Here is a 57,671-nt window from a genome sequence, read left to right as displayed (position 1 = left end):
TCTAATAAGGACTAGAATCAAGTTCTCCATTCTCGACACTAACTTGATAATCAGCAGTTGATGGTCTATGATTCAAATCAAAAGTTTCACCATTTCCTTTTTTCCAGATTTTGAACCCACTAAAAGTTAATGGAGTTTGAGGGTTACATTCCTCTGGAAAATGGTCTCCCAAGACAAAATAAACAAACCCATTTCCAACTACTTCAGCTAAACCACTTTTATCAACAATTAACGAAGTATCCTCATCAATACCAATACCTAAAGCAGTATCAGATATTCCATCTCTGAGTAAACGAGCAACAAACGTCATTAACCTACCCATGCGATCGCGCTCATGGAAGTGAGTATCTATAATAGTTCCCTGAAAATTTTGCCTGTAAAACAAACCTTCGTCAAGAGAAATATCTTCATAAGGGTCATTTAGTGCAGTTTTACTGGTTACCGTCTCAGAACAAGCATTAAAGACAAAATGACTTTGAATCATTGCACCAGCACTGGTACCGCCTACTGCCCCATCTTTGGCAATAACAGAATTAACAACTTTATCCACTGCTGTATTTCGATAATTCCGCAGGTATTGACACTGGTCGCCACCTGCAAAAAAAATTACTTCGGCATTCTCAATTTGGTTTATTATATTCCGTTTTTGAGCATCTTTTCGGTCGGAAATTATCAGAGTTTCCACTGAGTCCACCCCATCCATAGCTAGAATTGGTTGATTATAGGCGTCGCTACCTGAGTCACGAATGACAATCACATCTACTTTCTCAGTACAAGAATTGCATCCTCGGACTTGATTAATCATCCACTGAATTGCAGAGTCTATATCAAGGCCACCACCACCAAAATTATAAGCTGGGCCACTGTACATTAAACTTAGATTAATAGAATTTTCTAAATAACTGTCGCTTTTTGCCTGGGTAGGAAAAATCAATACAATGGTAATTATTAAACAGAACATTACTATGACTTTAAGTAATTTTCTGGATAGGGAAGTTAGCAACAAAAACAAATAAGAGAAAGAAATAAACTTCATAGATTTAGATAATTGTCCGAATGGTATTTTATGTCAATTAAATAATAGAATAAATTAGACATAGAATTGGAAATTACAATTATATAGCAGTCGCCACTATAGTTAGGACATTGGGTAATTATGATGATTCATAACGCGAGCAAGATGCTCGCACTAATTGTCAAACACCAACCAGGCGGTTGCTATAGATTTTTTTGTGTCTTTTTTCAGCAATTTTCTTCCTTGTTGCCTACTTTTGCAAAAAGTCTATTCTTTTCTTTTTTGGATATGTCTATTAGACATCTGGTAAAAATAAAAAATAAAATCAATTATCGTACATAAATTATCAATTACTCCCCTCCTGGGAGGGAGGGGCTAGGGTGGGTTCCCTATTCCCTATTCACTATTCCCTCTTTTGGGTGAGATGTCTATTGATTTATGGTTTTTTTACTGAAAGATAACCTAAAATTAACCTAAAAGCTCTAATATATATTAGTTTTGCTAATAATTTATAATATAAATGTCTAAAAACAGCGCTATAGAAGTTAAGAATCTTGATAAAAATTTTAAAGGAAAACCTGCTTTGCAGCAAGTTAATATCTGTGTTGAAGCAGGAGAAATGGTGGGTTTAGTTGGTGCTTCTGGTTCGGGAAAATCTACTTTACTACGACTGATAAATGGTTTAGAGCAAGGAGATAAAGGTACCGTTTACATATATGGTACAGCTTTACAAACAGATGGCGTTTTTCACTCGCACATTAGAAAATTACGTTGCCAAATAGGTTGCATTTTTCAGCAATTTAATTTGGTCAAACGACTAACAGTAATAGACAATGTTTTAGTGGGAAATTTGGGGCAAATGTCTCTTGTCAATTCCGCACTACGTCTATTTACAAAAGAGCAAAAAATACAGGCACTTGCTGCATTGGAAAGAGTAGGAATTTTAGAACAAGCTTATAAAAAAGCAGCCCAACTTTCTGGAGGACAACAACAAAGGGTAGCGATCGCTCGTTGTTTAGTACAGGGAGCTAAAATTATTCTAGCAGATGAACCTATAGCTTCCCTAGACCCGGAGTCTGCTCGGAAGATAATGGAATTATTGTGCGAACTCAACCGAGAAAATAATATTACTGTTGTTAGTTCTCTACATCAAGTTCAAATGGTACGTCGGTATTTTGAACGTACTATTGCTCTGAGAAATGGAGAAGTTGTATTTGACAATCCAACAGTTAATCTTAGCGATCGTAGACTTGACGAACTTTATGGTGCAGCGGCAGAAGAACTAATATTGAAAGGTCATGGAGAATTAGTATAGTTAATTTATCAAATATTCAAGGCTGTGAAAATAAGTCAAAAGTCAAAAGTCAAAAGTCAAAAGTAAGAATTTTTAAGTCAAAAGCCATTTGAAGTCAAAAGTAAGAATTAAGAATTAAGAAGTAAGAAGTTAAAAGGGAGAAAGTTTTTTATCACTAATTATCCGAATATTATATTATATCAGGTCTCATTAATTAGCCATAATAAATTAGCTATCTTTAGTCATCTTGAGATGACTTCTGCTTTGAGCCAAGAAATAAATTTCTTGGCGGATGATATGGTTCCCCAAGATGACATGGTTCGCCAAGTTCGCCAAGGATTGAGGCGTTGCTGAATTGAAGTATGAATGTGCGATTGTTTCGTTCTGGTAAAGCCCCCTAAATCCCCCAATTTTGGGGGACTTTTAGAGTTTTATTCCCCCCAATTTTGGGGGGCTAGGGGGGCAAAATTATACTCATAATCAGCAACGCCAGGATTGAAATCCTTGGCTAATAGTTTAAGTCATCTTAAGATGACTAAATAAAAAAATAATTCAGAATTTATAATTGAATTTTATGTGTAGAAAGATATAAATAAAAATGAACAAAATAACTAATAATTTTCACTCTATCGACCGAACTATTATCGCTACTCCAGCAGTTATAGAAATGTTAGCCCAAGAAAAGAAACGAGTTACTAATACTCGCATAATGTTTGTATTGGGTGCTTTAATTATTCTAGTTTTTTCTGCTCTACAAAGTGAAATAAACTTTTTAAATTTATTCCAAAAAAGCGGTAATATGGTTGAGTATATTCAATCATATTTTCCCCCTGATTTTTCCGATTGGAAAATTTATTTAGAAGACACAATAATTACTATTTCAATGGGTCTTTGGGGAACTATTTTAGCAGCAATTTTCGCCGTTCCATTTTCCATTTTGGCATCAGAAAATATGTGTCCAATTTGGATTGTACAACCTATACGTCGAATTTTAGACGCCATGCGAGCAATTAATGAAGTGGTATTTGCTCTAATATTTGTAGTAGCTGTTGGTTTAGGTCCCTTTGCTGGTGTTTTAGCTTTATTTGTACATACAGCAGGTACTTTAGGAAAACTTTTTTCAGAAGCAGTGGAGTCAATTGAACCTGGTCCCGTTGAAGGTATTCGTGCTACAGGTGCTAGTAAAATTCAGGAAATTATCTTTGGAGTAATTCCTCAAGTAATGCCATTATGGACTTCCTTCGTCTTGTATCGTTTTGAATCAAATGTTCGTTCTGCTTCTGTATTAGGAATAGTAGGTGCAGGAGGTATAGGAGTATCTCTTTATCAAAGTTTTGGTTCATTTTTGTATCAAAAAGTTTGTGCAATTTTAATTATTTTAATATTGGCAACTTCAATAATAGATTTATTATCAGCAAAATTAAGAAATTGGCTAGTGTAAATAACAACGAAGGAGTCAGGTCGTAGGGGCGGGTTCCGCTCGTAGGGGCGGGTTCCACCCTAACTGGGTAAACCCGCCCCCGCCCCAATAATAACGCACCAAATTCACTGTGTCACTCCAGTAGGTTAGGTGAAGCGATCACCCAACCCAAGCATAACTGAAACTTTTGGAACGCATTATATCATTGGGGGCGGGTTTATCTGATCTGGTGGTCAACCTTGTTAACTTAACGCGGAACCCGCCCCTACTACTAACTAAATTTTGCTTCTCCTTCTAGCTTTTCAATAAAGATTTGATTCATATTCTTATTATTAACATCTCGGCCAGCAGCGATACCTCTCTCTACTGTTATCACATTACTAATATTCTCCCGAACTTCTGACTTAACCTCTTCCCACCCACCATCCGGTAAACCTTTACCCCCACACAATAACGCTACCGGAAAATCTTCTGTTTGGGAAAAGTCAAAAATAGGAGTTTGTTTTTCCCCTAATTGTCGAGCGCTTTCAGGAACAGTTTTTCCGACATAATTCATTAAATTGGAAACAGTGACAAATTTATCTCCTGGTTTATTGCCACCACCATGTAATGCTTCCAGAAAATGGTCTGTGTAGATACTCATTTTTCCATCGGAGCGTATCCATGATGACTCCTCTCCTGTGGATGAGGTGAATACTGCTCGCCCTGTTCCTTTTCTTAATTCATCTATTAAGTTTTTCGGGAGGGCGGTTTGACTGAAGTTTTCCGGTAATTCTAGTTCCTCTGTTTCTTTAGCAGTTGCCATTCCTTGGGCGTGACAACTATCTATAATTACTAATAGTTTTTGGGCGGATATTTGCTGGAGGGCGTTGTTAAAGTCTGTTGCTGGTAATGCTGTTTTTTGTAGTCTTACCGGACTGGTGTCGTGGGGGATTAAATAATAGTTTTGGGTTGATTTATCTAGCCAACCATGACCGGAATAATAGACTAATATTGTTGCTTCTGGGTCGTTTTTTGCTTGTTGTTGGAGCCAGTTTAAATTGTCTAAAATGTTTTGTTTTGTTGCTTGTTCATTGCAGAGGAAGCGGAGATAATTTTCATTGTCAATGTAACCACATAAGTCAGGTTTTATGAGGAATGATTTGATGGCTTGAACGTCTTTGACTGTGACGGGAAGTGACCAGTTGGGGTATTTGCAGTTGCCGACTCCTATTAGTAGGGCGTAGTTGTGAGAAAGTGTTTTAGACATGGGTATTTTGGGGGTTTGTTTGTAGTATTGAAAGCGTTGTTGGATGGTTTGAATGGTTTCGATGGTTTGAGACAGCATTAGCTTATGAAAAACTTTTTGCCTAATAAAACTATCATTTTGTAGTTTTTTTGTTAACTCAACAATTGTGTTTTTGGAACCTATTTTACCCAGAGCATTTGCTGCACTACTACGCACAGAAGAGTCTGAGTCTTCTAGGAGTGGAATTAATTCCTCAATTGCTTTTTCCGAACCTATTTTACCCAGAGCATTTGCTGCACTACTACGCACAGAAGAGTCTGAGTCTTCTAGGAGTGGAATTAATTCCTCAATTGCTTTTTCCGAACCTATTTTACCCAGAGCTTCTGCTGCTTTCTCCACCACATATTTGTTTGAGTCTTTTAGGAGTGAAATTAATTCCTCAATTGCTTTTTCCGAACCTATTTTACCCAGAGCTTCTGCTGCATTCCTACGCACATCAGGGTCTGAGTCTTCTAGGAGTGGAATTAATTCCTCAATTGCTTTTTCCGAACCTATTTTACCCAGAGCTTCTGCTGCATTCCTACGCACATCAGGGTCTGAGTCTTCTAGGAGTGGAATTAATCCCTCAATTGCTTTTTCCGAACCTATTATACCCAGAGCATTTGCTGCTCTCTTACGCACAGAAAAGTCTGAGTCTTTTAGGAGTGGAATTAATCCCTCAATTGCAGTTTCCGAACCTATTATACCCAGAGCATATGCTGCATTCCTACGCACAGAAAAGTCTGAGTCTTTTAGGAGTGGAATTAATCCCTCAATTGCAGTTTCCGAACCTATTATACCCAGAGCATATGCTGCATTCCTACGCACAGAAAAGTCTGAGTCTTTTAGGAGTGGAATTAATTCCTCAATTGCTTTTTCCGAACCTATTATACCCAGAGCATATGCTGCATTCCTACGCACAGAAAAGTCTGAGTCTTTTAGGAGTGGAATTAATTCCTCAATTGCAGTTTCCGAACCTATTTTACCCAGAGCTTCTGCTGCACTACTATGCACAAAATAGTCTGAGTCTTCTAGGACTGGAATTAATCTCTCAATTTCTTTTCGGACAATGTCTTCTATGGGTGGAATTAATCCCTCAATTGCAGTTTCTGAACCTATTTTACCTAGATCTTCTGCTGCATTCCTACGCGCATATTCTTTACCTATTTTACCCAGAACATCTGTTGCACTCATACATAAACTAGAGTCTGAGTCTTTTAGGAGTGGAATTAATTCCTCAATTGCAGTTTCCGAACCTATTATACCCAGAGCATATGCTGCATTCCTACGCACATATTTATCTGAGTCTTTTAGGAGTGGAATTAATTCCTCAATTGCAGTTTCCGAACCTATTTTACCCAGAGCTTCTGCTGCATTCCTACCCATGTCCCAGTCTGAGTCTTCTAGGAGTGGAATTAATCTCTCAATTGCAGTTTTTGAACCTATTTTACCCAGAGCATCTACTGCACTCCAACGCACAGAAGAGTCTGAGTCTTCTAGGAGTAGAATTAATCTCTCAATTGCAGTTTTTGAACCTATTTTATCCAGAGCATCTGCTGCATTCCTACGCACCTCAGAGTCTGAGTCTTCTAAGAGTGGAATTAATCCCTCAATTGCAGTTTCCGAACCTATTTTACCCAGAGCATCTGCTGTTCTCCCACGCACATAAAAGTCTGAGTCTTCTAGAGATTTAACCAACCCTGGAATAGCAACATCTGACTTCGTTAACCCTGCCAACTCAACCTTTACCAACCCAGGCAACTCCAACCCCTCAACCTCCACAAACACCCGCTCCTGAAACCTCCCTTGCACCTCTCCCACCAACCTCGCACCCAAAAACCAATCAACCTCCAACGCCAACCTTACCACCCGCACTGCCAACTCCTCATCCTCCACCAACCCCAACATCAACCCCACAACTTCCGTCCACTTCAAATAATTCAAATAATCCCACTGCAACTCATAGTCACTCAAACCAGACAACTGCCACAACAACCTTTCCGCCGCATAATACTCCTGCAACAATTGATGACGAAACGAAATCTGACCATCATCTCCCACCTGAATCAAATGATGCTCCAATAAATCCTCCAACCAACGCATCGCACAGTCAGTCGGAGCTACCACCTCCCCTCGCAAAAACTCCGTCAATACCGCCTCAGCTTTTGGGCGAGAAATAGCAACCATAATCTCAGTTTTCGACACCCCATTCGTCATCACCCACGCCAACTCCTGCAATAACCTATCCCACCAACGTCGAGAACTTTCATCAACGGGAACATCTTGCTTGAGGCGACCACTATAAGTCTGAGTAAAACTCCGAAACACCAACCCCAGATTAGCAGGTATTACCTTGTGATAGCCAAACACCGAACACAACATCAACAAAAACATCGGAGTTTCCCCCAACTCCCGCAACCTCCCCTGCAACTGCTGCCATAAATTTTCACCATGCTCCGGCAAATAAGCACAGATAAATTCCTGCATTTGAGATTCAGTCAGAGGCTGCATTTCCAACTTTTTCTCAATCCCCAAATCTCCCCCCAGACTCAAATATCGCGTGGTAAACACCATAGCAGTTTTGGGGTAGTCTTGCCGAAACATTCTTAAGAGTTGTCGTGCCGCTTCCGATGCCATCTCGTTAAACCCATCGAAGAGCAGCAAAAATTCACCTTGACGGAGCAAAGTTTCTAGAGTTGCTGTATCTATATTTATGGTGGGGTGGTGTTTGTGGATAAAAGCTTGAATTCTGGAAAGTATGGAAGATTGACTGTAGCGGAGTTCGATGAGGATGGGAATTTTGGGTTTATCCCCCCCAACCCCCCTTTCTAAGGGGGGAGTTTCTCCTGTTTCCCCTGTTCCCAAAGAAGTTTCTGTTGTTTGTCCTTCATCCTTACTCTCAAAGGCAGGAGTTTCTCTTGTTTCCCCCCTTCTCAAGGGGGGACTAAGGGGGGATCTCAATTTCTCTGCCTCGGAAATAGAAGAACTATCAATTTGTGTGTTTGCTGTTGCGGAAGTATCCGGTTTTCGATCCCCCCCAACCCCCCTTTCTAAGGGGGGAGTTTCTCCTGTTTCCCCTGTTTCCAAAGGAGTTTCTGTTGTTTGTCCTTCATCCTTACTCTCAAAGGCAGGAGTTTCTCTTGTTTCCCCCCTTTCCAAGGGGGGACTAAGGGGGGATATCAATTTTTCTGCTTCTTCTAACAGGGAAGTTTCTCTTATTTCCGCCCTTTCCAAGGGGGGACTAAGGGGGGATATCAACTTTGTTGCCTCCTCCAACAACAATCTGGCCAAAGCAGTAGATTTTCCCGACCCCGGCCGCCCCACCAACAACACATGATTTGGAGCATATTTGCGCAAACCCTCCAAAACCGTCAACCGTTCAATTTTCTCTTCTTGTATTTCCCTCTGTTTTTCTTCCGCAACAGTTTGTACCATCAAACCTAAATCCAACAGTGGGGAAATATTTTGTTGCTGCTGAAGAGACTTTTTTCCCCTCACATCTGTCAGAGTATAAACCTTCCACCAGTTGGTATAGTCCCGACAAATTGATTCTAGATAGGGAGTCCACATAAAGTCAAAATTCAAAATTCAAAAGTCAAAAGTATTTTAAGTTAGAAGTTAGAAGTCAAAAGTCAAAAGTATTTTAAGTCAAAAGTCAGAAGTTATAGTTAGAAACTTTGACAATAGATATAGGGTTTGCTCAGTTACGCTACCGCTAATACACCCTACCAATAGCGTTTATGGATAAGTCGTGATATAATTCTAAATTTATGGCAAATTATATCCTTAAATATCTATATATAATACCATTTGAAATTATATCTATATACCTATTGCCAATTCCGGCGTTGCTGAATTGAAGTATAAATGTGCGATTGTTTGGTTCTGGTAAAGCCCCCTAAATCCCCCAATGCGTGGGGGACTTTTAGAGTTTTATTCCCCTGTTTGGTTCTGGTAAAGCCCCCTAAATTCCCCAATGCGTGGGGGACTTTTAGAGTTTTATTCCCCCCAATTTTGGGGGGCTAGGGGGGCAAAATCATATCAAGCCCCCTAAATCCACCAATTTTGGGCACTTTTAGAGTTTTATTCCCCCCAATTTTGGGGGGCTAGGGGGGCAAAATCATACCCAGAATCAGCAACGCCCCTATTCCCTATTCCCTATTTCCTATTTTAAAAAATGAAAAAACAAGATAAAACCTTACCCTTAACCCTACTAGGGGCAACCGTATTAATGATTATTGGTAGTGTCGCTGGCTACATTATAATAGCTTCCAAAGACACAGCAGATAATTTGCCAGTGGGTGCTGAGGTTGTGCCCAAAGATGCAATGATGACTATTTCTGTTTCCAGTAACCCTAGTCAATGGGAAAAACTACAACAGTTTGGCACTCCAGAATCTCAAACTGCATTTAAAAATCTATTGGGGCAATTGCGCGATCGCTTCCTCACGACTTATGGTTATAACTATCAACGAGATATTCAACCTTGGGTAGGAGAGGAAATAATGATTGCTTTATTGCGCAAGCAAACTCTAGAAGCAGCTAACTCTAGTACTCCCGACTCTCCTCCTCCACCTCCAGCTCAACAAGCAACTGTGGTAGTATTACCCATCGCCAACCCAGTTAAGGCCAAACAAATTTTAGACCAACCACGCTCTCTGGAAAAAGGTAAATTAGTTAAACGTACTTATAGAGGTATTGAAATTACAGAAACGGAAGGAGTTCCTAACCAAGATATTTCTGCTGCAGCATTGGGAAATCAGTATTTAGTAATTACGGACTCCCAGACTTCAATAAATCAGGCGATCGATATTTATAAAGGAGACGAGTCTCTGGCAAAAGTTCCTGGTTATACAGCAGCGGTCGAGAAATTGGAAACCGCTTCACCTTTTGCCTTTGTATATGTGAATATTCCTGTTGCTGCTGCTTATACTTCTAGTAAGTCTATTACTCCTGTTTCTGAGGAAAATCTCAAACAACTTGAGGATAACCAGGGAGTCGCAGCTAGTATAAATGTAGTTCCTGAAGGTATAAATTTAAAGGCTATTTCTTGGCTAAAACCTAATAGTCAGAAAAAGTTTACCGTGGAAAACAGAGCTATGGAAATGTTAAATCGAATTCCAGGAAATGCTTTGATGATGGTATCTGGCAGTAATTTACAGAAAATGTGGTCTGATTATGTCAAAAATGCAGCAGCTAACCCAGTAGCTCCTATTAACCCAGATACATTGCGTAAAGCTGTGAAGAATACAACTAATATGAATTTAGATGAAGATTTTCTCAAATGGATGGCAGGAGAATATTCTTTGTCTTTGTTGCCTATCCCTAAAAGTAAGGATGAGTTAAACAAATTTGCTGCGGGGTTTGTCTTTATGGTTAAAGCAAGCGATCGCCGTGCTGCGGAAGAGTCACTGAAAAAGTTAGATGAGGCAATGAAAAACCAAGAATTTCAAGTAGGTGAAGCTGTTGCTAGTGGAGAATCTGTGGTTAAGTGGACTTCGCCATTTGGTGGTTTTACCGTAATTCGTGGTTGGTTGAATGGGAATGTGGCATTCTTTACATTAGGAGGGTCTGTGGAGAATCAAATTTTACCTGCGCCAACAACTTCTATGGCTGAAAGTGCAGTGTTACAAAAAAGTATACCACCAGAGTCAGAATCTTTTAACGGTAATTTTTTCCTTGATATTAGTGGCAGTTTCAACCCTCAAAATCTTTCTATTCCGCAACTACCTCCAAATCAAAAAGTTTGGATAGATGGTATGGAGTCTATTGGAGTTACATCTATTGTTAGTAGTAATCGTACTACTCAGTATGATGTATTTGTGAAATTGAAAAAACAGTAGCTTTCTAAGTCAAAAGTCAAAACTAAAAAGTCAAAAGCTATGTGAAGTCAAAAGTTAAATGAAAAATCATATAGTTGATAAAAATATAGGTAAATATGACATATTCTTATTTTGCAGGTGTTACCCTGACTGGGTGAACTACAACACCACGCCAGTTGCTTCAAGTCGGGGAACCCGCCCAACGCACTGGCTTCTCTATCCCATAGTCAAAGACAAAAGGGAGCTGCTTTTCTCATAATGTTTAGAGAACCGTTGACATCAGCATTGATTAATCTTTTGCTGGCGGTACAATACAAACCTCTTTGTCTTGATGCAGTCGCTCATGGGGGAAACCCCCAAGACCGCGCTGCATCGCTTTACTCTTTTTCCTGAAAAGGTGACATGATTTTTCTGACCTTTCTTGTACACAGGAAGAAAATCATTATCTATAAAACTCGCTTTTGAGGTGTAAGATTCTTCTGTAATTATTACATCTATGCCTGCCATCTTGGCTTTATAAGATAACATTTCTATTAACTTGTTATAGGGAACAGATACAAAATTTTGATTATTTCTTTTCCCTAGATTTATCTTCTGCTTCCAGTCTTCATTATGCCCTATTATCAATGTCCCTATTTTCTCTTTAATTAGAGTATTAATAATTAAACGGGATGCAATACGCAAGATAGTCATTGATTTTAAATTCTCTTTTATTACAAAGCTTTTTTAGTCTGAGGCTTGATTGATTTTCCCGGAGTTGAGATTGTAGAAAGCTCTTGAATTTATTATAGTATTGATTGATAGATTTTAACGGTCTGCCATTTATCAAGAGTGGTTTGATTCCAGCTTGATTAAAAGTTAATGTAGCTAAATTGTTTAATCCAATATCAATACTGGCACAACGATTTTTTTCTAACTCGTATTGTTTTTCCGTAGCTTCATAAATCACCTCAATTACATAATGATTAAGTTTAGGAACGAGACGAACTTGTTTAATTTGTGAAGCAGATACTAAAGTTTTTAGATAAATCCCAGTTTTACTCAGATGAATAATTTCTTGTTTTAATTGTCTCTTGCTGATGGCTTGTGTTGTATAAACTACAATATTTCTTCCCGCTACTTTATTTTTATATCCAGGAATACGAGGACGAGATTTAAACTTTGATGTGTTATGTTTATAAACTTCGTTTGCTGCTAAAAAGCTTTTCCAGTTTTTCTCTAAAATCATCAAGATTTGTTGAGATACTTTAGCTGGCATTGCTTGATAATCTGGTTGGGTAGAAAGTATTTTTTGCAGGTCATAATAGGATAGATTTGTATTTTCAAATATAAAAGACTGACGAACTAAATAATTAGCATAGTTATAGAGATTTTTAGACAAGAAACACAGCTGGTCAATTTCAGCATAAAACAGATGATTTTTCTGAATAATATGTCTCTCAACTAATATCATAAATCTAAGGAGTTAAAATTACTAAAGGCTCGGAGCATTTATTCATTTTTTTGAGTCTTGAATTCTCAGCTAATTTCATTATACCATTAAACATATGAATTGAAATGCTTTTAACTTAAAATTTCTTACTTTTGACTTTTGAATTCACTACACCGTTTCACGGAAGTTAAAAGCCATTTAACTTTTGACTTAATTTCTTACTTTTGACTTTTGACTTCAAAATTGATGGCCTAGATATTCCTGAAACGGATGAGATAAAATAGCCAAAAGTTTGTCTGTATCTCTGATATAGTATTCACGCAGATCGATACAGAGGAGATTACCTTCTAAGATTAGAAATTGCCAGATTATTCCTGTTGTTACAGCTCCATAAATGGGTAAATTAATATTTTCTCTCAAGTTAAATTTTTGAGCAGCAATCATTTCAGCCATGCACTGGGGTAAACCTCCTTTAATATTTTCATTCTTGGCTTCAACTAATGTCAAAACTGGACGGCATATTTCATAAATTTCTCTTGAAGCTGTTAAAATAAAGTCACAAAAACCATTTAATCCTAACTCTGAATCGATATTGAATTCTGAACCAGAAAAAAAACCTACCTCATTTTTATATATATCTCGGATTTCTAATAGGGTAGGGGCAATTAAAAGTTCAGAACGAGCTTTTTCTGTATTAATAGCACTTGCCAGGGGAATATTTCGTTCTAAAATTTGTTGCAGAAATTCGCTTACTTTTACAGGAGCAATGTCAGCAAATAAATTTTTTGATTCGTCTACTGTCAAATCAAAGCGATCGCTCACTTCAGCTATGGTTTTAAATTCACTGTAGGACATGGACTTCGGCTCCTTGTTATGTTAAAATCTAGCTCTTACTAATAAATAGCTTAATTCATCTTCCATTCTGATAATTGCTAAACTAAGGGTTTTTCCTAGCTCAAGTTCATTACCTTTGACTTTTGACTTATACCAATTTCATAAAATACTGCTATAGTCACAATATAGGGAACAGGGAAAGAAAAACATAATAAAAAATAGAGAAAAAGGTTGAATTTTTATAATTTATGGAATTTATTTTTTTATTTTAGTAATAAATCACAAATTAAGATGTAACTATCTTTTTTGAATTTGGTATTAAAATTTAATTCCTTTTGATTTTTGACTTTTAACTTTTAATTTGAAAATATGGAAACTATAGATATTAATCAAGGGGTATTACAAATCAATAAATTGTTAGAAATGGCTGCTGAAGGAAAAGAAATTATTATTACTAAAAATCACCAACCAATGGTGAAATTAATATCTGCTAAAATCCAAACTAAAAGACCTCCTTTATTTGGTAGCGATCGCGATGGTGTTTTTATTAGTGATGATTTTGATGAGCCTAAGCGTATCTACAGCAATCCTAAATGATTTGTGAAAAAATAGGAAGATCAAAATCTTAATGCTGTGACGATTTCTCACAAACAGCACAAAGCCTGCTGAAGTTATTGTCAGTTGAGCTACTCTAAGCGAATAAATATTTTTTGGTGATGATCGGACTGCCTTTGAAACCAGGCTAGATGAAAATTTGTTTGCTGGATTGCCTTGCAGTGGCTGGATTCGATTTAGTATCTATAAATTGCACACAATCAAAAGTATTAATCCACAGATGAGCGCCACAACTTGCTGGTTTGTAAGGTCGATAGACTATTTGGCAAGGACCTGAAATATATAACTCATAACCATAATAGTTATGACCGCCGTGCTTAACTGACACTACAGCTTCCAATTCTGTTGGAGGCTTAGTTTTATTACTTTGAATTTTGTTTTGATTGACATGAATCATTTTTGGTGTAGTAGTTTCTCTCTTGCGCCACATACCTTTCGGACCCCGCCGAGCCGGGATTATTACAGGCATTCCACTTTCTGATACTGGTATTTCCCAGAATCTGCCTTTTTTCTGTGCTCCTTTAACTCTTCCTTGAGCTAATAAAACTAATAAACGTTGACGAGACATACCTAATAAAAAAGATGCTTCTCTAGTACCCATGATTTTTTTCCTTAACTGTTGGACAATAGTTAAATTTACTAAAGTCAGATAATTTTAAGAAAGTTACCTAAAAACAAATATACAGGACTTAGGAAAAGACATATTATAGCGTATAGTTCATAAAAATATAGTCAAATATGACATATCCTTATTTTGCAGGTGTTATCCTGACTGGGTGAACTACAACACCACGCCAGTTGCTTCAAGTCGGGAAACCCGCCCAACGCACTGGCTTCTCTATCCCATAGTCAAAGACAAAAGGGAGCTGCTTTTCTCATTATGTTTAGAGAACCATTAACATCAGCATTAATTAACCCTTTACTGGCGGTACGATACAAACCTCTTTGTCTTGATGCAGTCGCTCATGGGGGAAACCCCCTTTGGCGGCGCTGCATCGCTTTATTCTTTTTCCAGAAAAGGTGACTTGATTTTTCTGACCTTTCTTGTACACAGGAATCAAATCATTATCTATAAAACTTGATGCGGAGGTGTAAGATTCTTCTGTAAGAATTACATCTATTCCTACCATCTTGGCTTTATAAGATAACATTTCTATTAACAAGTTAATAGGGAACAGATACAAAATTTTGATTATTTCTTTTCCCTAGATTTATCTTCTGTTTCCACTCTTCATTGTGCCCAATTATCAAAGTTCCTATTTTCTTATTAATTAGAGTATCAATAATCAAACGGGACGCAATACGCAAGATAATCGTTGATTTTGAATTCTCTTTTACTACAAAGCTTTTTCAGCCTCTTGCTTGATTGATTCTCCCGGAGTTCAGATTGTAGGAAGCTTTTAACTTTATTATAGTATTGATTTATAGATTTTAACGGTCTGCCATTTATCACTCTTGGGTTTCATTCCGGCGCTTATTAAAGGTTAATGTAGCTAAATTGTTTAATCCTATATCAATACTTGCGCAACGATTTTTTTCTAGCTCGTATTGTTTTTCGCATTTCTCATAAATGACCTCTATTACATAATGGTTAAGTCTAGGGACGAGACGAACTTGTTTGATTTGTGAAGTAGGTACTAATGTTTTTAGATAAATCCCTGTTTTGCTGGGATTAATAATTCCTTGTTTTAACTGCCTCTTGCTGATAGCTTGTGTTGTATAAACTACAATATTTCTTCCCGTTATTTTATTTTTATATCTCGGAAGGCAAGGACGAGCATTAAACTTCGATGGGTTTTGTTTATAGACTTCATTCGCTGCTAAAAAACTTTTCCAGTTTTTATCTAGTATCATCAATATTTGTTGAGATACTTTAGCTGGCATTGCTTGATAGTCTGATTGAGTAGAGAGTGTTTTTTGCAGGTCATAATAGTGACGATAATTATTTTCAAATATGAAAGATTTACGAACTAAATAATTAGCATAGTTATAAAGATTTTTCGACAAGAAACAAAGTCGGTCAATTTCATCATAAAACCGATGATTTGTCTGAATAATATGCCTCTCAACTAATTTCATAAATCAAGGAGTTAGAATTATATTAGGATTCGAGCAGTTCGGATTTTTTATAATTATTTAGTCTGAAACTAAGCGTGCCAGTTTCATTATACTATTAAACCTTTAGCCTTGGAGTTATTAAACTTTGTCAAATATAAAGGCGCTATGCTTGTATAAATCAACGAAGATATTTGACATCACTTGACTATATATGACTATATTTATGTATAACTTTTATTATACAGGACTTAGGCAAATTAACCTTTAAAATGCTTGCTATATGTAGGGGCGAATGGCATTGGCGTTCCGCCAAGTTCCGAATGCTGCCCTCACTTGATATGGGAGCAAGATACTCCCACTGCCTTCCATTATCCAATAATTTATATCAAATCCAGTAGCATCGGTATAATTAGATAGGGCTTGCTGATTAAATCTAAAAGCATTGACATATAAAGATAAATGCCTTTTTGGGGTCGGCGGGTCGGGCGAGGCTTTAGACCCACTTTTTTGATAATATGCTCCTACTGCCAAAAAATTAATTAATTGAATTTTGATATTTGCTAATTTCTTCTAAACTCTTAACTTCTGACTTCTGACTTATCAAAATAAAAAGGTCGCGCAACCCCGTCTTTTAAGGCGAAATATTTTTGGAGAGTTGCTCAAACCCCCGTTACAAAAATAACTTATGTAGGGGCAAATGGCCATTCGCTCCTACTGACTGTCTTGCCGAGCGTTCCCTTGCGACTGGCGTCGTCGCGGGGTCTCGGCGCTTCTGACTTCTGACTTCGTTAAAACTGATGACTGAACCTCGCGCTGGATATACTCTTCCTGTCTTTGCTTGTGCCGCTGCTGTAGCAGCGCTCCATTGGATACGTCAAAATATCTCGTCTTTATCTACTGTATCAATTAATTTAATTGAATCTGCAAGAATTGTAGATATTCCTATTGAGCAAATAGCTTTGCTGAAAAATAATATTGCCTTAGCTATTACTCGTTCCGACCCCGGTAATAATCTCGATCTAACTCGCAATACTCCTGTGTGGGCAATGGTAGAATTAACGGAATTTTCTATAAGTGACGCTTCAGAACAAATTGTGATTTTGGGTGGTGCTGGAGTTGGACATAATATTAGGAATGGAGAAACAGCTATCTATAGTTATGCACGACGACTGCTACAAGAAAATTTGAAACCTTTACTACAGCCAAATGAACAAATTAAAGTGACAATTATCTTGCCAGAGGGACGTCAACTGGCGACTCGGACTTCTAATTCAGCTTTTGGTATTGTTGAAGGACTTTCTTTATTAGGCACTACGGGAGTTTCTCAACCTTTGAGTGTACCTGGACAACTTGATGCTTATCGGGAGGAGTTACAACAAAAGGCAGCACAGTTTAGTTGTTTGGTGTTTTGTGTGGGAGAAAATGGTTTAGACCTAGCGAGGAAAATGGGAATACCACTACAACAGACCATTAAAACAGCTAACTGGTTAGGCCCAATGTTAGTAGCTGCTGCTGTTGCTGGAGTAGAGTCTATTTTATTATTAGGCTATCATGGCAAATTAATTAAATTGGCTGGTGGGATTTTTCATACTCATCACCATTTAGCTGACGGAAGATTAGAAATTTTAACAGCTCACTGTGCAAATATAGGTCTGCCCACTTCTGTGCTACAAAAAATTTTTGCTTGTACTACTGCCGAAGCTGCTTTGAAAGTGCTGCGGAGTTTAGATAAAGATAATGAAAAGAATTGGGTGGGTCTAGTCTATGGGGCGATCGCCTCCCGTATAGAGGAACGTAGTCAAGCTTATATTTTTAATCACAGTCAAAAACAAGTCCAAGTAGGTTCGATGTTATTTGACCGCGATCGTCAAATTTTCTTAAAAACTGAAGTTGCTGATACACTTTTTGCACAAATTTGTTATTCTATCTAAAATGGAGCGATTCATCTCCTGGCATAATCTCCGATTTACCGGGTTCGGAATCGCGACCAAAATAAAAAGAGATACTGACCAAGACTAGCAAGAGTCTAACTTAATATCACACTCAGATAGAATTATGTTATAATATGCATTTATTCACACTGAGGTGTCACTGCGGCCTTTGCAGATCGTGGAGCAAATTGACTGTGTAGGGGTACTGTCGGGGGTTGTTTTCAGCCTAGATAAGTGCCATTCAAGCAGTAAACCTAAATCGTGAGGTTTGGGAATCTCCCGTTATAATCTTTGATTTAACAGGAGAGGATGTCAATTAGAATACCCTCATTTAGAGTTAGGGCATTTTAGGAGAAATTAAAAAGAGTGGATGAGGCGCAGGAGAAAATTAAAATAAATTGGTAAATTTTATAACAAGCTTAGAATGAGTAACTGGTTCATAAACCAGGTTATCATCTTTTAGTCACAATACCAAAACATTTTTATCTTTTCTTTTGCGGGTTTAATACCCCACAGTCAACGGGGGGTAATTAAAATTGTTTGGAGTTTAAATTCTCCTCATGCAAATTTCCCTTCTTCTCCCCCCTTTCAAAGGGTAGGGGGGATGTCTTCTTCAAAGAACTCCCCTTGATGAATAATTCGCAATTTAAGAGCGATCCCTATTTCTCATTTATCAACTTAACCTGTCAGTTGCTAGCTTATTAGCAATTCAAGTATCAAAGCTTTTGTGGCAGTAGGAAAAATTTAGTTTGAGACAAAAAGTGTGGAGAAACAAATTTTCCTCACAAAAAAAACATATATTTGTAGCTTATAAGCTTGGGCTGATTGTCAAACTCAGCAAAATTAACCTCACAAGTAAAATATTATAGCACATTAACCGTGACTCTAACAAGACAGACAGAAAAAATTTCTAATTCCTCCACTCAGTTTAATCGTCAGATGATCGTGATTCTGGACTTCGGTTCTCAATATTCAGAACTAATTGCCCGCCGGATTCGCGAAACTCAAGTATACTCAGAAGTAATTTCTTATCGGACAACTGCTGAAAAACTGGCAACTCTCAATCCCAAGGGAATTATTCTTTCTGGAGGCCCTAACTCAGTTTACGACGGAGTGGCACCTCATTGTGACCCCGAAATTTGGCAGTTGGGAATACCAATTTTGGGCGTTTGCTACGGAATGCAGTTGATGGTACAGCAATTAGGGGGTGAAGTTAAACGCGCTCAATTAGCTGAATATGGTAAAGCATCTTTATCTATAGATGACCCCACAGATTTGCTGACTAATGTGGAAGAAGGCACAACCATGTGGATGAGCCATGGAGATTCTGTGACGAAAATGCCTTCTGGTTTTGAAGTATTAGCTCATACGGATAATACTCCCTGTGCAGCGATCGCTCACCATGAGAAAAAGCTCTATGGGACCCAGTTTCACCCAGAGGTAGTTCACTCTCTTGGTGGTCAAGCATTGATTAGGAATTTTGTGTACCATATTTGTCAATGTGAGCCAACTTGGACAACAGAAGCTTTTGTAGAAGAAGCGATTCGAGAAATTAGAGCCAAGGTAGGGGACAAACGAGTATTATTAGCTCTGTCTGGGGGTGTTGACTCTTCAACTTTAGCATTTTTGCTGCATCAAGCGATCGGGGATAAATTAACTTGTATGTTTATTGACCAAGGGTTTATGCGGAAGTATGAACCAGAAAACTTGGTGAAAATATTTCAAGAATCTTTTCATATATCAGTTGAATATGTAAATGCTCGCGATCGCTTCTTGGCTAAACTCAAAGGAGTTACAGACCCAGAACAAAAACGCAAGTTAATTGGCCATGAATTTATCCAGGTATTTGAAGAAGAGTCAAAACGTTTAGGACCTTTTGATTATCTTGCTCAAGGTACTCTTTATCCAGACGTGATTGAATCTGCTGATACTAATGTTGACCCTAAGACAGGGGAGCGGGTGGCTGTTAAAATTAAGAGTCATCACAATGTTGGGGGTCTGCCGAAAGATTTGAGATTTAAGTTAGTAGAACCGTTGCGCAAGCTATTTAAAGATGAAGTCAGAAAAGTAGGTCGCTCCATCGGTTTACCAGAAAAAATCGTGCGACGACATCCTTTTCCCGGTCCAGGGTTAGCAATTCGGATATTAGGGGAAGTTACGGATGAACGGTTGAAAATTTTGCGGGATGCTGACTTTGTTGTGCGGGATGAAATTGAACAGCAAGGAATGTATCACGATTTTTGGCAAGCTTTTGCTGTGTTGTTACCTATTCGCAGTGTTGGTGTGATGGGAGACAAACGTACTTATGCTTACCCTATTGTTTTGCGGTTTGTTTCTAGTGAGGATGGGATGACTGCTGACTGGTCTCGCGCACCTTATGATTTGCTGGAGACTATTTCTAACCGCATTGTGAATGAGGTTAAAGGTGTTAACCGAGTGGTGTATGACATTACTTCTAAACCTCCTGGTACTATTGAGTGGGAGTGATAAGAAGTCAGAAGTTAGAAGTCAGAAGTCAGAAGTAATATCTAACTGATGAAACTTGTGTTTACCGTAGTAGCGCCTCTAGACTAAAATTGTGGGTAAAACCCAACGCTACGATCCCCCCCAACCCCCCTTGGAAAGGGGGGAGAGGTCTATATTTTCTAAAATTTACCCACATTTTCAAGCTAGACGCGCTAGTAGGTTGGGTTAAGCGACAGCGCAACCCAACACCACCAGGGTTAACTTTTGCTTTCAAGCTACTTTCAACAACCAAACTCCTAACAGGAACTCAGAAGTCAGAAATAATATCTAACTGATGAAACTTGTGTGTACCGTAGGTTGGGTTAAGCGGCAGCGCAACCCAACACCACCAGGATTTTTAACTTTCAAGCTACCTCGATCAAATAAACCTACATGGTCAGCAAGGTTTGCGATCGTGTAATTTTTCTGACTACTTACTTAGATACTGACAATATTTTATATAATTAAAGTCCATGAAAAATATTGATAAAAAATTAGCATTATTCCTCATTATAATTATACCAGATAATCTAAATAAATTTCAATCAAATTTTTCAGTTGATGATAATTTTGTGGTTCAGGCGATCGCCAATTAGAACCTATTAAACAGCCCCAATTATAGTGTCTTTGCGTAAGTCCTGACCAGAAGGAAAAGAAGATAAAGAATTTGTCAAAAAACCAGATTTAGCACTCAAGTTAATTCATAAAACTTTGTCGAGAAAATATCGTCCTGGTGTAGTTTTAAAAGTCCAGATAATTAGGGCTATACACCAGATTTCTTGTTTAGGTGCATAATTTTTGCTTCTCAAGATAAATGATTTTATAGAAAGGTGAAAAAAACTACATAAAGGAAAAAACAATTCTATGTGTAGTTTTAAAAGTCCAGATAATTAGGGCCATACACCAGATTTCTTGTTTAGGTGCATAATTTTTGCTTCTCAAGATAAATGATTTTATAGAAAGGTGAAAAAAACTACATAAAGGAAAAACAATTCTATGTGTAGTTTTAAAAGTCCAGATAATTAGGGCCATACACCAGATTTCTTGTTTAGGTGCATAAATTTTGCTTCTCAAGATAAATGATTTTATAGAAAGGTGAAAAAAACTACATAAAGGAAAAAACAATTCTATGTGTAGTTTTAAAAGTCCAGATAATTAGGGCCATACACCAGATTTCTTGTTTAGGTGCATAAATTTTGCACCTCAAGATAAATGATTTTATAGAAAGGTGAAAAAACTACATAAAGGAAAAAACAATTCTATGTGTAGTTTTAAAAGTCCAGATAATTAGGGCCATACACCAGATTTCTTGTTTAGGTGCATAAATTTTGCACCTCAAGATAAATGATTTTATAGAAAGGTGAAAAAAACTATATCAAGGAAAAAACAATTCTATGTGTAGTTTTAAAAGTCCAGATAATTAGGGCTATACACCAGATTTCTTGTTTAGGTGCATAAATTTTGCACCTCAAGATAAATGATTTTATAGAAAGGTGAAAAAACTATATCAAGGAAAAACAATTCTATGTGTAGTTTTAAAAGTCCAGATAATTAGGGCTATACACCAGATTTCTTGTTTAGGTGCATAAATTTTGCACCTCAAGATAAATGATTTTATAGAAAGGTGAAAAAAACTATATCAAGGAAAAAACAATTCTATAACTTACAAAACCAAACGAGTTGTAGCTTCCCTTGGAGCAACACTTATCGCTTTAGCAATAGACATCTCCAATAATAAAAACAGGAAATCAATTATCTCTCCCTGCTCTCTATTTTCTGAAGATGTCTAATAAAGCGATCGCCTCCCAACCACATTTTTGTTTATTTTGCAATCAACAAGGTAAAATTATGATATTATTCAATACTCGTCCAATATGTCTCGGACTAACAGCTTTTTTTCTAGGACTTGCCATACCTGAATCTGCTAAGGCAGCATCTCTTATCAACTTTGAGAGCATACCCGGCCGTACACCCACTGAGGGTATGTTCATTAACAATCAATTTGATGGAATCACTTTTAGTCTCGTAGGTGGCGGTTCTCCTGTATTGGCTAAAGTTGGTGGAGATCGTGCTGCGTTTACACGCAGCAATGGAGCGGCTCCGGATACGCCTAAAGGTACAGGTAATGGCACAAGCACAAACGGTCGCTTTTTTATAACCGATGACGATGGAGGGAAGAAACCACCAAAATCTCTCCTCATTAAATATGATAAACCTGTGTCAACTGCATCCGGTCAAATCTTGGATATCGATCAAGCAAACCGTTTAGAACAATGGACGCTTGTAGCACTCGATAGTTTTGGGAATTCGCTAGTTCCGCAAGTCTTCACCTCTGGCGGTAAATATACAAATACGGGTGATGGAGTAGCCACTCCTTGGAAATTTTCCAATTACAGTACAGGTATTTCTTCCGTTCTGTTAGACTTTACAGGAAGAGCAACAGATAACATTGGAGTAGGATTTGACAACTTTGGTTTCACACTTTTAGAGACTGCTCCGACAATTGAATCCTTTTTACTCAACGGTCAGAATAGAAGCATCAATATTTTAGAAGGTCAGTCAGTCTCAGCAAGATTATCTGCTAAAGATATTGACCGAGACAATCTCAGTTTTTACGTTAACAATAGGAGGGTAAGTACCAGGACTCCATCGGGAAGTTCTGGTAGCGCATCCACAACAGTAACATTAGGTCGATTTCTCGACGACGGCAGTTACACCCAGACTGCACAAGTAAGAGACGAAGACAGGAAGAACAGCCAAACAATTACCAGAACTGTAAACGTCCAAAACGTAGCTCCAACCTTGCAAGGTTTTAACCTATCCAACGCGGTTATTAACGAGGGCGACTCGGCATTTGCAGAACTATTTGCCACCGACCCCGGTGCGGACTCCATCTCCTTTTTCCTGAACAACCAAAATATCGGCACTGATACCCGTACTTCTGGCAACCGTCTAGTCAGGACAAATCTGGGGGTATTTGCAGACGATGGAACTTTCACCTATCAAGGTCAAGCAAGAGATGACGATGGTGGTAACAGCAACATCTTTGCCAGAACCTTAACAGTTAACAACCTCGACCCCACCATTACCAGCTTAACCGAGGATTTCACTATCCGTACCAACACCACATTCAATTTTGCTGCCACGGCGATCGACCCTGGTATTAACGATATTCTCACGTTTGATTGGGATTTTGATGGGGACGGTTTATTTGATGACTTTACTGGTAGCAGTGGTGAATGGTCGTTCTCGAAACCCGGCCTTTATGCGATGAATTTACGAGTCTCAGACGGCGACGGTGGTTTCGCTTACGGTTCTTTTGAAGTGGAAGCAGTTCCCGAACCTGGTTCTGTTTTGAGTCTGTTAACCCTTGGTGCTTTGGGTGTCGGTTCCCGTCTACGCAAACGCAAAGGGTAATAAATACAGGACTTACGCATAACCACTGCACCTAGTAGAGTCAAATGGTATTTGCACTCTAGGGATAGCGTATTTTCTAATAAACTGTTTGTAAACTCATAAAAGGCTCTCTCCTACCAGTAGAGAGCCTTTGAAACCCCCATTCCCTGATAGTGAAGGGGAGCATGGGGGTTAGGTTTTTAGGATTTATCGGTTCCATGCAGCACTTCTCAAACAGCTTCTAATAATTTGCGTAAGTTCTGAAAGAGCGATCGCTATAGAAGGTTTTCTTTTTTATTTTAACTTAAGCTTAATCTTTGTGGAAAATTCTGTGGAAAACTATGGTATAATTGTGGAAAACTTTACCTATTCTAGAAAATCTTAAAAGGAAAAATACTAAAGCTTTAAAATAATAAATTGTGGAGACCATTGAGTTAAGGACTGAGTTTCACGATGAAGATCGAGGAAAAATATTGTATTTCTCACGACGACGATATCAGGAATTTAGCCTTTCATCCAGATGGGGATATTTTGGCTACTTGTGGCAGTTATGGCAAAATTCAACTGTGGGATGTCAAGACTGGGGAAAAAATTAGAACTTTTAAGGGAAGCAGTAACGTTTACAGTTTTGCATTTTCTCGTGATGGGAAAATTTTAGCTAGTGCTGACTATAAGCAAATTATTTTTCAGAAGGTGGATACAGAAAAAATTGTTAATCAATTTGCTCATGATTGTACGAATCCTTATTGTAGTTTTAGTCTTTCTCACATTGCCTTTAGTCCTAATGGTTATATACTAGCAGGCCGCGACCGTGAGCTAATTATTCTGTGGCAAGTAGAAACTGGAATATTAATCAGAACTTTGGAACACAAGAAGTATGAATATGGGCGTGAAATTTGGGATATAAAATTTTCTCCTAACGGCCAGATTTTAGCAAGTTGCAGTGAAGACAAAACAATTAAGCTTTGGGAAGTTGGTACGGGTAAATTAATCACAACTCTCATAGGTCATACCGACGAAGTTTGCGGTATTGCATTTAGTGCTAACGGCCAGATTTTAGCAAGTTGTAGTTGGGATCGTACTATTAAATTTTGGGATGTCAATACTGGTAAAAAAATTCGTACTCTCAACAGCTATGATTATAATGTTAGTTGTGTTGCTTTTCATCCAAATGGTAAAATTCTTGCAAGTGGTAGTTCGGATAGTAGAACAAAACTGTGGGATGTCGAAACTGGTAAAGAAATTTGTACCCTAAATAATCATTCACAGGAAAGCGATTATTCGCAAGAAGTTACGTCAGTTGTTTTTAGTCCAGATGGACAACTATTGGCAAGTGCTGATGAAGAAGGTTTTGTAAGAATTTGGCATGGCGATTTGCCTAAGATGTCTAATATAGAGATTGTTCGACTAATTAAAAATCACAATCCTACTGAAAAATCTTAGCGATCAAAATAGACAACAATAAATATGTATCTGTTGTATCTGTTGGGTTGCGCTATCGCTTAACCCAACCTACGCTGCTCCCCCTCTCCCCTACTCCCCCACTCCCCTACTCCTTTTCATAAGAAATATGTTCTGATTTATAAGCAGGGGGTTCAACGTGAATCATAATTCTGGCAGGATAAAACCTTTCTTGTAGACGTGCTTCTACCTGTTCGGTAATTTGATGAGCAGTTTCTATATCATCAGAATTAACAATGAGGTGCATTTCAATAAATACCTGACGACCGATAACTCCACGAGAAGCAATATCATGACAGTTGACTACTCCCGGAACTTCCATCGCGATCGCATGAATAGCTTCTGGTGCAACTGCCATATAATCAACTAACCAAGGCAAATTTTCTTTCAAAACTTCCCAAGCACTCCGAAACACTAAAAGAGCGACGGGAAAAGCTAACACTACATCTAACCAAAGGAAAATAGGTAAATTCCAAATATTTCCTTGCCAAATACCAATTAATCCAGCTATAACAATTACTGTAACCCAGATATCACTCATTGTATGGTGAGAGTCGGCAATTAAAATACTACTACCGATTTTTTTTCCTACCCGACGTTCATAAAATGCTACAAAAATATTAATCCCAAGCACAATTAATAATATCCATAATGCAGGTGGAGAAATATTTACCTCTTGAGTACCCCCCACTATTTGTTGTATTGCTCCACTGAGAATTTCAAAACAAGCGATACCAAGGAAAACAGCAATACCTAGAGCGCCAATAGCATCAAATTTTTGATGTCCGTATGGATATTGTCGGTCTGGTTTAGGGGAAGCAAGATGATTTGTGACTAACCCTAAAATGTTATTAGCACTGTCAGTAACACTGTGCAAAGCATCAGCAAATAGACTCAGAGAACCTGTCCAAAATGCTATTCCTGCTTTGATTAACATCACTAATAAATTTAGTAGTAAAGTAATGATTAAAACTTTGCGGACTTGTTTACGATTATCGGTCATTTCAGTTATCAGTTATCAGTTATCAGTTATCAGTGCCTCAATAAAATCAATTATTATCCATACATCATCAATTATTCCCCTCCCAGGAGGGGTTAGGGGTGGGTTCCCTGTTCCCAGGAGGGGTTAGGGGTGGGTTCCCTGTTCCCAGGAGGGGTTAGGGGTGGGTTCCCTGTTCCCAGGAGGGGTTAGGGGTGGGTTCCCTGTTCCCAGCTCCGGTGTTCCCTGTTCCCTCTTTTATAGATATGTCTATTAATAACTATTTTACTCAAACGTTTAAGAATACGAAGAACATCAAAAAGTTCATTACCCGGATTACGAATAGCAAACACTTTTGACGTAGCATATTGAGGAACTTCTGTCTTGATTAACTTAACAAAAATGAAACTGCCACCCGTCATTTCAGTTATCAGTTATCAGTTATCAGTTATCAGTACCTCTGCAATAAGGAGGCTTGAAATAGGAAATTTTCTTTTTTATCACCTTGAAAGGGGAGGCTTGAGACCTTATTTATTCGGTCATAATTAAACCATAATTAGGATGTTCAGGATAGAGACTAGCCATTAGATAAGTTAACAATTGAGCCAGACCAGCTTCTATAGAAAACTCCGCTCTTTTAGACTCAATAACCATCATCCATAGCTGCTCATTCATAACAAGAGCATCAATTCGACCTCTAATAATCACCTCTTTATCTGCCAGTTCTAAATTAATAGACTTTTCAGAACGAATGTGATCAGGGTAGAGAAAAAATTTCCCAATAAATAAAATCGGATCGACTATTGCCATTCTGACAATATCTTCCAAAAAAGGTGGATTTTGTAATAAGTTAAAATATCCCTCTTGAAAGCGTAGCTCCTCCGCAGGAGGCACTTGATTAAGTAGTTCTTTTTCCCAGTCACTAATCTCTGGCAAATCATCTTGCCATTCTCGAAAAAATTGCTCGTCTCTGACTAATTGCAAACTGAAATTATCAATCAAATAACGGAGATTAATTTCTTGAGATTGAATAGTTTTAACCATAAATTTAATTAGTAACTTAACTTAAAAACAGTTATTAAAAAATCTACAAATATATCCTACTCATAATGCTTTTGTAACAACTCACGCTGGATATTAATTATAGTCAGTCTCATGCTAATTAAGGTTTTGGACTATGCCACGGTCGAAACTAGGGATTTAAAAATCCTACCATAAAAGGATGACAAAATTGGTGGGCACGCTTACAGTAGTTTCTCTTGTTTTAGCCGTATATATTAAGATAATCGTGAAGTGGATTTTAGAAATATGCTCATATATGGACTATTAATTTTAGTAATTATAATATTTCTCATCCGTTCCTCTGGTTTAAATATGATTCAAGAACCGAAAACTTGGACTTCATCAGAGCGAACAAGGTCAATTTTCCTCTTTCTGTGGAAGTTTATCAGTTATCTGGGTCTGTCTGCAATTTTTATCTCTCTAGGACTTATGATGGGCGTTATCGGTTATCATTGGGCAGCGGGTTTGAGTTGGATAGATTCTCTAGTAGAAGCTTCGATGATTCTTAGCGGTATGGGACCAATTAGTCCCCTCTCAACTACTAGCGCGAAAGTATTTGCTTCTGTTTATGCGCTCTTTAGTGGTTTGGTTTTTGTCATAGCGATGGGAATTCTTTTATCTCCTTTGGTCTATAGTTTGTTAAGTCAATTTCGTGTTCATATCAACAATGAAAACTTCCAACAAGATGAGCATTTAGCAAAATGATCGAGATCAAGTCAAAAGTCAAAAGTCAAAAGTCAAAAGTAAGAAATAAGAAATAAGAAGTAAGAAGTAAAAAGAAAATTATAGTGGTCAATAGGAGTCAAGGATTCAGCAAGTATTTATGCTTAATATTTAACTAAGAATTTGACTCCTAATCGAGGTAAATGAAGATAATTTATATAGTATAAATACTTAAGTAAGCTACGGATTTTATACTAATTTTAATGTTACAAATTGAAGGGCGGAATGTGGTTTATAAGAGTTATCTTCTGATTTTTAATGGTTCCTAAATGGGATTTATACTGAGATTAATCTAGTTTTCACCAAAGCTTTTTTCAAAGTTATAACTAATCTTTGAGTTTGATGTTTATAAAGTGGTTTAGGTAATATTCCTGGCAAATTATTCATTAATTCTCTAGCTTGATTAATGCTACATCCAGAAATACCAGCAATTTCATTTGCTCCTTGAAATATGGCATATTCTGAGGGGGCAGTTTCAATCATAATTTGCCAAGTAGGTTGTTTTATTTCACCATTTTCAATTCTTTTTAAACCATTAATTGTTGCTAAAACAATTAGGCGATCGCCTATGGCTAATTTAATATTATCTGAAGGCATTAATTTTGATTCATTTGGTGGCTTTTGATATCAGGAGTCATGGAGAAAGAAAGGATTTGAATAGCATTAATTTTTAATTTCCTATTCATACATTTCTTGGAAATTGCTATATAGAGTAAACTATTTTTCAGTGAGAGAAACTAAATGAAATATTTATATGGGTTGTTGTGTTTATTTGGCTTTGTATTGCCATATTCTCAATTTATTCCTTGGATATTAGAACACGGTCTTAATATTAATCTTCTACTTTCAGAAGCAATATCATCTCGTATTAGTGCTTTTGCTTGGTTAGATGTTTTAATTTCTGCTATTGTTTTGTTGGGCTTTATTGTTTACGAAGGTAATCAGAAAAAATTAAATATTTGATTTTTCCTATCTTAGGAACTTTAACTATTGGTGTTTCTTTTGGTTTACCTCTTTTTCTATTTCTCAGAGAAATTCAGAAAGAATCTCTTCAAACAGAGTCAGAAAATTAAACTCGTCAAGATCGGAAATATAGCACTACAAGAATTGGGCGCGGACATTTTTAAATCCTAAAACCCTACTACAAACAAAAACTTCTTTATCACTCATTATCAAGAAATCATATATAGCAATATGATTTGAGTTGTGAGATATTGGAAGCTTTTAGGGAACACCGGATCTGGGAACAGGGAACAGAGAAGAAGAAAAAAACGTATTATATGAATATAATAATTGCTATATCCTATACTTTTAAGGAACACCTAAATTCTCACAACTGATTCCTGATTGCTATAAATTATTTTTAATGATAAAAATACTCATCAGCTAATTTGAAAGAGGTAATTATTAATTATTAATTATTAATTATTAATCTCGCTTTCACAAGAACTTTTTTCAAAGTTCTAACTAATCTTTGAGCTTGATGTTTATAAAGTGGCTTAGGTAATATTCCTGGCAAATTATTCATTAATTCTCTAGCTTGATTAATGCTACATCCAGAAATCTTAACAATTTCATTTGCTCCTTGAAATTTTGCAGATTCTGATGGAGCAGATTCAATCATAATTTGCCAAGTAGGTTGTTTTATTTCGCCATTTTCTATTCTTTTTAAACCATTAATTGTTGCTAAAACAATTAGGCGATCGCCTACGGCTAATTTAATATCATCTGAAGGCATTAATTTTGATTCATTTGGTGGCTTTTGATATAATACTGTCACTACTCCATAACCATAAGCTATTTCAGCTAATATTAATCCATTTAAAGTATCTCCTGCTTCAATATTATATTCAGTTACTAATACTGTTTGATGGTCTATCCTAAATAAACTTAATATATTTTCTCCAAATGCTGCTCCGGCAAAAGCTTCTGCTACAACAGCAGAATTGCAAATAAAGGTAGAATATGGTAAAAGTTTGGCTAAATTATTGCTAAAACGTTGTTCAGAAGTACGAATTACTAAACGAATATTTGGATTAACAGAATAACCCATTAATGCTACTTCTAGATTTAACATTTCATCATTTGTGACAGCAATAATTCCTGTGGCAGTGGCTAAATTTACTTTTTCTAGAGATTTAATAATATTACCTGTAACTAGAGGAATTTGAGGATTTATATCTGATTCAGTTGCTGTAGAACTAATTGCTACTAATTTCTGTTTAAATTCTTGTAATAAAGTAGCTACTTGCTGACCTACTCTTCCTAGACCAATTATCACAACATGGTCTTGAGTAGGGATAGGATTTCTTCTGGCGAATTTGAATCTTGTACTTAACAATCTTTCTGTAATTAAACCATTCAGCAAAGCTACAAAAATAATTCCTACTAATGTTGTGATTAAACTAAAAAATTGCAGCCACCAAGGAAAATTATTCTCTAGTTTAATGCCACCAAAAATATCTCCAAATCCTCCTAGTAATAAAACTGCTGTGCCATAAAAAGCTTCTCTTAAAGTTGCCTCTGGATAATAAAACCAAAATAGTAATGTACCAGTGCATAAGAGAATTACTAAAATTAAGCCACTAGAAAAAACTAAGTTACGAATTGGGTTTTCATGAATCCAGTTCCAGTAGTTAATGACTATATTTTTAATTTCACTTGGTTTAATTTGAATAATTGAGCGAAATATTTGCCAAAATTTTAGGTAATTTTTATGAGATTTTTTTGATTCTTGGTCGTCAAAAATTCTGGTTTTTCAATATAAATTATTCGGTCGTTTGCTTGAATTAATTCATCACTATCCCAATCATAAAAATCTGATAATAATTGAGTATAATTAGTTGCATAACTAATGACTTTTCGATGACGATTATTGAGTTGATAAACAGGACGATCGTACCAAGGACTATCTGGTTGTATTTGACGTTTTACTATCTTTATTTGATATTTTTCTAGGTAAAAAAAACCAATAATTTCTGATTCTAAAGCAGCAACGGCAAAAGCTGGTGCAGGTAATTCCGTAGGTTCAAATGCTACATAATTTCCTAGCTGTTTACCTAATAGTTGATTGAGGTTTTCTTTTGCAGAACGGACTACAAGACGAATTTGAGGATTAATTAATCTTGCTGCTAGAGCGATCGCTAAATTTATTCGTTCATTACTTGTAACAATAAGTATTGCTCGACACTGTTGAACTTGACCCTGTCTTAAGATACTAGGTTCTCTTGCATCTCCAATAATTAATTGGTTCAACTGTGAAGATAAGTCTGAAATTTCCCAGTGTTGAGGTTGTATAATGTCTATGGCGTTAACAATTACACCAAACTGTTTCAGGGCAGCTACACAATGTTGTCCTAAACTACCTAAACCACATACTAAAAACCTATCTATTGATGGTGGGACTGAAGTATTTGTTGTTGAATTTGTATTGTGGGATTGATTATTAGGAGTCTGTGAGGACATTGGATATCTAATTACAAAGGGTCATTTCAGTTATCAGTTATCAGTTATCAGTTATCAGTTTTTAGCTCTGAAAAAAGAACGTGATTAATAATAGCAGGAATTAAAATATTTTTAGCAAGATATTTTTGAGATAAAAGAGGAAAATTATCAAGTAATATCAAATCGGGTTATACCATTTCTCAAAAATTGTAAGCATTTCCTCCGGAATGCTGCGCAAACAACCGTCAGCTGACGGCTGAATGCTTACAGAATAATTAACATTAACGCAAGCTAAAATTAGCATGCAAAGTAGTTTTGCTTGTACCTATCGGTTGACAACTGAAGTATTGCCCAAGTATAGCACTAATGCATGGGAATTGGTATTATATCAAATCCGTTTAATTCGGCACGTAAAAAATGTTCCATCTTCAACGATTACCAAATATTTCTCCATCTCCCCATCTCCCCATCCCCCATCCTCCCATCCCCCCATCTCCCCATCTCCCCATCCCCCCATCTCCCCATCCCCCATCTCCCCATCTAATTACACCGATGCTACCGGATTTGATATTAAACAGTTATAGAATGGTTAAGTATCTAGGAGTCAGGAGTCAGGAGTCAGGAGTCAGGAGGAGAAAGATAAGACAAGATGAGCGTAGTTATGGCAATTGGAGAATTTTTTTTATGTCCAATTAAACGGATTTGATATAATAAATAATATTTAAGCTATTTATTCTGAATAAGTGACTCCTAGAAAAGTTATAGCTATTTATAGCAAATATTTATGAATCTATCCCAGTAATAATATTTTTGCTAAAAACCCTAAATATTTTGAGAGTTATAAATGAAAAATCAAGCTTTTAAAACACATTTTACCTCAACAAATAAGCCGGTTAAAAATAGTGGGATATATTCATTAAGCTGTTCTAAATTATTCATATAGCAGGCAACAAGTAAAAGTGGGAAAAATATTTCCCCTTCTCAAATTCATCATCACTCTATGCTTTAACTGCTCTGGCAGTTGCTATCAAGTTGAGTGATATTATCTACTGCACAGAAATTAATGAATAATTTATAGATGTTAATTATTTTGGTGTTGGTGATTTGAGGTATGATATCATGTCCGGATAATTTCCAATAGAACTCTATTCCGCGCTCCGCTACCAAAAAACTTTCTCCTTCTATCCCTTTTTCTTCTGATTATTTATTCCCTACTGACCCCTACCTGACTCCTAAGTAATTAAGATTAATATCATAACAATAATTCAGCAACGCCATTATTTTTTCTTGGTTGACCAACGCCATCTTAAAAAAGCAATAACTTCTTCTGGTAATAAAATTAGATGAGGTTCATCTGAGATTAATAGTAACCAGTCTTCTTTCTGCTGACGTAGTTTCCATACAGGTGTTCTGGGATGAGATACTATCTGCCAAGAACCGAGTAAATCATGATTACAAAAAAATCCAAATTTTTGAGCATGATTTATGATTACATCTGTCATTATGCACAGCTCCTAAAACTAATTTTTCTTAGTTAGCATATATCAAATCTGCTTCAATACTTAGATAAACGATAAACAATTTTTAGATACTATCAAGTATAGAATAATTTTATACCATTTTTCTTCCTACTTATCTATCAGCAATAAAGCAAACTTATTTCTCAAATATTATAGCTTTAATTCAAACTTAGTCAAGTATTTAATTTTTTTTAATGATTAACTTCATATTTAGGTAGATTTAAGGACAGCAACTAACTTAGTAACTGCACCAATAAAATTTGTATATACAATTACTACTGTAATATTGTAGCTAAAAGTGAGCGATCGCTTGTCAGAAAGTTCTACCTTTAGATATAATTGCTATTTATCTTTATCTTGTCTGGTAAAGAACAGAAATAATATCAAATCTGGATGATTAGTTATCGTATAGCTGAGGAGTCAGGAGTCAGGAGTCAGGAGTCAGGAGAAAGAAAGGATTTGAATAGCATGAATTTTTAAATTCGTATTCAATAAACATCTCCAGAAAAGAGGGAGTAGGCAGTAGGCATTAGGGAGAAAGAATTGATAATTTATGGATAATAATTGATTTTATTTTTGATTTTTACCAGATGTCTAATAGACATCTCCTCCACGCTTATGGAGTAGGGAGTAGGGACTTTGCATGCAACGTCCGTACAGAGTAGGAGAAAGAATTGATAATTTATGGATAATAATTGATTTGATTTTTTATTATTGGAGATGTTTAATAGAACATCTGTATTAAGATTAAGTAATTTTGCGATTACTTTATAACCGGATTTTATATAATCTCAAAAATTAAAAAGCGTTCAGCTTAGATGTAAATATAGATAGAGGTTTTTTATTAGAAAAAAGCGCTGCTTTGAGTCTTTTATCTCCTTGTATTTGCTACTATTTAATGCTATTTTCACTCTTTGTTTTTACCGAAAAATTAAGGTATAAAGCCTCTCCATTCATGGAGAAAAAAGCGGTCTATCTTCGGAGCTTCCCGGAGGGTGGGATGGCGAGGAGACCTAGCCATATCCAATCGACCAAGAAAAGAAAAAAATCCTTTTAGCTAATCCTCTTCTTTATAAAAAGAGGTAATTATTAATTGTTAATGATTAATTGTTGAATATTCCCTCCATACCTTTTCATAGCATTTGCTTTCAACATCTCAGATAAAAACTATATATTAAGTATTTATTAGAACTTGATACCAGACATATAAAAATAGAATCAAGGGTAATTTTAGTTATCAGTTAGCCCCATAAGGTCAGAACTGCGTTAACAGTTATCAGTTAGCCTCCCCCGGAAGAGCTACCCTAGCAGTATCTCTGCAATAAGCAGGCTTGAAATCTAGAATATTCTCTTTCTCTTGGTCGATTTACCTGGCTCCGAAACCTCGCCATCCCACCCTACGGGAAGCTCCGAAGATCGACCACTTTTTATCCCCTTAAAAGAGGAGGCTATTAATACCACTTTGAAAAAAGAATGCTACAAAAGGGTATAGTTTTATCGGATATGCTTAAAAATAGCTTCTCCAGTTCATTTTAGATATTTATATCTATTTTTTTCCCCTTTTTTAAATATTTTTCCCCTCTTCCTTCTTCCTTCTTCCTTCTTTCGTACCGACTCCCTTATGCAACGTCCCTACCATTTGTGACAAACATTTATCAAATTGGTATAACCCGATTTTTGGTAAAAATACTAGACTTAAAGATTATTTATTTAGATTGTATTCTCCAATCCTTTGTCATCCAAAAACTTGAGAAAAGCTTAAGCATTCTATATTTTGATAGGCAAAAATCATCCACTAAATTACAATGTATCGAAGCTCTAATCGGCCAAATTAAAATTTCAAACAGTAATCAATTAATTGCTGATGAATCAATTCAATAATCTCAAGTCATTACAATCAGTTTCGCGACGAACAATACTCAAATTATTTACCGTTGCTACTGCCACTGGTCTACTTGGTTATACTAGATTTTCCAAACCACAACCAACAGTTTTTGTACAAGATAATCTGGACTTACCACGATATTTAAACAAATCTAAAAGCGTAGTAGTAGTTGGTGGTGGATTAGCAGGATTAGCTTGTGCTTATGAACTTAGTCAGCGAGGTTTTAGTGTTACTTTGTTAGAAAAATCGCCACAACTAGGAGGAAAAATTGCTAGTTGGTCTGTTAATTTTGGGGAAGAAAAATTCATGATGGAACATGGTTTTCATGGTTTTTTTCCTCAGTATTACAACCTCAAAAATTTAGTATCAGAAGTGAATATTACCGATAATTTTAAGTCTTTAGAGTTTTATTCCATGGTATTTAGAAAAGGGAAATATGACCCAGAAGTATTTCGTCCTAGCAATTCTGCTTTTCCTTGGAATATTGTGGATTTAGCAATTTCTTCTCCTAATAGATTGAGATGGGGAATTAATTTGGCAAAACCTAAACATTGGGAAGTTTTTCGGGCGATAGGTGGTTTTCAAGTAGATAAAACTTATCAGCAGCTTGACAATTTATCTGTAGCTAAATGGGTAAATAAAGATTTTCCGCAAGGATTGTATGATTTATATTTTTTACCTTTTGCAAAATCAAGTCTTAATGCTCCAGATAAATTGAGCGTTGCAGAGTTAATGCAGTTTTTTCACTTCTATTTTTTTGGTAATCCAGAAGGTTTAGCTTTTCATGGTACGAAGGAAGATATGGGTACAAGTTTAGTACAACCTATTGCTCAGGAAATTCAAAGTCGGGGAGGTAAAATTTTTACCGATATTGGTATTAGTAAAATTAATTGGAAACAAGGTAAAGTTGATTCTATTAGTTATCAATTAGGAGAGGCTAAAAGTGTAATTCCTTTTTGGGTAGAACGTAATTTAGAAATCAATAAACAGGATGCTAATTATTTTGGATCGAGCGATCGCCTTTTTGCTATTAAAGCTGGTTCAGATGAGGCTATTTCTCTGACTTGTACTCATCAAGGTTGTACTGTTAATTTAGCTGAAGATGGCAAATTTTACTGCCCTTGTCACGGAGCAGTTTATGATAGTCAAGGAAAGGTATTAACAGGTCCAGCAAAACGAAATTTATCGCGCTACAAAATTACTCAAAGTCGAGAAAATCAGGTGGAGTTAGTTGGTATAACAGAAAATAATTCAGAGATTATTCCTACAGAAATTCAGGCAGATTATTATGTATTTGCTACGGATGTTCCAGGAGTTAAACACTTATTTAATGTGATGGAGGGAGATGTCAATCAAAAAGTAAAAGACCGGGTAAAAAAACTGAATATAGCCGATCCATTTGCTGTCTGCCGTTTTTGGTTTGACCAAGACTTTGAGTGGAAAAATAGTAATTTTACTTCTCTATCCGGCTATCAATTAACTGATAGTATTACTCTCTATCATCGCATTCAAGAACAATTCATTAAATGGCATAAAAAAACAGGCGGTAGTGTAGTAGAGTTACACGCTTATTGTTACAAAGAAAAAGAGTTTCCTACTCAAGAAAATTTACTGACAACTTTTGAACAGGAATTGTATGAAATTGTGCCTGAATTAAAGGATGCTAATATGCTACATCGGGAATTGGTAAATCAGAAAAATTTTTCCGGTTATCCTCCAGGTAGTTATCAAGAACGTCCAGAAACTAACAGTGGTGTTAATAATTTGATATTTGCTGGAGATTGGGTAAAAATGCCTTTTCCCTGTGGTTTAATGGAAAGAGCTGTTAGTAGTGGGTTATTAGCAGCAAATGAAATTCTTAATCGAGAGGGTTTACAAAAGCGAAAATTACTATCAGTAAACCCAGAGGGTATTCTCAAAATTTGAGATAAGGAGTCAAGAGTCAGGAGTCAGGAGTCAGGAGTCAGGAGTCAGGAGGGAATAATACGAATTCTCAAAAACTTTTCTACATTTTGTTGAGCAGGGGACCCACCCTAGCCCCTCCCAGGAGGCAGGGTCTATTTATTGTCACCAGAGAAAAAAGGAGGAGGGGGTGGGAAGTGTGGGAGGTGTGGGAAGTATGGGAAGCAAAAGTAGTTACTACAAGCAGGCGATCGCCCCTCCAAAAACAACTGAGTTTGAGGAGCGGTCGCGCAGCGTTGCGGTAGCAATATTGCTTTTTTCATGGAGAAGTTAGAAAAGCGATCGCGCAGCGTTGCGCACCAAAAAATCATCTAACTTTCAGATCAAGTTTTGGCGTTGGTGAAAAGAGGTATGATATCTTGTCTGGATAAGAGCGCGAACAAAAAACTTTCTCCTTCTACTATTCTTTCTTCTGTAGTCCTGCATAGTTGCTATACAAGGAACAAGGGATGCTTGGCGCGGGAGCAAGATGCTCCCACTGCCGTACCTCGTAACAAAAATAATGCAATGCACGACCATTACAATGCACCACCACCCCTATACTTAATCCGGGAATTATCAATTTAATTTTCTGTTGTTTTAGTGCAAAAAAAACCTCCACCAATGAAGGCGAAGGTTATCTATCAGGGTGCATCTACCATTTCTTTTCCCATACTCCAATACTTAATCCGGGAATTATTCATTCATTTGATTTTCTGTTGTTTTCGGGTCAAAAAAAAACCTCCACCAATGAAGGCGAAGGTTATCTATCAGGGTGCATCTACCATTTCTTTTTCCCATATTCCAATACTTAATCCGGGAATTATTCATTCATTTGATTTTCTGTTGTTTTCGGGTCAAAAAAAAACCTCCACCAATGAAGGCGAAGGTTATCTATCAGGGTGCATCTACCATTTCTTTTTCCCATATTCCAATACTTAATCCGGGAATTATTCATTCATTTGATTTTCTGTTGTTTTCGGGTCAAAAAAAAACCTCCACCAATGAAGGCGAAGGTTATCTATCAGGGTGCATCTACCATTTCTTTTTCCCATACTCCTATAGTTAATCCGGGAATTATTAATTTAATTTTCTGTTGTTTTCGGGTCAAAAAAAACCTCCACCAATTACGGCGAAGGTTATCTATCAGGGTGCATCTACCATTTCTTTTTCCCATACTCCAATACTTAATCCGGGAATTATCAATTTAATTTTCTGTTGTTTTAGTGCAAAAAAACCTCCACCAATGAAGGCGGAGGTTATCCATCAGGGTGCATCTACCATTTCTTTTTCCCATACTCCTATAGTTAATCTGGGAATTATAAAGCTAATTTTCTGTTGTTTTAGTGCAAAAAAACCTCCACCAATGAAGGCGGAGGTTATCCATCAGGGTGCATCTACCATTTCTTTTTCCCATACTCCTATAGTTAATCCGGGAATTATAAAGCTAATTTTCTGTTGTTTTAGTGCAAAAAACCTCCACCAATGAAGGCGGAGGTTATCCATCAGGGTGCATCTACCATTTCTTTTTCCCATATTCCTATAGTTAATCCGGGAATTATTCATTCATTTGATTTTTTATTGTTTTCGGGTCAAAAAAAAACCTCCACCAATTAAGGCGGAGGTTATCTATCAGGGTGCATCTACCATTTCTTTTTCCCATATTCCTATAGTTAATCCGGGAATTATAAAGCTAATTTTCTGTTGTTTTAGTGCAAAAAAACCTCCACCAATGAAGGCGGAGGTTATCTATCAGGGTGCATCTACCATTTCTTTTTCCCATATTCCTATAGTTAATCCGGGAATTATAAAGCTAATTTTCTGTTGTTTTCGGGTCAAAAAAAAACCTCCACCAATGAAGGCGGAGGTTATCCATCAGGGTGCATCTACCATTTATTTTTCCCATATTCCAATACTTAATCCGGGAATTATTCATTCATTTGATTTTTTATTGTTTTAGTGCAAAAAAAAACCTCCACCAATGAAGGCGGAGGTTATCCATCAGGGTGCATCTACCATTTCTTTTTCCCATACTCCTATAGTTAATCCGGGAATTATTAATTTAATTTTCTGTTGTTTTAGTGCAAAAAAAAACCTCCACCAATGAAGGCGGAGGTTATCTATCAGGGTGCATCTACCATTTCTTTTTCCCATACTCCTATAGTTAATCCGGGAATTATAAAGCTAATTTTCTGTTGTTTTAGTGCAAAAAAAACCTCCACCAATGAAGGCGAAGGTTATCTATCAGGGTGCATCTACCATTTATTTTTCCCATATTCCAATACTTAATCCGGGAATTATTCATTCATTTGATTTTTTATTGTTTTCGGGTCAAAAAAAACCTCCACCAATTACGGTGAAGGCTATCTATCAGGGTGCATCTACCATTTCTTTTCCCATACTCCTATAGTTAATCCGGGAATTATTAATTTGATTTTCTGTTGTTTTCGGGTCAAAAAAAAACCTCCACCAATTACGGGGGAGGTTATCCATCAGGGTGCATCTACCATTTCTTTTTCCCATACTCCTATAGTTAATCCGGAAATTATTAACCTGAGTTTACCTCACTCAACCTCGCCATCAATACTACCAGTATAGAATGTGTACAAGTCGCCTTGAAAAGATTCAATTTTGTCTAAATTGACATCCTCCCGACGCTGCACTTGCGTGACAGTGCGGGATTCCTAACCATCGCGCTATTAGGTCTTTCTGCTTCAATGCACCAGCCTCCAAGGTCGAGCCTCTTTTCGGTCTTACGGTCGCTCCACAGACTGAAACTGCTAGCCCAGCAGCCATATTTCTAAGTCTAACACACTATTAACGAAACCGCAAAATTGATTGGTTTTCATCCCGACGCTCCCCTTCGGGAGAGCGCGGGTCTTCAACCAACGTTGAGATAAAATCAATCGAACTCCCTTGTAATAATACTTTTCCACTAGCAGGAAAATTATACTCATCTCTTTCAGTAATGTCTACTACCACCCATTGCTTAGGATACTTTTCTTCGATCTCCCGTATTTTTAGTCCTTGGGATTTTTTAACCATTTTAAGTATTTTTACTACAAGGATTACTAATAATATTATATAGCTCAAAACCTAGTAAAAAAAACAGTGGGCTGGCTAAGACTTTATACTCGTCGTAGCAAACCCACAAATCACTGTATTACCAGCCAAAAATAAAGTCTCTTCCTTCAGATATTAAGTTATTTATACCTGAAAAATATCGTTATCGTTATTAATTGGCAATCCAAAAAATGAGTCAGATGAATTTTCTAATCCCTGGTTAATTGTTTGTTCTTGTTGATTGATACCAGAGTCAAAATTCATTAATTCCTGAATTTTTACCTTCGCTTGCTCGAATGATTCTTCTACTAATAAATCTTCTTGACTTCCCTGGGGATATTGATTGATATCTAGATAATTTTCGATTTTGTGTGAGTCTCTATCTCCTGGAAAGAAAGATTGTATAAAGTTCCCTGGCCAGCTAGGAAGGTTATGTTGGTCTTCGGGAACAGCTATTGCTGGTAGGTTTTTCAGGCGGCTAGGAAAATCATCTTCTCGTAATAAATAGTCATATTTATCGGAACTAATTCCCTGGAAATTTGTAAAGGGAGAGAAAGCTAATATTCTTGTTCTTTGTTGAATATCTTCAGGTAGTTGATTAAAAATATCTTCAGCAAAGAAGTTTCCTTGGGAGTGAGCAACAATTAAAAATTTATCTTCCAAACTATTTCCTTGGTCAATGTTTTGAATTCTTTCTACAACATTGTTGGTAAATTGCGTACCTTCAAAATCATTTCCTGAAGTAACAGCTTGAATAATAGACTGGGCAAAGTCGAAGTTAATAGGTTTTGGTTTGCCTGACAGATTATATGTTTCTTCCTCAACCTGAGAGTTAATACCAGCTTTGTAGGTTGGGTTGAAGAATGTTAGCGCAGCTTATCCTTCGGATAAACCCAACATCAATTTTAGGAATTAAATCTCACATCAATATGAGGAATGTTAGCGCAGCTTATCCACAGAATAAACCCAGTATCAATCTCAGGAATTAAATTCCACATCAATATATTGTTGTTGGGTTGCGCGATCGCTTAACCCGACCTACAGTATTATAATTAATTATCAGGATATTATATGATGCGCCCTAATTAACTACTCAAATAATTTCAAGACTTGGGAGCTATTTTTAATTTAGCTGTAAATTTAACACCAAATTCCATTCCCAGTTCCAACTCTGCTTCCCATGTTAAATTACGCTTTTTACAAGCTTGTGAAAACTCGTCATAAACTTTATCTACAAGTTCGCTCAAATCTTCTATTACTTGTTCTTCGTCTATCATAAATGGAGCCAGAATAACTTCCTCTTCTACTGACTCTGTGACTCTTTCTGGTTCACTTTTTTGAGTAAAAATTACTTTTGGCTGTAAGGATACTACTTTTAACTTTTTTTCTGGTTCAGAAGTTGCAGACATTAGGTAATCCTATAACTTAATAGTAGGTAGTAAGACGTTCTATTTCCAGAAGCTTTTTTGGGTAATCAATCTTTAGGTAAAGCGACTGGAGTACATCTGCTCCTAATATACCATCAATTTGATACCTGCTATATATACCTGGTAGACTAATAGCTACTAACACGTTTTGATCGAGAAAACTTATTGGACCTATTTCTAGGTTTAATTTGGCTGAGAAATATCGTTCTTTACCTGTTACACCAACTCCTTCTACAGATTCCCGACCTACTTTTAGATCAATAATTTTACTCACTACAGTGTCTATTACTGTTCGTTGAGATCCTGTATCTACAAGAAAGTTAAATGTATGACTTCTTTCCTCAAACTTTGTGGTAACAGGTATTACCCATAATTTAAGTCTGTCGAAAGTTGCATCTCCGACAAACTCTTTCCTTACTAATATTACACTCATAGATATCTATGTAGTATTGAAAGCTTAAGTTTATCTCACTCAACCTTATCATCAATACTACCAGTATAGAATGTGTACAAATCGCCTTGAAGAGATTTAATTTTGTCCACCATCAAATCAATCGAACTCGCTTGCAATAATACTTTTCCTTTAGCAGGAAAACCATAAACATCTTTTTCGGTAATGTTCACTGTCACCCACTGCTTAGGATACCTTTCTTTAATTTCTTGTATTTCTAGTTCTTTTAGCTCTTGAGTTTTAATCACTTTTGCTTTGACTTTCAAGTCAAATTATATATTTTTTTACAATAGCAGTACACAAGTACACAAATATTGTGTGTGTAAAAAGACTCACAAGTACACAAGCAAGTATCTGTCCAGGAGGTTCTGAAAGACATGAATGAGCAAAGGTTTAATGAAATATTCAATAACCTGACAAAACGAAGACAAGATGTACTAAAAAAGTTTTTAGCTGGAGAGGATGATCCAACTATTGCTAAGAGTTTCAATATTGAAGAGTCAACGGTCAGAAAACATATTCAACAAATTTGTAACGCGTTTAATCTAAAAAATGAGCATGGTCAGCGTTATCCAAAGCGCCATGAACTAGAGGAACTGTTCCGCAAATATAAACCCGATTTAGTTAAAAATTCTTCTTTGAGTGTTACAAATGAAGGAGATATTCAAGAAACATTAGAACGAGAAGGCCATTGTGATTCATCCTCACTTCAGAGAGTAGCTGAGATTGGAACGACACAGATATTAGATAAAAACCCATCCCTTTACCAAGATTTAAAAAATGCCCCTAATGTTCCTTACTTTTACGGGCGTACTCAAGAATTAGATACATTAAAAATCAATTTTGCAAGACAAATGTAACCTAATTTTGCTCCTTGGTCGAGGGGTATTGGGAAAACAAGTTTATCCGTTAGATTAATAACAGAAATTCAGAATAATTTTGACTATATAATTTGGCGAAGTCTTGAAGCATCTCCAACAATAGAAAACATTTTGGAAGATTCAATCAAGTTCTTTTCAAATCAACAAGAAACTATACTCCCAGAAACTTTAGATGAAAAAATAACCAGACTAATTAATTATTTTGCATCCTCTCGTTGTTTACTAATACTTGATAATGCAGAATCAATTCTTCAAAGTGGCAATCAAACAGGTAAATATCGGGAAGGTTATCAAGACTATGGTAATTTATTCAAGCGAATAGCTGAATTATCCCATCAAAGCTGCTTATTAATTACCAGCCGAGAAAAACCACAAGCAATTGATTTAATTGCTAAAAACTAAAACTATCAACATCTTAGAATTAGAAGGTTTAAATGTAGAAAACAGTCAAAAAATATTTACAGAATATGGGGAATTTGAAGGCTCAGAACATGAATGGAAATTAATTATTGAACATTATGCAGGTAATCCTTCTGCTTTGGAAGTTGTAGCAGCAAGTATTCAAGAAGTATTGGGGGAAATTTATCTAAATTTATAGAAGATTATTTAAAATTAGGACAACTAAAATTCGAGGAGATAAACGATTTATATGAACGTCAGTTTAATCGTCTATCTACTTCAGAACAGGAAATTATGTACTGGCTGGCAATTAATTATGAACCAGCTTCTGATACAGAACTAAAAGAAGATATTATTTCATGGCAAACCAAACAAGAATTACTCCAATCATTAAGGTCTTTAAAACGGCGATCGTTCATCAAAACCACCCAATTAGAATATACAATTCTACCTGTAATTAGAGAATATATTATTGCTCGATTAATAGATGAAATTTGCCAAGAAATTAAGACTGCTCAAATACAACTTTTTAATAACTACTGTCTCTGCAAAGCAACAGCTAAAGACTATATTCGAGAAACTCAAGTTCGCCTGATTATCCAACCACTACTAGAAAGGTTACTTCAAGAATTAGCAGGCAAAATAAATGTCGAAAATCAACTCCAAAAAATTATCTCAAATTGCCAAAAAAAATCTCCTCAAGCTCCTGGGTATTTAGGAGGAAATATTCTCAATATATTGTCTCAGCTAAATACTGATTTAACTAACTATGATTTTTCTTATTTAACTATTTGCCAAGCATATCTTCAAGGAGTTAAATTACATCAGGTTAACTTGAGCAATTCTAATTTATCTAAATCAATTTTTTCCGAACCTTTAGGCAGTATTCTTTGCGTCGCATTTAGTTATGATGGCCAACTTTGGGCAAGCGGAGATGCGGATAAAAATATTTATATTTGGCGAGTAGCGGACGGTCAATTTATAATTAATTGTTTAGGTCATACTAATTGGGTAAGGTCCCTTGTTTTTCATCCTCAAAAACCAATTTTAATTAGTAGTAGTAATGACTGCACTGTGAAATTATGGAATATTGATACAGGTGAATGTCTCGCTACATTAGAAGGACACACTGGTCACATTTGGTCTATTGCTTTGAGTCCAGACGGTAATATTTTGGCTAGTGGCAGTGATGACTGTACTGTAAGATTATGGGATATTAACTCTCATCAATGTCTTCACGTTTTACAGGAACACCGTTTCTGGGTACGAGGAGTTGCTTTCCATCCTCAAGGAACAAAAATTGCCAGTGCTAGTGTAATGGAGCAAATTGTAAAATTGTGGGATGTTCAGAGTGGTAAATGTCTCACAACTTGGCAACAACTCAATCATGTTGTTCGTGCCATCGCTTTTAGTCCTGATGGAGAAACTCTAGTTACTGGTAGCGACGATAAACTGGTCAGGTTAGTGGATATCCATACTGGTGAATGTCTGAAAACTTTTTCGGGACATAATGGACGAGTGTGGTCAGTTGTTTTTAGTCCTGACAATCAAACTCTAGCTAGTGGTAGTGCGGATCAAACTGTGAAGTTATGGAACATTGAAACTGGTGAATTATTACTGACTTTACCAGAAAAAAATCGACGAGTTCGATCTATAACCTTCAGTAGTGATGGTAAAAGTCTAATTAGTGGGAGCGACGATCAAAATGTTAGATTGTGGGATATCTCTAAAGGTGAATCTTTGAAGACTATCAATGGTTATACTCAAAGAGTATGGTCGGTTGCTTTCTCTCCTGATGGTCAAACTCTGGTGAGTGGTGGTGACGATCGCGTGGTTAGACTGTGGGATATTGAGACTGGTGACTGTAAAATCTTAGACAGACATATAAAGCGCATTCAGTCAGTTGCTTTCCATCCTCAAGGAATAAAAATTGCCAGTGCAGGAAATGATGGTCAGATTAGACTATGGGATACTGCTACTGGGAAATGCTCAATTCTCCCTGAAAGACATGGAGACTGGATCTGGTTAGTAGCTTTTTATGAGGAGGGAAGAAAATTGATTAGTGTAGGTAGTGACGGCGGTATCAAGTTATGGGATATGAATACAAATACCTGTCTACAAACTTTCAAAGATTATCCAGAATGGTTGTGGTCAGTTGCTGTAAGTCCTGATTGTCAGAATTTAGCGATCGCTAGTGATGGTAGATTATTACAAACATGGAATATGGCAACGGGAGAGCTTACAGATATAGGAGAACATCAAGATAAATTGCGTCAAGTTGCCTGGAGTTCTAATGGTAAAATTATTGCTAGTGCTAGTGATGACCTCACTGTTAAACTCTGGAATGTCAGTACAGGTGAATGTTTGCATACTTTGGCAGAATATACCAAGCAAATTAGATCGATCAAATTTAGTCCTAATAGTAACCTGATAGCAACTGGTGGGGATGAATGTACAATTAAACTCTGGGATGTTTCTAGTGGCAACCTCTGGCACACTTTAACGGGACATGAAAATACTATTCGTTCTGTTGCTTTTAGTGGTGATGGTTCGATGGTTGCAAGTGGTAGCGAAGACGAGACTATTAAACTGTGGAATATTCAAACTGGTAACTGCATTAAAACTCTGAAAGCAAAACGCCTCTATGAAGGAATGAATATTACAGGTGCGACAGGATTAACTGAAGGCCAAAAAGAAACTCTCCTAACATTAGGGGCCACCATAATATAGTGTAGCCATTCTTACTGGTTTCATCCACTCCTTGCAAAATCTGTAATTCTCTCTGGAAAAGATAGTAGCGATGCGAAGCGTTACCAAGAACAAAATGTCATAGCAGCGTTAGAAGAACTCGATAGATTAGAAGTATGAACATCAGGACTTACGCAAATTGACTGTTAAACCACCATCTGTAGGGGCGAATGGTATTCGCCCTCCCCATAATATCATGTCCGGTTGAATACTTATTATTCAGATAGTAGGGGAGTGGGGGAGCGGGGAGTAGGGGAGTAGGGGAGTAGGGAAAATAGAAAGATTTACTGCTTAAGCAAGAGGATAAGTTTTTTCATCACTAATTATCCGGACATGATATAAGTAGAGTCTCTGCGTAAGTCCTGTTATACCAAATTCACGCAAAGGCAGTTACATCTTAATTTGTGATTTATTCCTAAAATAAAAAATTATAAATTCCATAAATTCTAAAATTTCCACCTTTTTTCCTCTTTAATATTTATGTTTTTCTTTCACTAGCCACAGTTCAGGTGTTCCCTGTTCCCTGTGTTCTCACGCTTTGCAATATTTTATGAAATTGGTATTAGAGTTAATAACTTGCAACTGGAAGATTGGGAGAGTTAAAATCAAGGAATTATTTTCTCAAAATTTATCTCTCCCTATATCTACTAGCTAAAACTTGACATACTCCCGACGTTGCGCATAGCGCGACAAAGCGGGATTCTTCAGTCATAAAAATAAATGACCGCTGCTTTGACAGAGGTGATGTCCTCCCCCTGTTTTGCTCTTGATAATAACATACATACCTCCTAGCTTGTCAAGGGTATAGGAAGGTTTTATTTGTGGAGATATCCGACTCAAGGCCCTGGCTTTCCCATACGACGCTCCCCTTCGGGAGAGCGCGGGACTTCCCTGGCGGGAAGTTAAACTGAATAATTTTCACTTTACTATTTACTCTTTTATTCTAAGGTGTAGGATTAGGATATTTAGCATGAACCTCATCAATTTCAGCAATAATTTCCTCAGTCAAATTTATCTCCACACTACTAATATTTTCTTTCAATTGTTCCATAGTTGTTGCCCCAATAATTGTACTAGCTACAAACCATCGGGAACTGACATAAGCTAATGCTAACTGTGCGGGAGTCATATTATTTTTATGAGCAATTTCTACATAACTTTTTATTGCTTCAGTTAAATTTGTTTTACGATAACGTTGCTCAAATCCAGGAAATAAAGATAGACGAGAATTTTCAGGAATTCCATCTAAATATTTACCTGTTAAAATACCAAAAGCTAGAGGACTATAAGCCATTAATCCCACATTATTAAATCGACAAGCTTCGGCTAAATTTATATGAAAAATACGGTTGACTAAACTAAAAGCATTTTGAATCGAAACTATTTTTGGTAAACCTAATTTTTCTGCTAAATTACAAAATTCACACAGTCCCCAACTTGTCTCATTACTTACTCCTAAATAACGAATTTTTCCAGCTTTAATTAACTCGCCAAATACTTCTAATTGTTCGGCAATAGGTGTAGTATCTCGTTCGTTATTTGGGTCATAATCGGGCATCCCAAATATAGGTACATAACGGTCAGGCCAATGAATTTGATAGAGGTCAATATAGTCAGTTTGAAGACGACGCAAACTGTCTTCTATTGCTTGCTGAATATTGGGGCGGTTAACTTGATTATTTCCCCCACGAATCCAAGTCATTTTAGGATTAGGTCCAGCAATTTTCGTAGCAATAATTAATTGATCCCGCTGTTGTTTAACTAACCATTCACCAATATATTCTTCAGTTTTTCCTTGAGTTTCAGCCTTAGTTGGCACTGGATACATTTCTGCTGCATCAATAAAATTAATACCTTCAGCAACAGCATAATTAAGTTGTTGATGAGCTTCTTCAATAGTATTTTGTTGCCCATAAGTCATAGTCCCTAAACAAATTTCTGATACATTTAGGTTACTATCACCAAGTTTGTTATATTTCATCGGTTTGTCTTTTAGTAAATTCTCTAATTTTATCCTAGCATTAACAGGAACAGAACTTACCGAAATATTATGGTTTAAAGCCTCCCCTTTTAAGGGGATAATAAATAAAAATTTTCATAATTAGTCAATCCTCTTCTTTTCAAGGAGAGGTAATTCTAAATTCGCGCATTCTAAATTCGCGCATTCTTGAAGCATAACCACCATATCTTCTAGGGGCGAATGGCATTCAACCTCTACAATTGGTGTATAGTTTCACATCTTGCGTAAGTCCTGTTGTAAGCATTCAGCACTCAGCTATCAGCTATCAGCTATTTGTTATTAACTCATTATCATACTAGAGGAGAATTATCCACCAAGAAGAATTAAAATTCATTAATGAAATTGGCTATAACCTAACCTCAGTTCTTGCTTAAATATGTTCATCCATCTGATGGCTGTTTGCGCAGCATGACAAACGGAAATGCGAGCTAGCTGTTTGCGCAGCATTCCGCAGGAAATGCTTACGTCCTGTTAATAACTAAATACAACCATAAATTGCATCTAATAAGGCTTGAGTTTTTTCACTCACTTGATAATAATTTATTGTAGAATTAGTCACACCATTGAACACCACATCAGCAAAATTTTCGACCATTTTCACCTGAGAACTTTGCTCACTTTTTACCTCAATAAATTTGACATCTCCACGGGTATCCATACCATTTTTGAGATAAAAACCCGCCTTAAGATTAGGATTTTTAAAGGCAAAACTATTCACCCAATCTAACACAAAATCATCTAGGGTAATAATGCCTTTTGTACCAATTAAAGCCAAATCCATCGTTATCGCACCTGAAGTATATCCTGCATCCCAAGTCGAGGTACTGTCATCATCAAAAGCGAGCATACCACAAACACGAACGATCGCCCCAGTTTCGATGTCTCGTTTAACTTTGGCTGAAATTTGGCTTAAATTAATGTTAGGAGCTAAAAATTCAACTGTTGCCCGCATATTATACCAACCTAAGTCTCCTAAAGCTCCTTTTGGCTCTAATTCGGGATTGAAACGAATATTACTGCGATCGCTAACGGGAAAATAGAAGGCACTTCGTATCGCTTGAACTTTACCAATGCTTTCTTCCATAGTTTGCTTAATGGTTGCAATTCTGGGATGATGGACAAAATGGGTTGCGTCCATAAACAAGACTTTATTTTCCCTACAGACTACGGTAATCTTTTGCAAAGACTCTAAGGTCGCAAAGGGTTTATCGACTAAAACGTGCTTTTTTTGTTGCGCAGCTACCACAGCAATTTCTTCTTTTAAGGCAGTAGGAGTCGCAATATAAATTGCATCCACCCCAGACCAAGCGATTAAATCTTGCCAACTGTCAAACCCTTTAACATCTCCGAATTGCTGGCCAAACTCCTGTGATCGAGAGATGGAACGACTAGCCACTCCGACTAAAGCACAATTTTTGGCATCGACTAATCCTTGGGCAATCACCCTGGCAATCAATCCCGTTCCCACAATACCAAATCGTAATGTATCTGTCATACAACAGTCTCCTTAGTTAGATGCTAAATTCAGCCACAGTTAATGTAACTTGGGCAATATTGATAAAGTTATACCAATGTGATAAATTTTTGCTACAAATAGTTAGCGGGACTTACACAAAACAGCAGCAAAAAATAGGCTCAAAGATAGATAGCAAGAGGTTTTTATGTCAAAAAGTTATAATTCCTTTATTACTGAATAATACCAATTTGATAACTGTTTGCTACAAATAGTTAGGCTATTTCTTAGGAGTCAATCCACTGTCCAATAGATAAATAGTAATCATTGCCAAACAAAGCGTACGCCGATCGCCAGAGTAATAACTATTGTCCAATAGTTAAATAGTAATTATTGCCAAACAAAGCGTACGCCGATCGCCAGAGTAATAACTATTGTCCAATAGTTAAATAGTAATTATTGCCAAACAAAGCGTACGCTGATCGCCAGAGTAATAACTATTGTCCAATAGTTAAATAGTAATTATTGCCAAACAAAGCGTACGCTGATCGCCAGAGTAATAACTATTGTCCAATAGTTAAATAGTAATTATTGCCAAACAAAGCGTACGCCGATCGCCAGAGTAATAACTATTGTCCAATAGTTAAATAATAATCATTGCCAAACAAAGCGTACGCCGAACGCCAGAGTAATAACTATTGTCCAATAGTTAAATAGTAATCATTGCCAAACAAAGCGTACGCCGAACGCCAGAGTAATAACTATTGTCCAATAGTTAAATAGTAATCATTGCCAAACAAAGCGTACGCCGAACGCCAGAGTAATAACTATTGTCCAATAGATAAATAATAATCATTGCCAAACAAAGCGTACGCTGTTCACCAGAGTCATAACTATTGTCCAATAGTTAAATAGTAATTATTGCCAAACAAAGTGATCGCTGTTCACCAGAGTCATAACTATTGTCCAATAGTTAAATAGTAATTATTGCCAAACAAAGTGATCGCTCATCACCAGAGTCATAACTATTGGAACGACACAGCTAATTTGGTGCAATAGATTTTTATTCAAATACATGAGCAGTAAAAATTAGAGCATTAGAAAAATGCACTATTTTAGCTGTGTCAGTCTAGTAGTGGATCGTTTCATCTAAAAATGTGGATTAGCTTTTAACTTAAAAATTCTTACTTTTGACTTTTGACTTTTGACTTTTGAATTGAATCTAATGCACTATTTTAGCTGTGTCAGTCTACTATTGTCCAATAGATAAATAGTAATCATTGCCAAACAAAGCGTACGCTGATCACCAGAGTCATAACTATTGGAACGACACAGCTAATTTGGTGCAATAGATTTTTATTCAAATACATGAGCAGTAAAAATTAGAGCATTAGAAAAATGCACTATTTTAGCTGTGTCAGTCTAGTAGTGGATCGTTTCATCTAAAAATGTGGATTAGCTTTTAACTTAAAAATTCTTACTTTTGACTTTTGACTTTTGACTTTTGAATTGAATCTAATGCACTATTTTAGCTGTGTCAGTCTACTATTGTCCAATAGATAAATAGTAATCATTGCCAAACAAAGCGTACGCTGATCACCAGAGTCATAACTATTGGAACGACACAGCTAATTTGGTGCAATAGATTTTTATTCAAATACATGAGCAGTAAAAATTAGAGCATTAGAAAAATGCACTATTTTAGCTGTGTCAGTCTAGTAGTGGATCGTTTCATCTAAAAATGTGGATTAGCTTTTAACTTAAAAATTCTTACTTTTGACTTTTGACTTTTGACTTTTGAATTGAATCTAATGCACTATTTTAGCTGTGTCAGTCTACTATTGTCCAATAGATAAATAGTAATCATTGCCAAACAAAGCGTACGCTGATCACCAGAGTCATAACTATTGTCCAATAGTTAAATAGAACATTAATAATTGCGAAACAGAGTGATATAACTGCCGAATGGATTTTAAGAACGCTACTTTCATGCAACAAAGCCATTATTAATTATTAATTGTTGAACAAGGGTTCTAGCCATTTTTCTGGCTTTGATGTAATTCCCTTGCCTATTCAAAATCCATTACCAATTAAAATAAATGGTGCCCAATAATAAGGATGATTAAACTGACTATTAATCATACTAATTTGTGCTTTTTGCACTGCTTCACTTTTAGTTGCACCATTCTTTAAAGCTGCATAAAAATCATTCATAAATTCATGGGTACCCTGGTCATCAACTTGCCATAAAGTTGCCAAAGTTGCTAATGCACCAGCTTCTTGTATTTGATAACCAAAACCGAGAATTTCTACCCCATTTCCTAACTGTTTTCCCACACCAGTTTGACAAGCGCTCAAAACGACTAATTCTACACTTTTTAAATCCCAATCTTTCACATCTCGTAGACTAGCGCGAGTGCCGTCTCCAAATAGTATAAAAGATTCTTCTGGATGACCATTTACAAAGGCAGCATGAGTGGCAAAATGTACAATGTTATAGTTATCCATTTGTGATTCCATAGCTTTTTTAGTAAAAGCATTACCTAATAATTTATTGGTTTGAGGAAACATCGTTGCTAACTTTTCTACTTCTACTCCAGCAAAAGGTAATCCTTCAAAATCAAAGTTTTTTTTGCCTACTTGGAAATTATAAATTCCTTCTGTTAAAGCACCTGCTAAAATTAGAGGATTAATCTCTGTTTTTGGAGTTAAATCCATTAAACTTGCAGTGGTAATATTATTGATTTTAAATTTCTCTACTAACCATTTTTCTCCATCATATAGTGCTGCTAAAGGAAGATAACGTAGTTGACCATCAGGTGCATAAACAATAGTTTTAGTATTATTGATTTTGAGATGAGGTTCTATAGGTTTTATCAACCAATCGTACAGTTTTGCTCCAGCTTCCATAGCTCTTTGATCGGATTGATTATTATTTCCTCTAGATAATGATTGGGCTTTATTTCTATTCATTAATCTCACTCTTAATTCAAGGATAGCTTGACTAAATTCTTCCTTGGTTACTAAAACAGTGCGATGAATTGGATCGGAATTAGCACTGACTAATATTAATTCTAAGCGGTCTTCTAAAAGTAATGGATATAAGACTACTGTATTTTGCTGTTTATGTTCTTGAAGTTCATACTTTAAAGAACCTAACATATCCGAAGTAAGTTTTTGATTATGAGCATTTTCATCTAATTCTGAGACAATTTTTGCCACTTCTTCACTATCAATAAAATTATGAATACTCAGCAATTTTTCTGACGAAATATTCGGATAGTCAACCTGGTTATTGCCGACTTCATTCATTAGCTGAGTATACCTTTTCCAGAATTTTTGTTCCAGTTCTAACAGTGGAATTTCACTATATTCATCCTCATCAGCATTTAAGTTTCCCATATATTCAAATATCTCTTGTTCTTTCAATAAATCTAGAATTTGATGTGCTTCTATGGCGCGTTTTTCTTGAAGCAATAAATCAGCCAGAGTACGATATATTTCTGCAACACTTTCTATATAAGATTTCTGCTGTTCTGCTGGTAATACTTTTAAATCTTTGCGAATAGTTTCAGTAATATTAACTGATTGTTTATAAAAGATTATTGCTAATTGAGGATGATTTTTCTTTCTAATAATTTACCTATATTTGCCAGGGTAATTCTTTCTCCATCCTGGTTTCCAAGTTGTCTATCAATAATTAAAGTATGAGTCAGAAATTGTAAAGCATCTGGATGTCTGTCTGACTCTCGATGTGCTATACCAATATGATGAAGTGTAGCTGCTTGACCTTCCTTGTCGCCTAATTCTTCTCGAATAATTAATGCTTCGTGATGAGATTCTAATGCCTGAGAATTTTTTCCCTGTTCTCGATAAATTACACCTATATTATCAAGAGTTGTAGCTATACTAAAAAGGTCTTGATTTTTCCGATGAATTGCCAAAGCTTGTTGATAAAATTCTAAGGCTTTTGGAAACTCTTTTAAGCGATGATAAATAGCGCCAATATTATTTAAAATTGTAGCTTTTGTTGGGGGGTTAGTCTTTAAAACTTGCTGATAAAAATTGATTGCTTGTTCATATTGACCTAATTGAGAATAGACTAATCCAATATTACTTAAAATTGCACTAATATTTGCACTATCTTTTTCCTGTTTAGCAATTTTTAAAGCCTCTTGATAAAACTCCAAAGACTGGGAATATCTACCTTGAGTATCGTAAACAACAGCAATTTCATTTAAAGTTCGACTAATAGCAGTACGATCACCCAGTTGTTGACGTATTGCTAATGCTTGGTTTAATGATTCTAATGCTTGAGGATATTGACTAAGATGATGATAAACTGTACCAATATTGTGTAGGGTAGCAGCAATTAGGTCTTGGTCTCCTAACTGTTGACGAATTTCCAGTGCTTGCTGATAATACTCTAAAGCTTGCTGATACTTCTGCTGTTGCTTGTAAATAGTTGCTATTATATGGAGAGTGCTACTAATATGAAAGCGATAGAACTCCGTTCCGCTATCGCGATCGCCTTGTTGATGACGAATTTCTAATACCTTTTGCCAAGTTTCTAAAGCTGCTTCTAATTCACCATTTTGAAATTGTTCTGTAGCTTTCTCGTCAAGTTGTTGTGCTTCTATTTCTAAATTTTCTTGGGTTAGGCGATCGCTATATTTTGTGGTCTGTTGTGCAATTGCCTTTGAATGTATATGTATTTTTTCTGTTACTAGAAATGGACAAACAAGAAGGAAAAATCCAGTACCGATAATTAATCTAAAATATTTCCAATTTCTCATTTTATATTCTTTGGGTGAATTTATTTTATGTCTATAAACTCATTATAACTTCAACATTCTCTATCTATAAACTGGTAATTTCTCTGAAAAGCTACTTTCAAAAATTAATAATTAATAATTAATAATTAATAATTACCTCTCCTTGAAAAGAAGAGGATTGACTCAAAGGACAATTTTTTCTCTCTTGGTCGATTGGATATGGCGAGGTCTCCTCGCCATCCCACTACGGGAAGCTGCGCTACGACCGCTTGTTTCTCCTTTAAAGGAGAGGTAAGCATTTCCTGCGGAATGCTGCGCAAACAGCTATTAGCTGTCAGCTCGAACGCAAAAAAGGGGGTTTAAATGAATATAGACTTTGGAGCTGAATTTTGTAGTCAGATTTTTCTAGCTCAATTAATAAAACTTTTATCACCTACCAAAAGAAATAGCTGATAGCTGAATGCTGACGGCTGAATGCTTACAAGGAGAGGCTTTAAATCTTAATTATTCGGTAATTTATACAATTACTATATCTAAGTCCCAACTCTTGAATACTAAGTCTAAATTATAACTTATTTCCACACATAATATAACTCTACATTTATGCTAAAGGATAGATTTTTTTCGATAAATAATCTCAAATAATATAAAATTTTAATGTTGATAATTGATATATCATATATTAACTGAAAACCTATTATTCAATGATTTATCTCACAGGAAGTATTTCAATTTTAATCTGAACTCCTGTTTCCTTAACATTAGGAATATATTCAATAGTCAGCTTAGGAATACAACTCAAGCGGTCGTCCTGTAGAACCCCCGCACCGTTTAATGTTAAAGCATCAAGACAAGCTCCTGCTAAATTATCTAAATCGGAATTAGTACGATGTTTGCCACAAAAACTAATAGAAATAGCTGCTCTTTTAATTGGTAAATCTACTTCTAAATTAAGCTCAGAAACTTGACGGTAAATTTCTACTTCTGCCTGATTTCTCCAAGCACGATATCGAGGTGGTAAATAAGTACCATTAGTAGTAACTCGTGGCCGTGCTTTTGGAACTACTTTCCCAGGAAGATAAAAGTTAATAATTCTGGCATTTTCAGATTCTGAAGCATCTGGAAAAGAGGTCGGAAAATTTTCAGTATTGTTCAATAAAGGAATAATTTGCTTAACTTCTGTTTGCATATTTTCTTCAAAACTATCTTTTGACTGAGAGGAAATAAGTGGCATCTGGGGTATATTCTCCATAGCAGACAAATCTACTTTTCTATAAGCATCTAATTGTGTCCGGAAACTAGGCCAATTTTTAGCTATTTGCAGATAAGTTTCAGCACAACTTTCTGAAAAATTGCAATTCTTTTTGAGCCAAGATTGCCATTCAGTAGGAGAGAATAAAGCTTTAGTTTCTAACAATAGTTGCCCTAAAGAATAAGCAAATGCCATCGCATTCATCGGGTCGTCTTGACATTGTTTATGTTTAAAATTAATTTCTGCTATTAAGTCTTGCCAATTAATTAACATTTGATGTTAAGTATTAATATAAAAAATTTACTATATAATTATTTTACCGAATAATTAAGGTTTAAAGCCTCTTATACCATTTCACGGAATTCAAAAGTAAAAAGTCATGCATTAAGATTTTATGTAAGCATTTCCTGCGGAATGCTGCGCAAACAGCCGTCAGCCATTAGCTATCAGCTATTAATTTTTGAGGAAGGTAAAAGTAACCTTTGAAATTGAAAAATCATAAAAAGTTACTGCCAAATGTTTCAGGACTAAACCTTAGAAGTAATTATTCATTACTAATTGCTGAGAGCTGACTGCTGATAGCTGAATGCTTAGGATTTTATAGATCAAAACTTTGATGCTTCAGTAATTTCAGCAAATTCTTCGACATCTAAAGTTTTAAACTATTTGTAACATTCTTTTTCAAATTGATATTATTTTCAAGATAGGTAATTATTAATTATTAATTTAGGTAATTATTAATTATTAATTATTGATTTTTTTATGAGCATAAAATTTAGGGGCGAACAACTGTTTGCCCCTTCTCAAATTAATTAATTGTTCTAGCTATCAGCAGTTTTTAGGTAAGCATTTCCTGCGGAATGCTGCGCAAACAACTATTAGCATTTCCTGCGGAATGCTGCGCAAACAGCTATCAGCTTTTTAAAGAATCAAGCAAAAACTAAGGTTAGCTGACAGAAATATTTCATTTCCTGCGGAATGCTGTGCAAACATATTTCACTCCTTGACTACTAATTTCTTCTTCCAAGATAATGAGTTAATAACTCATAGCTGATGACTGAATGCTTAAGTTTTAGATAAATAAATATGATTCATTTATCAAAATAATTGGGTCTAAAATCCCGCATTGGGGAAACTTTTTTGGAGGGTTGCTCACACATCCCCATGACAAAAACAACTTCTGTACGTCGCCCCCCCTTTCTAACTTCTAACTTCATTTCACCCTATTTCTAACTTCTAACTTCTGACTTCTAACTTCTGACTTCATTAACGGCGTCGTCTAGATCCAAAACCACCACCGCGACGAGAGGGAGATAACCCACCACTACCAAAACTACGACGTTGTTGGCGAGGTTTTGCTTGATCGGAACGACGCAAGTCACTAGCACTAGCACCACTTCCCGTGGAACGATTTAGATTTTGCTGCTGTCTGCGAGTGTTATTAGTTCTAGTCGAATTAGTTACACCTGTAGAACGCAATGTTTGACGGTTTTTTACCGATGCTGGTGGAGCTTGATAACGTTCTTGATATCGACTAACAGCTTGGTCATAGCTATTGCCATACCCACCATAACCAGTCATTACTCCACCTGGTTGATAAACTGGCGGTACATAATATTGAGGTCTGAACAACATATTACTAATTGCTCCACCAACTACCTGACCTGCTATTGCTCCAGCAAAAGGTGTCCAGAAGTTAGACTCTCGACGCACAATTATTGTTTCTTGTCTACCTGTTTGGGGATCGGTTTGGGTTTCAGTGACGTTGTGTACATATTCAATTTTAAAATCTGGTTTGATGTGTAAACTAGCTTGGTTGCCATTAATTTCGGCATAGTTAGTTTTGCCTTCCTGAATTTCTTCCTCAGTCAAACTTGCCATTTGCAAATCTTGAGTACTATACATCGGTGGTGTACCTGACGGAGTATTCAGTAACATTAAGGTATACTCACCGTTAGCATCGTTATAAGTTGCCTGTTGTACGGGATATTGTCCCTGAGTTACTTGATTTCGGTTTTGCTTAGTGAGGTTGGAAGAAATATTGGAATTTGAGTTTTGATATGATGTTGTGTTTGAACTGCCACAGGCCACTGTTGTCCAACACAATGTTAAACACATAAACAAAACGGTTAATTTACGCAACATATTATAATTTTCCCTAAACAACTTTGAGTGAGTTCTATTTATTATTCTACCTTGATTTGGCTTTTGAGCAGGGAATAATGAGTCAAAAGTCATAATTTATAAGCCAAAAGTTATAATTGCTGTGTATAATTGGGGACTGATATAAAATCCGGTTATACAATAGACATCTCCAGAAAATTAGGGAGTAGGGAGTAGGCGAAAAGAATTAATAATTTCTGTACGATAATTGATTTTATTTCCAGACTTACGCATAATATCAAATCCGGTTAAACAGCCATAGAATGGTTAAGTTAGGAGGAGTCAACCCACCCCTCGCCCCTCCTCCCAACCCAACCCCTAGCCCCTCCCAGGAGGAGGAAGTCAGGAGGACCGAGTCAGGAGGAGAAAAGAATTACAAAGATGAGCATAGTTATGACGATTGAAGAATTTTTTGATGTCTAATTAAACGGATTTG

Annotated in this window: 45 protein-coding genes and 1 pseudogene; 19 read left to right on the top strand and 27 right to left on the bottom strand. The window is 36.3% G+C overall.

Translation table 11 applies throughout. The features are described from left to right. Position 1: 1 nt before the first annotated feature. Positions 2-961 carry a cyanophycinase gene (locus SAGCYANO_RS22190; RefSeq protein ID WP_237396506.1) on the bottom strand — a complete coding sequence of 320 codons (960 nt, stop codon included), beginning with the start codon at positions 959-961 and terminating at the stop codon, positions 2-4. A 574-nt stretch (positions 962-1,535) separates the two neighbouring features. Here SAGCYANO_RS22190 and phnC point away from each other — a divergent pair. Together phnC and phnE are read left to right on the top strand one after the other, a co-directional pair. Next, positions 1,536-2,330 carry a phosphonate ABC transporter ATP-binding protein gene (phnC, locus tag SAGCYANO_RS22185; protein WP_202222062.1) on the top strand — a complete coding sequence of 265 codons (795 nt, stop codon included), beginning with the start codon at positions 1,536-1,538 and terminating at the stop codon, positions 2,328-2,330. A 577-nt stretch (positions 2,331-2,907) separates the two neighbouring features. Next, positions 2,908-3,750 carry a phosphonate ABC transporter, permease protein PhnE gene (gene phnE, locus SAGCYANO_RS22180; RefSeq protein WP_202222061.1) on the top strand — a complete coding sequence of 281 codons (843 nt, stop codon included), beginning with the start codon at positions 2,908-2,910 and terminating at the stop codon, positions 3,748-3,750. Positions 3,751-4,000: 250 nt separating this feature from the next. Here the strand turns inward: phnE and SAGCYANO_RS22175 are convergent, their stop codons facing one another. Continuing rightward, positions 4,001-8,566, bottom strand: coding sequence for a HEAT repeat domain-containing protein (locus tag SAGCYANO_RS22175; RefSeq protein ID WP_202222060.1), 4,566 nt, complete (start codon positions 8,564-8,566; stop codon positions 4,001-4,003). Between the two features lie 607 nt (positions 8,567-9,173). Here SAGCYANO_RS22175 and SAGCYANO_RS22170 point away from each other — a divergent pair. Next, on the top strand, positions 9,174-10,838 hold the full coding sequence (locus SAGCYANO_RS22170) for a DUF3352 domain-containing protein (RefSeq protein ID WP_202222059.1): 1,665 nt from the start codon (positions 9,174-9,176) through the stop codon (positions 10,836-10,838). Between the two features lie 258 nt (positions 10,839-11,096). Here SAGCYANO_RS22170 and SAGCYANO_RS22165 read toward each other — a convergent pair whose 3' ends face one another. The 3 genes from SAGCYANO_RS22165 to SAGCYANO_RS22155 form a co-directional block, all read right to left on the bottom strand. Next, positions 11,097-11,510 (bottom strand): IS200/IS605 family accessory protein TnpB-related protein, encoded by a 414-nt coding sequence (locus SAGCYANO_RS22165; RefSeq protein ID WP_202222058.1) that lies wholly within the window; start codon positions 11,508-11,510, stop codon positions 11,097-11,099. Continuing rightward, complete coding sequence (locus SAGCYANO_RS22160) at positions 11,473-12,270, bottom strand: transposase (protein WP_202222057.1); 798 nt, start codon at positions 12,268-12,270, stop codon at positions 11,473-11,475. Before SAGCYANO_RS22160 ends, SAGCYANO_RS22165 begins: the two co-directional genes overlap by 38 nt. A gap of 216 nt (positions 12,271-12,486) precedes the next feature. After that, positions 12,487-13,104, bottom strand: a complete 618-nt coding sequence (locus tag SAGCYANO_RS22155; RefSeq protein ID WP_202222056.1) for a hypothetical protein — start codon at positions 13,102-13,104, stop codon at positions 12,487-12,489. Between the two features lie 348 nt (positions 13,105-13,452). Between SAGCYANO_RS22155 and SAGCYANO_RS22150 the strand changes: the two genes are divergently transcribed. Next, complete coding sequence (locus tag SAGCYANO_RS22150; protein ID WP_202222055.1) at positions 13,453-13,680, top strand: type II toxin-antitoxin system Phd/YefM family antitoxin; 228 nt, start codon at positions 13,453-13,455, stop codon at positions 13,678-13,680. Between the two features lie 145 nt (positions 13,681-13,825). Here SAGCYANO_RS22150 and SAGCYANO_RS22145 read toward each other — a convergent pair whose 3' ends face one another. From SAGCYANO_RS22145 to SAGCYANO_RS22130, 4 genes are all read right to left on the bottom strand, one after another. Continuing rightward, positions 13,826-14,299 carry a hypothetical protein gene (locus tag SAGCYANO_RS22145; protein ID WP_202220374.1) on the bottom strand — a complete coding sequence of 158 codons (474 nt, stop codon included), beginning with the start codon at positions 14,297-14,299 and terminating at the stop codon, positions 13,826-13,828. Positions 14,300-14,609: 310 nt separating this feature from the next. After that, positions 14,610-14,849, bottom strand: a complete 240-nt coding sequence (locus SAGCYANO_RS22140; protein ID WP_202222054.1) for a hypothetical protein — start codon at positions 14,847-14,849, stop codon at positions 14,610-14,612. Between the two features lie 298 nt (positions 14,850-15,147). After that, on the bottom strand, positions 15,148-15,777 hold the full coding sequence (locus tag SAGCYANO_RS22135; protein ID WP_202222053.1) for a transposase: 630 nt from the start codon (positions 15,775-15,777) through the stop codon (positions 15,148-15,150). Between the two features lie 255 nt (positions 15,778-16,032). Continuing rightward, positions 16,033-16,287: a hypothetical protein gene (locus SAGCYANO_RS22130; RefSeq protein WP_202222052.1), complete on the bottom strand. Its 255-nt coding sequence runs from the start codon at positions 16,285-16,287 to the stop codon at positions 16,033-16,035. Between the two features lie 266 nt (positions 16,288-16,553). Between SAGCYANO_RS22130 and cbiD the strand changes: the two genes are divergently transcribed. The 5 genes from cbiD (at position 16,554) to SAGCYANO_RS22110 (ending at position 25,031) form a co-directional block, all read left to right on the top strand. Then, positions 16,554-17,687 (top strand): cobalt-precorrin-5B (C(1))-methyltransferase CbiD, encoded by a 1,134-nt coding sequence (gene cbiD / locus SAGCYANO_RS22125; RefSeq protein WP_202222051.1) that lies wholly within the window; start codon positions 16,554-16,556, stop codon positions 17,685-17,687. Between the two features lie 939 nt (positions 17,688-18,626). Continuing rightward, a complete protein-coding gene (gene guaA / locus SAGCYANO_RS22120; RefSeq protein WP_202222155.1) occupies positions 18,627-20,174 on the top strand; it encodes a glutamine-hydrolyzing GMP synthase in 1,548 nt (515 codons plus the stop codon). A 491-nt stretch (positions 20,175-20,665) separates the two neighbouring features. After that, positions 20,666-20,788 carry a hypothetical protein gene (locus tag SAGCYANO_RS47895; RefSeq protein ID WP_255502653.1) on the top strand — a complete coding sequence of 41 codons (123 nt, stop codon included), beginning with the start codon at positions 20,666-20,668 and terminating at the stop codon, positions 20,786-20,788. Between the two features lie 1,186 nt (positions 20,789-21,974). Continuing rightward, positions 21,975-23,609 (top strand): PKD domain-containing protein, encoded by a 1,635-nt coding sequence (locus SAGCYANO_RS22115; RefSeq protein WP_237396505.1) that lies wholly within the window; start codon positions 21,975-21,977, stop codon positions 23,607-23,609. A gap of 432 nt (positions 23,610-24,041) precedes the next feature. After that, positions 24,042-25,031, top strand: coding sequence for a WD40 repeat domain-containing protein (locus SAGCYANO_RS22110; RefSeq protein ID WP_202222049.1), 990 nt, complete (start codon positions 24,042-24,044; stop codon positions 25,029-25,031). Positions 25,032-25,137: 106 nt separating this feature from the next. On the opposite strand, the gene SAGCYANO_RS22105 is transcribed toward SAGCYANO_RS22110, so the two are convergent. Together SAGCYANO_RS22105 and SAGCYANO_RS22095 are read right to left on the bottom strand one after the other, a co-directional pair. Next, positions 25,138-26,052 carry a cation diffusion facilitator family transporter gene (locus tag SAGCYANO_RS22105; RefSeq protein ID WP_202222048.1) on the bottom strand — a complete coding sequence of 305 codons (915 nt, stop codon included), beginning with the start codon at positions 26,050-26,052 and terminating at the stop codon, positions 25,138-25,140. A 507-nt stretch (positions 26,053-26,559) separates the two neighbouring features. Beyond that, positions 26,560-27,072, bottom strand: coding sequence for a restriction endonuclease subunit R (locus SAGCYANO_RS22095; protein WP_202222046.1), 513 nt, complete (start codon positions 27,070-27,072; stop codon positions 26,560-26,562). 264 nt (positions 27,073-27,336) lie between these two features. Between SAGCYANO_RS22095 and SAGCYANO_RS22090 the strand changes: the two genes are divergently transcribed. Continuing rightward, positions 27,337-27,795 carry a hypothetical protein gene (locus SAGCYANO_RS22090; RefSeq protein ID WP_202222045.1) on the top strand — a complete coding sequence of 153 codons (459 nt, stop codon included), beginning with the start codon at positions 27,337-27,339 and terminating at the stop codon, positions 27,793-27,795. Between the two features lie 294 nt (positions 27,796-28,089). Here the strand turns inward: SAGCYANO_RS22090 and SAGCYANO_RS22085 are convergent, their stop codons facing one another. Continuing rightward, on the bottom strand, positions 28,090-28,410 hold the full coding sequence (locus SAGCYANO_RS22085; RefSeq protein WP_202222044.1) for a hypothetical protein: 321 nt from the start codon (positions 28,408-28,410) through the stop codon (positions 28,090-28,092). Between the two features lie 144 nt (positions 28,411-28,554). Between SAGCYANO_RS22085 and SAGCYANO_RS22080 the strand changes: the two are divergent. Next, a pseudogene (locus SAGCYANO_RS22080) lies at positions 28,555-28,886 on the top strand (DUF2834 domain-containing protein). Positions 28,887-29,227: 341 nt separating this feature from the next. Here the strand turns inward: SAGCYANO_RS22080 and SAGCYANO_RS22070 are convergent. Continuing rightward, positions 29,228-30,094 carry an NAD-binding protein gene (locus tag SAGCYANO_RS22070; RefSeq protein WP_202222041.1) on the bottom strand — a complete coding sequence of 289 codons (867 nt, stop codon included), beginning with the start codon at positions 30,092-30,094 and terminating at the stop codon, positions 29,228-29,230. Positions 30,095-30,134: 40 nt separating this feature from the next. Between SAGCYANO_RS22070 and SAGCYANO_RS22065 the strand changes: the two genes are divergently transcribed. Further along, complete coding sequence (locus SAGCYANO_RS22065) at positions 30,135-30,314, top strand: hypothetical protein (protein WP_202222040.1); 180 nt, start codon at positions 30,135-30,137, stop codon at positions 30,312-30,314. A 202-nt stretch (positions 30,315-30,516) separates the two neighbouring features. Here SAGCYANO_RS22065 and SAGCYANO_RS22060 read toward each other — a convergent pair whose 3' ends face one another. The 3 genes from SAGCYANO_RS22060 to SAGCYANO_RS22055 form a co-directional block, all read right to left on the bottom strand. After that, on the bottom strand, positions 30,517-31,278 hold the full coding sequence (locus SAGCYANO_RS22060) for a TrkA family potassium uptake protein (RefSeq protein WP_202222039.1): 762 nt from the start codon (positions 31,276-31,278) through the stop codon (positions 30,517-30,519). Positions 31,279-31,645: 367 nt separating this feature from the next. Further along, a complete protein-coding gene (locus SAGCYANO_RS47890; protein ID WP_255502652.1) occupies positions 31,646-31,774 on the bottom strand; it encodes a hypothetical protein in 129 nt (42 codons plus the stop codon). Between the two features lie 760 nt (positions 31,775-32,534). Further along, complete coding sequence (locus SAGCYANO_RS22055; protein WP_202222038.1) at positions 32,535-32,759, bottom strand: hypothetical protein; 225 nt, start codon at positions 32,757-32,759, stop codon at positions 32,535-32,537. 1,882 nt (positions 32,760-34,641) lie between these two features. Here SAGCYANO_RS22055 and SAGCYANO_RS22050 point away from each other — a divergent pair. The 3 genes from SAGCYANO_RS22050 (at position 34,642) to SAGCYANO_RS22040 (ending at position 37,191) form a co-directional block, all read left to right on the top strand. Then, on the top strand, positions 34,642-36,588 hold the full coding sequence (locus tag SAGCYANO_RS22050; RefSeq protein WP_202222037.1) for an FAD-dependent oxidoreductase: 1,947 nt from the start codon (positions 34,642-34,644) through the stop codon (positions 36,586-36,588). Between the two features lie 166 nt (positions 36,589-36,754). Next, positions 36,755-36,898, top strand: a complete 144-nt coding sequence (locus SAGCYANO_RS22045; protein WP_202222036.1) for a hypothetical protein — start codon at positions 36,755-36,757, stop codon at positions 36,896-36,898. A 77-nt stretch (positions 36,899-36,975) separates the two neighbouring features. Next, positions 36,976-37,191, top strand: coding sequence for a hypothetical protein (locus tag SAGCYANO_RS22040; protein ID WP_202222035.1), 216 nt, complete (start codon positions 36,976-36,978; stop codon positions 37,189-37,191). A 2,229-nt stretch (positions 37,192-39,420) separates the two neighbouring features. Here the strand turns inward: SAGCYANO_RS22040 and SAGCYANO_RS22020 are convergent. From SAGCYANO_RS22020 to SAGCYANO_RS22000, 5 genes are all read right to left on the bottom strand, one after another. Next, a complete protein-coding gene (locus SAGCYANO_RS22020; RefSeq protein ID WP_202222031.1) occupies positions 39,421-39,648 on the bottom strand; it encodes a hypothetical protein in 228 nt (75 codons plus the stop codon). Positions 39,649-39,810: 162 nt separating this feature from the next. Continuing rightward, complete coding sequence (locus tag SAGCYANO_RS22015; protein ID WP_202222030.1) at positions 39,811-40,329, bottom strand: hypothetical protein; 519 nt, start codon at positions 40,327-40,329, stop codon at positions 39,811-39,813. Between the two features lie 440 nt (positions 40,330-40,769). Next, positions 40,770-41,075, bottom strand: a complete 306-nt coding sequence (locus SAGCYANO_RS22010) for a hypothetical protein (RefSeq protein WP_202222029.1) — start codon at positions 41,073-41,075, stop codon at positions 40,770-40,772. A gap of 16 nt (positions 41,076-41,091) precedes the next feature. Next, positions 41,092-41,526, bottom strand: a complete 435-nt coding sequence (locus tag SAGCYANO_RS22005) for a retropepsin-like aspartic protease (protein WP_202222028.1) — start codon at positions 41,524-41,526, stop codon at positions 41,092-41,094. Positions 41,527-41,561: 35 nt separating this feature from the next. Next, positions 41,562-41,792 carry a hypothetical protein gene (locus tag SAGCYANO_RS22000; protein ID WP_237396504.1) on the bottom strand — a complete coding sequence of 77 codons (231 nt, stop codon included), beginning with the start codon at positions 41,790-41,792 and terminating at the stop codon, positions 41,562-41,564. A gap of 129 nt (positions 41,793-41,921) precedes the next feature. Between SAGCYANO_RS22000 and SAGCYANO_RS21995 the strand changes: the two genes are divergently transcribed. The 4 genes from SAGCYANO_RS21995 to SAGCYANO_RS21980 all read left to right on the top strand — a co-directional run bounded on the left by SAGCYANO_RS21995 (position 41,922) and on the right by SAGCYANO_RS21980 (position 45,554). Then, positions 41,922-42,404: a LuxR C-terminal-related transcriptional regulator gene (locus tag SAGCYANO_RS21995; RefSeq protein WP_202222026.1), complete on the top strand. Its 483-nt coding sequence runs from the start codon at positions 41,922-41,924 to the stop codon at positions 42,402-42,404. Between the two features lie 27 nt (positions 42,405-42,431). Further along, positions 42,432-42,827 carry a hypothetical protein gene (locus tag SAGCYANO_RS21990; protein WP_202222154.1) on the top strand — a complete coding sequence of 132 codons (396 nt, stop codon included), beginning with the start codon at positions 42,432-42,434 and terminating at the stop codon, positions 42,825-42,827. Continuing rightward, on the top strand, positions 42,814-43,023 hold the full coding sequence (locus SAGCYANO_RS21985; protein WP_202222025.1) for a hypothetical protein: 210 nt from the start codon (positions 42,814-42,816) through the stop codon (positions 43,021-43,023). Before SAGCYANO_RS21990 ends, SAGCYANO_RS21985 begins: the two co-directional genes overlap by 14 nt. A gap of 95 nt (positions 43,024-43,118) precedes the next feature. Continuing rightward, positions 43,119-45,554: a WD40 repeat domain-containing protein gene (locus SAGCYANO_RS21980; RefSeq protein WP_202222024.1), complete on the top strand. Its 2,436-nt coding sequence runs from the start codon at positions 43,119-43,121 to the stop codon at positions 45,552-45,554. A gap of 961 nt (positions 45,555-46,515) precedes the next feature. Here the strand turns inward: SAGCYANO_RS21980 and SAGCYANO_RS21975 are convergent. The 6 genes from SAGCYANO_RS21975 to SAGCYANO_RS21950 all read right to left on the bottom strand — a co-directional run bounded on the left by SAGCYANO_RS21975 (position 46,516) and on the right by SAGCYANO_RS21950 (position 57,217). Next, the gene (locus SAGCYANO_RS21975; protein ID WP_202222023.1) at positions 46,516-47,553 is read right to left on the bottom strand and encodes an aldo/keto reductase; all 1,038 of its coding nucleotides are present in this window, start codon (positions 47,551-47,553) and stop codon (positions 46,516-46,518) included. 517 nt (positions 47,554-48,070) lie between these two features. Next, the gene (locus SAGCYANO_RS21970; RefSeq protein WP_202222022.1) at positions 48,071-49,087 is read right to left on the bottom strand and encodes a Gfo/Idh/MocA family protein; all 1,017 of its coding nucleotides are present in this window, start codon (positions 49,085-49,087) and stop codon (positions 48,071-48,073) included. A 2,031-nt stretch (positions 49,088-51,118) separates the two neighbouring features. Beyond that, positions 51,119-52,522, bottom strand: coding sequence for a CHAT domain-containing protein (locus SAGCYANO_RS21965; protein WP_202222021.1), 1,404 nt, complete (start codon positions 52,520-52,522; stop codon positions 51,119-51,121). 131 nt (positions 52,523-52,653) lie between these two features. Beyond that, positions 52,654-53,841: a tetratricopeptide repeat protein gene (locus tag SAGCYANO_RS21960; RefSeq protein ID WP_202222020.1), complete on the bottom strand. Its 1,188-nt coding sequence runs from the start codon at positions 53,839-53,841 to the stop codon at positions 52,654-52,656. A 688-nt stretch (positions 53,842-54,529) separates the two neighbouring features. Further along, entirely contained in the window at positions 54,530-55,345 is an 816-nt protein-coding gene (locus SAGCYANO_RS21955; RefSeq protein ID WP_202222019.1) for a RusA family crossover junction endodeoxyribonuclease, read from the bottom strand. Between the two features lie 993 nt (positions 55,346-56,338). Further along, the gene (locus tag SAGCYANO_RS21950) at positions 56,339-57,217 is read right to left on the bottom strand and encodes a hypothetical protein (RefSeq protein WP_202222018.1); all 879 of its coding nucleotides are present in this window, start codon (positions 57,215-57,217) and stop codon (positions 56,339-56,341) included. Between the last annotated feature and the right edge of the window lie 454 nt (positions 57,218-57,671).

It is taken from the genome of Okeania sp. KiyG1 (assembly GCF_014132355.1).
GTDB lineage: Bacteria > Cyanobacteriota > Cyanobacteriia > Cyanobacteriales > Microcoleaceae > Okeania.
The sequence above is the reverse complement of the archived record's forward strand: the minus strand, read 5'-3'. Positions and strand labels throughout refer to the sequence as shown.

Coding starts and splice junctions, on each gene's coding strand:
- SAGCYANO_RS22190 (WP_237396506.1), bottom strand. CDS start 961: ATGTTCTGTTTAATAATTACCATTGTATTGATTTTTCCTACCCAGGCA.
- phnC (WP_202222062.1), top strand. CDS start 1,536: ATGTCTAAAAACAGCGCTATAGAAGTTAAGAATCTTGATAAAAATTTT.
- phnE (WP_202222061.1), top strand. CDS start 2,908: ATGAACAAAATAACTAATAATTTTCACTCTATCGACCGAACTATTATC.
- SAGCYANO_RS22175 (WP_202222060.1), bottom strand. CDS start 8,566: ATGTGGACTCCCTATCTAGAATCAATTTGTCGGGACTATACCAACTGG.
- SAGCYANO_RS22170 (WP_202222059.1), top strand. CDS start 9,174: ATGAAAAAACAAGATAAAACCTTACCCTTAACCCTACTAGGGGCAACC.
- SAGCYANO_RS22165 (WP_202222058.1), bottom strand. CDS start 11,510: ATGACTATCTTGCGTATTGCATCCCGTTTAATTATTAATACTCTAATT.
- SAGCYANO_RS22160 (WP_202222057.1), bottom strand. CDS start 12,270: ATGATATTAGTTGAGAGACATATTATTCAGAAAAATCATCTGTTTTAT.
- SAGCYANO_RS22155 (WP_202222056.1), bottom strand. CDS start 13,104: ATGTCCTACAGTGAATTTAAAACCATAGCTGAAGTGAGCGATCGCTTT.
- SAGCYANO_RS22150 (WP_202222055.1), top strand. CDS start 13,453: ATGGAAACTATAGATATTAATCAAGGGGTATTACAAATCAATAAATTG.
- SAGCYANO_RS22145 (WP_202220374.1), bottom strand. CDS start 14,299: ATGGGTACTAGAGAAGCATCTTTTTTATTAGGTATGTCTCGTCAACGT.
- SAGCYANO_RS22140 (WP_202222054.1), bottom strand. CDS start 14,849: ATGTTATCTTATAAAGCCAAGATGGTAGGAATAGATGTAATTCTTACA.
- SAGCYANO_RS22135 (WP_202222053.1), bottom strand. CDS start 15,777: ATGAAATTAGTTGAGAGGCATATTATTCAGACAAATCATCGGTTTTAT.
- cbiD (WP_202222051.1), top strand. CDS start 16,554: ATGACTGAACCTCGCGCTGGATATACTCTTCCTGTCTTTGCTTGTGCC.
- guaA (WP_202222155.1), top strand. CDS start 18,627: ATGATCGTGATTCTGGACTTCGGTTCTCAATATTCAGAACTAATTGCC.
- SAGCYANO_RS47895 (WP_255502653.1), top strand. CDS start 20,666: ATGAAAAATATTGATAAAAAATTAGCATTATTCCTCATTATAATTATA.
- SAGCYANO_RS22115 (WP_237396505.1), top strand. CDS start 21,975: ATGTCTAATAAAGCGATCGCCTCCCAACCACATTTTTGTTTATTTTGC.
- SAGCYANO_RS22110 (WP_202222049.1), top strand. CDS start 24,042: ATGAAGATCGAGGAAAAATATTGTATTTCTCACGACGACGATATCAGG.
- SAGCYANO_RS22105 (WP_202222048.1), bottom strand. CDS start 26,052: ATGACCGATAATCGTAAACAAGTCCGCAAAGTTTTAATCATTACTTTA.
- SAGCYANO_RS22095 (WP_202222046.1), bottom strand. CDS start 27,072: ATGGTTAAAACTATTCAATCTCAAGAAATTAATCTCCGTTATTTGATT.
- SAGCYANO_RS22090 (WP_202222045.1), top strand. CDS start 27,337: ATGCTCATATATGGACTATTAATTTTAGTAATTATAATATTTCTCATC.
- SAGCYANO_RS22085 (WP_202222044.1), bottom strand. CDS start 28,410: ATGCCTTCAGATAATATTAAATTAGCCATAGGCGATCGCCTAATTGTT.
- SAGCYANO_RS22060 (WP_202222039.1), bottom strand. CDS start 31,278: ATGTCCTCACAGACTCCTAATAATCAATCCCACAATACAAATTCAACA.
- SAGCYANO_RS47890 (WP_255502652.1), bottom strand. CDS start 31,774: ATGGGGGGATGGGGAGATGGGGAGATGGGGGGATGGGAGGATGGGGGA.
- SAGCYANO_RS22055 (WP_202222038.1), bottom strand. CDS start 32,759: ATGACAGATGTAATCATAAATCATGCTCAAAAATTTGGATTTTTTTGT.
- SAGCYANO_RS22050 (WP_202222037.1), top strand. CDS start 34,642: ATGAATCAATTCAATAATCTCAAGTCATTACAATCAGTTTCGCGACGA.
- SAGCYANO_RS22040 (WP_202222035.1), top strand. CDS start 36,976: ATGATATCTTGTCTGGATAAGAGCGCGAACAAAAAACTTTCTCCTTCT.
- SAGCYANO_RS22020 (WP_202222031.1), bottom strand. CDS start 39,648: ATGGTTAAAAAATCCCAAGGACTAAAAATACGGGAGATCGAAGAAAAG.
- SAGCYANO_RS22010 (WP_202222029.1), bottom strand. CDS start 41,075: ATGTCTGCAACTTCTGAACCAGAAAAAAAGTTAAAAGTAGTATCCTTA.
- SAGCYANO_RS22005 (WP_202222028.1), bottom strand. CDS start 41,526: ATGAGTGTAATATTAGTAAGGAAAGAGTTTGTCGGAGATGCAACTTTC.
- SAGCYANO_RS21995 (WP_202222026.1), top strand. CDS start 41,922: ATGAATGAGCAAAGGTTTAATGAAATATTCAATAACCTGACAAAACGA.
- SAGCYANO_RS21980 (WP_202222024.1), top strand. CDS start 43,119: ATGTACTGGCTGGCAATTAATTATGAACCAGCTTCTGATACAGAACTA.
- SAGCYANO_RS21975 (WP_202222023.1), bottom strand. CDS start 47,553: ATGAAATATAACAAACTTGGTGATAGTAACCTAAATGTATCAGAAATT.
- SAGCYANO_RS21970 (WP_202222022.1), bottom strand. CDS start 49,087: ATGACAGATACATTACGATTTGGTATTGTGGGAACGGGATTGATTGCC.
- SAGCYANO_RS21960 (WP_202222020.1), bottom strand. CDS start 53,841: ATGAGAAATTGGAAATATTTTAGATTAATTATCGGTACTGGATTTTTC.
- SAGCYANO_RS21955 (WP_202222019.1), bottom strand. CDS start 55,345: ATGTTAATTAATTGGCAAGACTTAATAGCAGAAATTAATTTTAAACAT.
- SAGCYANO_RS21950 (WP_202222018.1), bottom strand. CDS start 57,217: ATGTTGCGTAAATTAACCGTTTTGTTTATGTGTTTAACATTGTGTTGG.